52 protein-coding genes and 1 riboswitch (1 of these 53 running past the window's edge) are annotated in these 54,829 nt (G+C 61.2%); of the genes, 15 read left to right on the plus strand and 37 right to left on the minus strand.

Annotated elements, in window-relative coordinates:
- Positions 1-67, minus strand: partial view of a flagellin N-terminal helical domain-containing protein gene (locus JN12_RS11645; protein WP_145022890.1) — the start only. The gene continues 755 nt to the left of window position 1, outside the view; 67 of the gene's 822 nt are visible here — the first part of the coding sequence; the start codon lies at positions 65-67; the stop codon falls past the left edge of the window.
- A gap of 146 nt (positions 68-213) precedes the next feature.
- On the opposite strand from JN12_RS11645, the gene JN12_RS11650 reads away from it, so the two are divergent.
- Both JN12_RS11650 and JN12_RS11655 read left to right on the plus strand, forming a co-directional pair.
- Positions 214-2,013 (plus strand): O-linked N-acetylglucosamine transferase, SPINDLY family protein, encoded by a 1,800-nt coding sequence (locus JN12_RS11650; protein WP_170241908.1) that lies wholly within the window; start codon positions 214-216, stop codon positions 2,011-2,013.
- Positions 2,010-3,653: an O-linked N-acetylglucosamine transferase, SPINDLY family protein gene (locus JN12_RS11655; RefSeq protein ID WP_145022894.1), complete on the plus strand. Its 1,644-nt coding sequence runs from the start codon at positions 2,010-2,012 to the stop codon at positions 3,651-3,653. Before JN12_RS11650 ends, JN12_RS11655 begins: the two co-directional genes overlap by 4 nt.
- Here JN12_RS11655 and JN12_RS11660 read toward each other — a convergent pair.
- The 4 genes from JN12_RS11660 to JN12_RS11675 all read right to left on the minus strand — a co-directional run bounded on the left by JN12_RS11660 (position 3,628) and on the right by JN12_RS11675 (position 11,569).
- A complete protein-coding gene (locus JN12_RS11660; protein ID WP_246125854.1) occupies positions 3,628-4,656 on the minus strand; it encodes a glycosyltransferase family 4 protein in 1,029 nt (342 codons plus the stop codon). The genes JN12_RS11655 and JN12_RS11660 overlap by 26 nt on opposite strands.
- 93 nt (positions 4,657-4,749) lie before the next feature.
- Positions 4,750-6,777 carry a glycosyltransferase family protein gene (locus JN12_RS11665; RefSeq protein ID WP_145022897.1) on the minus strand — a complete coding sequence of 676 codons (2,028 nt, stop codon included), beginning with the start codon at positions 6,775-6,777 and terminating at the stop codon, positions 4,750-4,752.
- 129 nt (positions 6,778-6,906) lie between these two features.
- Positions 6,907-7,536: a class I SAM-dependent methyltransferase gene (locus JN12_RS11670; protein ID WP_145022899.1), complete on the minus strand. Its 630-nt coding sequence runs from the start codon at positions 7,534-7,536 to the stop codon at positions 6,907-6,909.
- Between the two features lie 16 nt (positions 7,537-7,552).
- Positions 7,553-11,569 carry a tetratricopeptide repeat protein gene (locus JN12_RS11675; RefSeq protein WP_145022901.1) on the minus strand — a complete coding sequence of 1,339 codons (4,017 nt, stop codon included), beginning with the start codon at positions 11,567-11,569 and terminating at the stop codon, positions 7,553-7,555.
- Between the two features lie 109 nt (positions 11,570-11,678).
- On the opposite strand from JN12_RS11675, the gene JN12_RS11680 reads away from it, so the two are divergent.
- The gene (locus tag JN12_RS11680; protein WP_170241909.1) at positions 11,679-12,854 is read left to right on the plus strand and encodes a tetratricopeptide repeat protein; all 1,176 of its coding nucleotides are present in this window, start codon (positions 11,679-11,681) and stop codon (positions 12,852-12,854) included.
- A gap of 88 nt (positions 12,855-12,942) precedes the next feature.
- Positions 12,943-13,326 carry a flagellar biosynthesis regulator FlaF gene (flaF, locus tag JN12_RS11685; RefSeq protein WP_145022904.1) on the plus strand — a complete coding sequence of 128 codons (384 nt, stop codon included), beginning with the start codon at positions 12,943-12,945 and terminating at the stop codon, positions 13,324-13,326.
- A gap of 78 nt (positions 13,327-13,404) precedes the next feature.
- Here flaF and JN12_RS11690 read toward each other — a convergent pair whose 3' ends face one another.
- The 4 genes from JN12_RS11690 to nuoL form a co-directional block, all read right to left on the minus strand.
- Positions 13,405-14,790, minus strand: coding sequence for a tetratricopeptide repeat protein (locus tag JN12_RS11690; protein WP_145022906.1), 1,386 nt, complete (start codon positions 14,788-14,790; stop codon positions 13,405-13,407).
- 69 nt (positions 14,791-14,859) lie between these two features.
- A complete protein-coding gene (locus JN12_RS11695; RefSeq protein ID WP_145022907.1) occupies positions 14,860-16,260 on the minus strand; it encodes an NADH-quinone oxidoreductase subunit N in 1,401 nt (466 codons plus the stop codon).
- Positions 16,257-17,759 (minus strand): complex I subunit 4 family protein, encoded by a 1,503-nt coding sequence (locus JN12_RS11700; RefSeq protein ID WP_145022909.1) that lies wholly within the window; start codon positions 17,757-17,759, stop codon positions 16,257-16,259. The genes JN12_RS11695 and JN12_RS11700 overlap by 4 nt, the downstream gene beginning before the upstream one ends.
- Entirely contained in the window at positions 17,756-19,717 is a 1,962-nt protein-coding gene (gene nuoL / locus JN12_RS11705) for an NADH-quinone oxidoreductase subunit L (protein WP_145022911.1), read from the minus strand. The genes JN12_RS11700 and nuoL overlap by 4 nt, the downstream gene beginning before the upstream one ends.
- Positions 19,718-19,977: 260 nt before the next feature.
- On the opposite strand from nuoL, the gene JN12_RS11715 reads away from it, so the two are divergent.
- Both JN12_RS11715 and JN12_RS21030 read left to right on the plus strand, forming a co-directional pair.
- On the plus strand, positions 19,978-20,235 hold the full coding sequence (locus tag JN12_RS11715) for a type II toxin-antitoxin system prevent-host-death family antitoxin (protein WP_211360536.1): 258 nt from the start codon (positions 19,978-19,980) through the stop codon (positions 20,233-20,235).
- Positions 20,222-20,350 (plus strand): type II toxin-antitoxin system RelE family toxin, encoded by a 129-nt coding sequence (locus JN12_RS21030; RefSeq protein WP_281287731.1) that lies wholly within the window; start codon positions 20,222-20,224, stop codon positions 20,348-20,350. Before JN12_RS11715 ends, JN12_RS21030 begins: the two co-directional genes overlap by 14 nt.
- A 73-nt stretch (positions 20,351-20,423) precedes the next feature.
- On the opposite strand, the gene JN12_RS11725 is transcribed toward JN12_RS21030, so the two are convergent.
- The 24 genes from JN12_RS11725 to JN12_RS11840 all read right to left on the minus strand — a co-directional run bounded on the left by JN12_RS11725 (position 20,424) and on the right by JN12_RS11840 (position 42,607).
- Entirely contained in the window at positions 20,424-21,350 is a 927-nt protein-coding gene (locus tag JN12_RS11725; protein WP_145022916.1) for a hypothetical protein, read from the minus strand.
- 71 nt (positions 21,351-21,421) lie between these two features.
- The gene (locus JN12_RS11730) at positions 21,422-21,703 is read right to left on the minus strand and encodes a hypothetical protein (RefSeq protein WP_145022918.1); all 282 of its coding nucleotides are present in this window, start codon (positions 21,701-21,703) and stop codon (positions 21,422-21,424) included.
- A gap of 104 nt (positions 21,704-21,807) precedes the next feature.
- Positions 21,808-22,113 carry an NADH-quinone oxidoreductase subunit NuoK gene (nuoK, locus tag JN12_RS11735; protein WP_145022920.1) on the minus strand — a complete coding sequence of 102 codons (306 nt, stop codon included), beginning with the start codon at positions 22,111-22,113 and terminating at the stop codon, positions 21,808-21,810.
- On the minus strand, positions 22,110-22,679 hold the full coding sequence (locus JN12_RS11740) for an NADH-quinone oxidoreductase subunit J family protein (protein WP_145022922.1): 570 nt from the start codon (positions 22,677-22,679) through the stop codon (positions 22,110-22,112). The genes nuoK and JN12_RS11740 overlap by 4 nt, the downstream gene beginning before the upstream one ends.
- A gap of 72 nt (positions 22,680-22,751) precedes the next feature.
- The gene (gene nuoI / locus JN12_RS11745; protein WP_145022924.1) at positions 22,752-23,282 is read right to left on the minus strand and encodes an NADH-quinone oxidoreductase subunit NuoI; all 531 of its coding nucleotides are present in this window, start codon (positions 23,280-23,282) and stop codon (positions 22,752-22,754) included.
- Between the two features lie 104 nt (positions 23,283-23,386).
- On the minus strand, positions 23,387-23,860 hold the full coding sequence (locus tag JN12_RS11750) for an ankyrin repeat domain-containing protein (RefSeq protein WP_246125855.1): 474 nt from the start codon (positions 23,858-23,860) through the stop codon (positions 23,387-23,389).
- Between the two features lie 83 nt (positions 23,861-23,943).
- Positions 23,944-24,933: an NADH-quinone oxidoreductase subunit NuoH gene (gene nuoH, locus JN12_RS11755; RefSeq protein WP_145022926.1), complete on the minus strand. Its 990-nt coding sequence runs from the start codon at positions 24,931-24,933 to the stop codon at positions 23,944-23,946.
- A 2-nt stretch (positions 24,934-24,935) separates the two neighbouring features.
- Entirely contained in the window at positions 24,936-25,196 is a 261-nt protein-coding gene (locus JN12_RS11760) for an Ada metal-binding domain-containing protein (protein WP_145022928.1), read from the minus strand.
- 226 nt (positions 25,197-25,422) lie between these two features.
- Positions 25,423-27,366 carry a molybdopterin-dependent oxidoreductase gene (locus tag JN12_RS11765; protein WP_145022930.1) on the minus strand — a complete coding sequence of 648 codons (1,944 nt, stop codon included), beginning with the start codon at positions 27,364-27,366 and terminating at the stop codon, positions 25,423-25,425.
- 3 nt (positions 27,367-27,369) lie between these two features.
- Entirely contained in the window at positions 27,370-28,257 is an 888-nt protein-coding gene (locus JN12_RS11770; protein ID WP_246125856.1) for a GGDEF domain-containing protein, read from the minus strand.
- The gene (locus JN12_RS11775; RefSeq protein WP_145022934.1) at positions 28,257-28,793 is read right to left on the minus strand and encodes a V4R domain-containing protein; all 537 of its coding nucleotides are present in this window, start codon (positions 28,791-28,793) and stop codon (positions 28,257-28,259) included. Before JN12_RS11775 ends, JN12_RS11770 begins: the two co-directional genes overlap by 1 nt.
- Positions 28,783-30,081, minus strand: a complete 1,299-nt coding sequence (nuoF, locus tag JN12_RS11780) for an NADH-quinone oxidoreductase subunit NuoF (RefSeq protein ID WP_145022936.1) — start codon at positions 30,079-30,081, stop codon at positions 28,783-28,785. Before nuoF ends, JN12_RS11775 begins: the two co-directional genes overlap by 11 nt.
- Positions 30,082-30,432 carry a DUF488 domain-containing protein gene (locus tag JN12_RS11785; protein WP_145022938.1) on the minus strand — a complete coding sequence of 117 codons (351 nt, stop codon included), beginning with the start codon at positions 30,430-30,432 and terminating at the stop codon, positions 30,082-30,084.
- Positions 30,433-30,480: 48 nt separating this feature from the next.
- Positions 30,481-30,780, minus strand: coding sequence for a c-type cytochrome (locus tag JN12_RS11790; RefSeq protein WP_145022940.1), 300 nt, complete (start codon positions 30,778-30,780; stop codon positions 30,481-30,483).
- A gap of 52 nt (positions 30,781-30,832) precedes the next feature.
- On the minus strand, positions 30,833-31,156 hold the full coding sequence (locus JN12_RS11795) for a c-type cytochrome (RefSeq protein WP_145022942.1): 324 nt from the start codon (positions 31,154-31,156) through the stop codon (positions 30,833-30,835).
- Entirely contained in the window at positions 31,153-31,647 is a 495-nt protein-coding gene (nuoE, locus tag JN12_RS11800) for an NADH-quinone oxidoreductase subunit NuoE (RefSeq protein WP_145022944.1), read from the minus strand. The genes JN12_RS11795 and nuoE overlap by 4 nt, the downstream gene beginning before the upstream one ends.
- 110 nt (positions 31,648-31,757) lie before the next feature.
- Entirely contained in the window at positions 31,758-34,133 is a 2,376-nt protein-coding gene (locus JN12_RS11805) for an NADH-quinone oxidoreductase subunit B/C/D (RefSeq protein ID WP_145022946.1), read from the minus strand.
- Entirely contained in the window at positions 34,130-34,573 is a 444-nt protein-coding gene (locus tag JN12_RS11810) for an NADH-quinone oxidoreductase subunit A (protein ID WP_145022948.1), read from the minus strand. Before JN12_RS11810 ends, JN12_RS11805 begins: the two co-directional genes overlap by 4 nt.
- 68 nt (positions 34,574-34,641) lie before the next feature.
- Positions 34,642-35,874: an acetate/propionate family kinase gene (locus JN12_RS11815; protein ID WP_145022950.1), complete on the minus strand. Its 1,233-nt coding sequence runs from the start codon at positions 35,872-35,874 to the stop codon at positions 34,642-34,644.
- A 72-nt stretch (positions 35,875-35,946) separates the two neighbouring features.
- Positions 35,947-36,414 (minus strand): peroxiredoxin, encoded by a 468-nt coding sequence (locus JN12_RS11820; protein WP_145022952.1) that lies wholly within the window; start codon positions 36,412-36,414, stop codon positions 35,947-35,949.
- A 61-nt stretch (positions 36,415-36,475) separates the two neighbouring features.
- On the minus strand, positions 36,476-38,728 hold the full coding sequence (gene priA / locus JN12_RS11825) for a replication restart helicase PriA (protein ID WP_145022954.1): 2,253 nt from the start codon (positions 38,726-38,728) through the stop codon (positions 36,476-36,478).
- Positions 38,729-38,789: 61 nt separating this feature from the next.
- Positions 38,790-39,230, minus strand: a complete 441-nt coding sequence (gene mscL, locus JN12_RS11830) for a large conductance mechanosensitive channel protein MscL (protein WP_145022956.1) — start codon at positions 39,228-39,230, stop codon at positions 38,790-38,792.
- Positions 39,224-40,117: an Hsp33 family molecular chaperone HslO gene (gene hslO / locus JN12_RS11835; protein WP_145022996.1), complete on the minus strand. Its 894-nt coding sequence runs from the start codon at positions 40,115-40,117 to the stop codon at positions 39,224-39,226. Before hslO ends, mscL begins: the two co-directional genes overlap by 7 nt.
- A gap of 129 nt (positions 40,118-40,246) precedes the next feature.
- Positions 40,247-42,607: a U32 family peptidase gene (locus JN12_RS11840; protein ID WP_145022958.1), complete on the minus strand. Its 2,361-nt coding sequence runs from the start codon at positions 42,605-42,607 to the stop codon at positions 40,247-40,249.
- A 118-nt stretch (positions 42,608-42,725) separates the two neighbouring features.
- Between JN12_RS11840 and JN12_RS11845 the strand changes: the two genes are divergently transcribed.
- On the plus strand, positions 42,726-44,177 hold the full coding sequence (locus tag JN12_RS11845) for a hybrid sensor histidine kinase/response regulator (RefSeq protein ID WP_145022960.1): 1,452 nt from the start codon (positions 42,726-42,728) through the stop codon (positions 44,175-44,177).
- Between the two features lie 211 nt (positions 44,178-44,388).
- Here the strand turns inward: JN12_RS11845 and JN12_RS11850 are convergent, their stop codons facing one another.
- The 3 genes from JN12_RS11850 to JN12_RS11860 all read right to left on the minus strand — a co-directional run bounded on the left by JN12_RS11850 (position 44,389) and on the right by JN12_RS11860 (position 47,109).
- On the minus strand, positions 44,389-44,874 hold the full coding sequence (locus JN12_RS11850) for a nuclear transport factor 2 family protein (RefSeq protein WP_145022962.1): 486 nt from the start codon (positions 44,872-44,874) through the stop codon (positions 44,389-44,391).
- Positions 44,875-44,942: 68 nt separating this feature from the next.
- Complete coding sequence (gene aroF, locus JN12_RS11855) at positions 44,943-45,962, minus strand: 3-deoxy-7-phosphoheptulonate synthase (RefSeq protein ID WP_145022964.1); 1,020 nt, start codon at positions 45,960-45,962, stop codon at positions 44,943-44,945.
- Positions 45,963-46,251: 289 nt separating this feature from the next.
- Positions 46,252-47,109 (minus strand): HDOD domain-containing protein, encoded by an 858-nt coding sequence (locus JN12_RS11860; protein ID WP_145022966.1) that lies wholly within the window; start codon positions 47,107-47,109, stop codon positions 46,252-46,254.
- Between the two features lie 143 nt (positions 47,110-47,252).
- Between JN12_RS11860 and yihA the strand changes: the two genes are divergently transcribed.
- From yihA to brnA, 8 genes are all read left to right on the plus strand, one after another.
- Complete coding sequence (yihA, locus tag JN12_RS11865) at positions 47,253-47,891, plus strand: ribosome biogenesis GTP-binding protein YihA/YsxC (protein WP_145022968.1); 639 nt, start codon at positions 47,253-47,255, stop codon at positions 47,889-47,891.
- A 15-nt stretch (positions 47,892-47,906) separates the two neighbouring features.
- Positions 47,907-48,092, plus strand: a riboswitch (cobalamin riboswitch).
- 100 nt (positions 48,093-48,192) lie between these two features.
- Positions 48,193-48,714, plus strand: a complete 522-nt coding sequence (cobU, locus tag JN12_RS11870; RefSeq protein ID WP_145022970.1) for a bifunctional adenosylcobinamide kinase/adenosylcobinamide-phosphate guanylyltransferase — start codon at positions 48,193-48,195, stop codon at positions 48,712-48,714.
- Positions 48,715-48,772: 58 nt separating this feature from the next.
- Positions 48,773-49,831: a nicotinate-nucleotide--dimethylbenzimidazole phosphoribosyltransferase gene (gene cobT / locus JN12_RS11875; protein ID WP_145022972.1), complete on the plus strand. Its 1,059-nt coding sequence runs from the start codon at positions 48,773-48,775 to the stop codon at positions 49,829-49,831.
- A gap of 56 nt (positions 49,832-49,887) precedes the next feature.
- Positions 49,888-50,631 (plus strand): adenosylcobinamide-GDP ribazoletransferase, encoded by a 744-nt coding sequence (gene cobS / locus JN12_RS11880; protein ID WP_145022974.1) that lies wholly within the window; start codon positions 49,888-49,890, stop codon positions 50,629-50,631.
- Between the two features lie 66 nt (positions 50,632-50,697).
- Positions 50,698-51,300 (plus strand): histidine phosphatase family protein, encoded by a 603-nt coding sequence (locus tag JN12_RS11885; RefSeq protein WP_145022976.1) that lies wholly within the window; start codon positions 50,698-50,700, stop codon positions 51,298-51,300.
- A gap of 10 nt (positions 51,301-51,310) precedes the next feature.
- A complete protein-coding gene (locus JN12_RS11890) occupies positions 51,311-52,747 on the plus strand; it encodes a cobyrinate a,c-diamide synthase (RefSeq protein WP_145022978.1) in 1,437 nt (478 codons plus the stop codon).
- Between the two features lie 54 nt (positions 52,748-52,801).
- On the plus strand, positions 52,802-54,109 hold the full coding sequence (thiC, locus tag JN12_RS11895; protein ID WP_145022980.1) for a phosphomethylpyrimidine synthase ThiC: 1,308 nt from the start codon (positions 52,802-52,804) through the stop codon (positions 54,107-54,109).
- Positions 54,110-54,188: 79 nt separating this feature from the next.
- Positions 54,189-54,413 carry a type II toxin-antitoxin system BrnA family antitoxin gene (brnA, locus tag JN12_RS11900; RefSeq protein ID WP_145022982.1) on the plus strand — a complete coding sequence of 75 codons (225 nt, stop codon included), beginning with the start codon at positions 54,189-54,191 and terminating at the stop codon, positions 54,411-54,413.
- 121 nt (positions 54,414-54,534) lie between these two features.
- On the opposite strand, the gene JN12_RS11905 is transcribed toward brnA, so the two are convergent.
- Positions 54,535-54,829, minus strand: a 295-nt coding sequence (locus JN12_RS11905) for a transposase (protein WP_211360537.1), incomplete at its 5' end; no start/stop codon positions are given.

A 54,829-nucleotide genomic window follows, 5' to 3' on the forward strand; every position in this document is an offset into this window, starting at 1 on the left:
TGGTGTTCTGCAGGGAGAGCAGGTTGTTCCGCATGCCGGATGTGAGAGAGATGTCGCCGATTGCCATGATTTGTTACTCCTTTCTAGGGGTGTTTTTCCCGGTCTTCTACCGGGATTTGGAAATTTTTGCATTTTGAAACTAGTTCTTGAGTTTCTTTTTCGGCCAGCTTGATGCAAACTTTAGCAGAAAATTTTTTTGAGGCGAAATTATTTATGCATCCAGGGAATGGCACTGCAACGTCGGAGCAGATCGAACATCTACTGGCAACAGGTAATCTGTCGGCGGCGGAATCGTTAAGCAGATCCTTGCTGGAAAGAAGGCCCGATGACCTTGAGGCGCTCTTTCTGCTGGGGGTCTGCCTAGCTCGGCGTCTGGAGTGGGAAGGAGCAGCGGACTGTTTTTCACGCGCCTGCCGCTCTGCACCTGCAATCCCGGTGTTATGGAAGAACCTGGGCATTGTCCGTCAGGAGTTGGGTGACACCCGAGGGGCCAGGGACTGTTTCCAGCAGGCCTTGGCAATAGATAGTCGTGACGCCGAATTATGGGTGTCGCTGGCTTCGGTGCACGTTGTCGGTTACGCCTATGATCGAGCGGCGGAGTGCTATCGCCACGCCCTCAAGCTGGGACCCTCCGACCCTGCTGAGATACTGAACTGCTTGGCAACGTTACAGGTCTATCTGGGGGACACAGGGAGAGCGCTGAATACCTTCGAACAGGCGATCAGTCTGGCGCCGACCCATGTGCAACGGTTGCTCTACAGCCAGAATCGTCTCTTAACCTTGCATTATCCGGCTCATGTTGAGCCTGAGACGATCGCACAAGCCCACCGCGTATGGGGTGAGACATTTTTCCAGGGGCCCGCTGCGTGCGGATTTTCTAACGAGCCCCGCCCTGACCGGCGGTTGCGGATTGGCTATGTTTCTCCCGATTTCCGAATGAATGCCGTAAGTTTCTTCATCCAGCCGGTGCTGGCGAACCACGATCCTGCCCGTGTTGAACTGTTCTGCTACGCCAACGTCAAGCAGCCGGACGAGGTGACTCGCCGTCTGCGCGAGGATCTCCGGTTGACCTGGCGTGACATAACCAGCCTGGATGATGTCCAGGCCTGTGCTCTGATACGACAGGATCGTATCGATATCCTGGTGGACCTGACCGGCCATGGCGCCGACAACCGCCTGCCATTGTGTGCGTTACGCCCCGCACCGGTGCAGGTGACCTGGATCGGATATCCGGATACGACCGGCCTTGCGACCATCGACTACCGGATCACCGACGCAATCGCCGATCCTCCCGGCATGACGGAACACCTTCACACCGAGCAACTGCTCAGGCTCCCCGGCTGTTTCCTCTGCTACAATCCCGGGGCCGAGTTTCCCGCTGTAGCACCTCCCTCCTGCGAGGCCAACGATGTTATCACCTTTGGCAGCATGAGTAATTTCAGTAAGATTACCCCTCAGCTTCTCGACATCTGGGCCGATCTCCTGTTGCGTGTTCACGGGTCCCGGCTGGTCCTCCGTTACCGGGGGCAGGAGCGCGAGCGCATTGCACGTGATATGGGGGGGCACTTGGAAAGGAAGGGGGTTGCCGCCGACCGCCTTGAACTGTTGGGGCATGCCAGTTCAGTCGTAGAGCAGCTTGGCGGGTACCAACGGATGGACATTGCATTGGACACATTTCCTTACAACGGCACCACCACTACCTGTGAGGCTCTATGGATGGGGGTGCCCGTGGTGACACTCGCGGGCCGGACTCATGTGTCACGCGTGGGGGCCAGCCTGCTGACAACGGTTGGCCTGCCGCAATTTATCGCGGAGACCCCAGAAGAGTATATCGAAAAATCCGTTGCCCTGGCCATGAACCGTCCACTACAGGCGGCACTGCGCAACCGCTTGCGGGGAATGGTGAGCGCCTCTCCCCTCTGCGATCACAGACGTTTTGCCCGACAGGTGGAGGATGCCTACCGTACGGTCTGGGCCCGCTGGTGTGCAGGGCAGGAAAGGGGCCGCACATGATGCCGGCGACGCATTTCCTGCTGGCCGAGGCGGCGGAATGCCTGGCCGCTGGGCGCCATAACCATGCGCTGATACTGCTGGGCAAGGGGTTCATGATTGACCCGGGAGGGGAGTTTTTTAACCCACTCGCCGATCTTTGCCGTCTGATGGAGCGCTGGGATGACCTGGAGAGGTTCTGCCGGGAGCGGGTGGTTCACTGCCCCGGTGATCCTTGGCCCTGGTATCACCTGGCCGGAGTATCCCTGCAACGGCAACGCTTCCTGAACGCAGTCGGGGAGTTGCGGGAGGCTCTGCGAAGGGGGCCGGCCCATAAGGGGGCCTGGATCGAGCTGGGAAATACCTGGAAGCGACTTGGGGAGATCGGACGGGCCATCGTCTGCTATCGACGGGCAAACGAGTTGGAACCGGCAGATGAAAGGGCTGCGGATAACCGGCTTTTTGCGCTTCTCTTCAGCGATCGCCACTCTGCCGACCTTACGGCCCTGGCCCATAGGGAATGGGGACGCCGCTTCGGTACGGTTCCACCGGTGTCTTTTGTTCCTCCGGCTGACGACGGCAGGATCAGGATCGGATACCTGTCGCCGGACCTGCGGGAACATTCCGTAACCTGTTTTCTGGAGGCACTCCTTCGCCGGCATGACCGGCAACGGTTCGAGGTGACCTGTTACCAGTGTAGCGGGGAGGAGGATCCGGTGACCCGCCGGCTTCAGGGGTATGTCGACCGCTGGCGGAAGATTGACGGCATGGATGATGAAGAGGCTGCCGATCTGATACGGAAGGACGGCATTCAGATTCTGGTGGAGCTGGCGGGGCATACCGCCGGGAACCGGCTGCCGCTCATGGCCCTGCGGCCTGCGCCGGTACAGGCGACCTGGCTGGGGTACCCCCATTCAACCGGTTTGGAAGCCATCGGGTTCCGGATCAGCGACGCGGTGGCAGATCCGCCGGGAGCGGCCGACCAATGGCATACCGAGCGGCTGATACGGCTTCCTGCTCCCTTTTTGTGCTACACCCCTCCCCCTGATGCACCGGCTGCGGCCTTACCGTTGCCGTGCTCAAGGTCCGGAGGGATTACCTTTGCCAGCTTCAACCGGATTGACAAGGCCAGCCCTACGGTGCTGGCTCTTTGGCGGACCGTCCTGGACCTGCTTCCCAACTCCCGGCTGTTGCTGAAGTCGGAAATTTTTGCCGACCCCGAGGCCACGGACAGGTTCGTCAAACGCTCGTCTCTTCCGAAGGAACGGCTCATTATGCTCGGACGGACCCCTGACCGGCACTCTCATCTGACCCTGTACGGTCAGGTCGATATCGCTTTGGATACCTTTCCCTACAACGGCACGACCACTACCTGCGAGGCCCTCTGGATGGGGGTGCCTGTGATTTCTCTTTCCGGAAGGTGCCATGCCTCCCGCGTGGGAAGGACGCTGCTTGAGAGCGTTGGATTGGGCGCCCTGGTCGCTGAAACCGGGGAGAGCTACGTGGAGCTTGCCTGCTCACTGGCCGGAGACCTTCCCCGGCTCTCCATGATGCGTCAGACCCTCCGTTCCACCATGGCGGGTTCTCCGTTGTGCGCCGGGGAACGGTTCGCCGGAAACATGGAAGAGGCATACCGTGCTATGCTGAAGGACCTTTCCGCCTGATCAGGGAGTGGCCTATGGCATGGAAACGCCGGGCCGCCTCAGTCCAGGAGAGGCGGGCCATGTCCGCGACCCCCCGGAGCCCCTTGATCCTCCCCTCACGACGATGCTGATAGGCGTATTCCAATAGTTCCAGCAGTTCGTCAGGATCGGGCTCATACCAGAACCCCTCAGCCGCGTGGCGATAATGACGCGGGGTATAGCGGGTAAGTGCAAATGCGTTGTGCGGGGTTATCACGTCGTTGTGGCCGGTCATATCCGAGGCAATTACCGACCGTCCGCAGGCCATATATTCACACATGACCATATTGTTGCCCCCTTCGCAGCGGTTCGGAAACAGGCCGATATCCGAGGCAAGGTAGATCTCGCGCATCAGGCTGTTATCCCGGGGGGGGTGCATAAGGACCCTGTCCAGCGGGATGCCGTTGGCGGCCAGTGTTTCGGCCAGGATTTCGCTGCACTCCGCTTCGCGATACCGGAAGTTGATGTGGGGTGACAACTCCATGGTGGCCAGAGAAAACGGCCATTGGTTATGCCAGGCGCAGGAAAGCAGCACATCGTCGTGGCGTGCCATGAAGTGCCGCATCGCCGCGATGACAACATCCTGCCCCTTGCGGATCTCGAACTTGCCGCCGGAAAAAACGACAAAGCGATTTTCGTAGCCGCGCTTCGGTCCGGGATAGAATCCGTCACTGTCCACCCCTTGCAGGATGGTGGCGCAATTTCGTACCCCGGCGCCGCGCAGCAAGTACTCGCACCAGCGGGAGCCGGTCACGATCATGTCCCAGCGTTGGCCGGCCGCACGGGCATGCGTCAGTACCGACAGGGCATCCTCGAAAAAGCAGTAGCCGATATTTACCTGGTCCCAGGCATCGGGATCCAACGGCTGGAGATCGTGTCCCTTCATGCAGTGGAGGGTGACCCCTTCCAGGTGGGGAAGCCCGGAAATCTCCCGCGTCAGATATTCTCCCGCGATGCCCCAGCCGTGGGCACGCCCTCTGGGCATGGAAACCTTCATCATGTTCCTTTCGGCAGAACCTTCTGGCTCCGCTCCAGGTTGATCATACTGACTGTGTCGTCCTGGCCATATCGCATGGGGTCAGCGGAGATTCAGCAACTCGATCGAAAGTCCGGACAGATAGCCATCGCTCTGAAAGCCGGCAGGTCCCGACCCTTGCTGCAGGTAGTGGCGGGCGGCTTCCTGTTTGCCGAGGCGGGTCAGCACGAACGCCGCCAGAAGCTGGAGATCCACCCGCTCCGGCGCCAGGGCGACCAGTTGGTGCGCTGCCGTTTCGGTCAACGGATTGTCGGCCTTGAGCATCGAGAGCAGATAATGCCGGGCATAGCCTTCGATGCAGCTGGCAAGGATCGACTCGTTCCGTTCGTTCCGGGTCAGGTCGCGCCACTTGGAAAGGAACAGCAGCCGGTTTCTCTTCAGGATCGCCTGGGGCGATTCGCTGAGTCCCAGGCAGTCGATCTCCCGCCGGGCCGCAATGGAGCCACTCCAGTGGTGAGTATAGGCGGTAGTGGGAACGATCCAGCTCTTCAGCCCCAGCCGTTTGATCTGCAGCCCCAGGTCCCATTCCTCGAAATAGCAGGGGGTGTAGGCCTCTTCGAACTTGAGGCCGCCGGGGCCGAACTGGTCGCGTCGGACGGCAAACAGGAACCCGGAGACGGCATCCACCTGAATGGGGGCGTTGAAGCTCCCTTTGTCGAAATAGAGGTAGTCGCGGGTCAGCCCGAAGTTGAGGAACGAGCCCTGGGGGCCGGTGCAGGCCGCCCGGTCGAGGGTGGCTAGACCATGCTCCAGGGCGTCGGCAGCCCCTGCATCGAGGTGCAGGTCGGCATTCAGGATCATGACGGTCGGGGTTGCTGCCATGCTGATCCCCACGTTCCATGCCCTCGCAACGCCGATATTTTCCGACATGACGGCGTGGCGGGTGATCCGCGGATGCCCCTTCAGGTCATCAGCAACGCCCTGGTTGTTGAAAACAACCAGCACATCGCCCGGCATCCTCTCCAGATCCTGGAGGAGGGTCATGATGTTGAACTCGCTGGCCGGCGAATAATCCAGCACCGGGATGACAAAACTGCGGCTCTGGCTGCTGATGTGGATCCGCGGGGAGAGATTCGGGCCTGACAACGGTCCCACGCCGGCCAGTGAACGCTCCCGCAGTTCCCCCGCAGACAGGGTGTCGTCCCTGGTGCCGCTGACGACCGACAGGAGATCCTCCATCCGGTGCAGATAGGTGTGGGCGTTCTGGACCAGCCTGCAGCCACGTTCGGCGATCAGTTCACTCAGTTCGTCGTTCTCGAGGTAAAAACGGACGGTTTCGATAAGGGTTGCATCATGGTAGCAGGCGTACTCCTCACCGTCCCGGAACAATTCGTCCTGACCGCTGCCGGTTGCCATGTCGGAAAGGAGCATCGACCCTGAGCAGAGCGCCTCGAAGAAGCGCATGTTCAAGTCGTTTCTAACAGAGGTATTGAAGACGATCTTCGAGGCGGCGAACACTTCCGCCATTTCGTGCCAGAAACAGCGTGTCCGGTGGAGGTTGACGCCGGCCTCCAGTTTGTCCAGCAACTGCTGACGCCTGGGATTTAAGACCAGCGAACCGACGAACCCGACGTCGTACCGCTTCTCGCGGGGTTTCCCACCATGTATCTCCGGGTCGCAGGCCAGGGGAAGCCAGAACGAGCGCGGGTTGACCTGGCGGAATAGTGGGATGTATTCCCTTTGGGCCGTGAAGACGTAATCGAACCGTTTCGCCCACTCCAGATGGTGTTCAAGGTTCAGGTGACTGTCGATCAGGTAGCAGGCCTTGGGGCAGCGAAGCGCCGTCAGGTTTTGCGGTTCGTGTCCTCCCACCGACTCGACCCAGATATACAGGTCAGGGTGTTCCGACGGGGCAATATCGGCCAGAACCTTATCCATATCCGGGGTAAACCCGGTCGGCATCATCTGGTCGTACAGCGGAAGCTTCATGTTTTCAAGCTTCCAGGTGGTTAACAGTTCCTCCGGGAACCGGGGCCCGATGGTGGTAACCTGCCCCAGCCGCGCCAGAGCTCTCTCCAGGTAGACCGCAGTGGTTACGGGATAGGCGACGTATGAAAGCCAGATTTTCATAATGACGGACTCTCTGATGGTCTATGTTTTTCCGTAGACCGGGATTGGGTGGGAATTTGGATACAGTCGTTCATTGGCATCCCCTAAATCTACATTGAGTGATTCCCGGTCGAAGTTGAGGATGCACCATTACCTGCACGGCGTGGCAGTGGCATAAAAACCCCAGAATTCGTCTGCTCGGTCGTCGACGGTTTTCATAAAGTAGTCGATGGTGGCAGCAGTCTCAAGCCTGCTTCGTTTCAGCAGGGCTGTCCACATCGTTTTGCCCAACACGCTGTAGTGATTCTGGTTTGATTCGTGTGCGAGGGTATCCGGCGCTGGAACTTCCATGTACAGAATACCTCCGGGGCGCAAGACCCGCCGGAATTCGGTCAGGGTATACAGCGGCATGAAACTGTGCTCGACCACGTGTCTGGCCCATACGAGATCGAACGTGGCATCGTCGAAGTCGAGGAACGACTGATCCATGACCCGGACATCAAAGCCGAGTTGTTGGCAAATATTTGCATCGGTTACGTTTAGTGTGACCCCAATCGGCTTGTAGCCTCGCTCCTGAAATGGTTTCAGTGCAACTCCCTGACCGCAGCCGACATCGAGGATATGGGCCGCGGGCGGCAGCACGAAGTTGTCAAAGAGGACATTCATGGCCCGTGCGATGACGGCGTCATGACCTGGAGAAGGCTGTTCCGGATAGGTTTCGGTAGCGACCTTTTCCAGGAAGGTGAGAAAGCGGGCAATTGAGTGGGGCGAAACATGCATGTGATGACTCCGCTTCTTATATGTTACGTGTCAAGCCGGTCAACGCATCTGCAACCTGTGTTATCAGGTCCTGCCAATCACCGGGAGAGCGCTGACGAAAAAGGCGCATGCCGGGGTACCAGGGGGTATCGTTCCGGTGGAGCCCCCAGCGCCAGTCCGGGGCGAACGGCAGCAGGAGCCGGGTCGCGATCCCCAGTGCCCCTGCCAGGTGTGCTACGGAAGTATCAACGCTGATGACCAGGTCGAGGTTGGATATCAGGGCGGCGGTGTCGCCGAAATCCGCAATTCGGGCGGTAAGGTCGACCAGGCGAAGCGGCGGCAACGGTCCCTGCCGGCTGTCCACCTGCAGCGAATACCAGTCTATGCCCGTCAGGTGCCCCAAGGGGCCCAGCTCTTCCGGTGGACAGGAACGGAACCGGTCGTTGACATGCTCGCTGCGTCCCTTCCAGGCAATTCCCACCCTGATATTTTCCCCCGGAACCATCCGGTTCCGCCAGAGTTCAACCTGCCCCGGGGCGGCCCGCAGGTAGGGAATGGCGGCCGGCACCGTCTCGGGTCTGGTCCGAAAAATCCTCGGAAGGCTCATGAGCGGTACCTGCAGATCCGCGGGCGGGACCGCATCCCCTCTCGCAATCAGTGTGCAGTGGCACGCAAGCGTTCGCATCAGGGGAAGCAGACATTGGTCCTGTACCTCGAAGATGACCGATGCTCCCGCCGCTGTCAAGAACGGAAGATAGCGGCAGAACTGGATGGTGTCGCCATACCCCTGTTCGGCATGGACAATGATCCGTTTCCCGTTGAGGGGCGTTCCGTCCCAGAGGGGGAGCCCGGCGTGCCGCAGGGGAATCGGGGGGATCTTGTCGAAGCGGGACTCATAGTTGCGAAAACCCTCATCGTAATCTTCAAGCAGGAGCTGCAGCAGGGAAAGATTCCAGCGGGCCGTCGGATAACCGTTCCGCAGACGCAGGGCCTGCTGGAAGCAGATGAAGGCGTCGCTTATCTCACCCATCTCCTGGTTCAAGAGCCCCAGGTTCTGCCAGGCCTCGGGATAGGAGGGGGCGAGCTGAACCGCACGCCTGAGGGCCTCCTGTCCTTCCGATGTGGCCCCAGTGCGATGCAGGGCGTTTCCCAGGTTGAGCCAGGATGCGGCGGTGGCATCCCGGTGCCCGGTTGCCGTGCGGAAGCACTCCAGGGCGTCCGTTTCCAATCCTTTTGCCATCAGGTCGTGCCCCTGCCTGGTCAGCAGCTCTTCCCGCAGCGATGCAACGAGGCGTGCTACCAATCCGCTCCAGTCGCCGGGCGTCTCCTGCCGGTAGATGCGCATGGTCGGGTACCAGGGGGAATCCTCCCGCCCGGTCATCCAGCGCCAGTCGCCGGTGGGGGGGAGCATGAGCCAGACCGGCTTCCCCAGTCCCCCTGCCAGATGGGCCACGGCGGTGTCGATGGTGATCACCAGGTCAAGGCAGCTGATTAGTGCGGCGGTGTCGGCAAAGTCATGGATCAGTCCGGTATGGTCCACCAAAGGGAACGGTGGAGCGGGTGCATCGTCGCCAACCTGGAGACGGTACAGCGTTACACCCGGCACACCGGCCAGGGGGGCCAGTAACTCCGGCGGACAGCTGCGCCGGCGATTCCGCCGGGTCTGGCGTCCCCACCAGCAGAGGCCGATACTCAGGCCGGCGTCGGCTGCCACCAGCGGGCGCCAGCGGTCGAACCGCTTCTGGTCCGGCTGAAGGTAAGGAACCGTTGCTGCAACCTTTTCCGCGGATATCCCCAGCATATGGGGGAGTGACATGAGCGGCAGTCGACAATCCACCGGCGGCAAAGGCTCTCCCCGGCAGATGACGGCGGAAATGCCGCTGACATGCACCAAGAGCTGGACCAGGGGCGCGGCCTGGCACTCCAGGACGACCCGCGCCCCACGGGCTGCAAGCATGGGGGCGAAACGGACAAACTGGATCGTGTCGCCGAAGGCCTGCTCGCCGGTCAGCAGGATCGTTCTTCCCTCCGGAGCGTCGCCGGTCCAACGGGGAATTTCGTGATGCGGCTCCTCCACCGGCGAGTGCTTCCGGAAGCGGGATTCGAACTCCTGCCACCCCCGTTGCCATTCCCCTGCCGCCAGGAGCGAGCAGGCCAGGTTCCAATGCCCGTCTTCGTAGCCCGGGGCCAGTTCAAGGAGAGCCACCAGTTCCCGTACAGATTCTTGGGGACGTCCCAGGGTCAACAGTACCGCCCCCAGGTTGTTGCGGGCATGAAGATGCCCCGGATCGAACTCCAGCGCGCGACGGTAGCACTTTTCGGCGGATCGGTCCTCTTCGAGGGATTGATAGACTACTCCCAAAGAGTTCCAGGTGCGGGCCGATTCGGGCCGCAGTTCCAGCGCGTTCCGGAACGAGTCGATGGCATCGCCGAAGCGCTCTTCCGCCTGGAGCAGTTCGCCCAAGGTGTGGTGCAGATCGGCATCCTCCGGTCGGAGCTGCAGGGCTTGCCGAACAAGCTCGTGCGCACCGGCGAGGTCGCCGTGATCCCGGAGGCTGACAGCCAGGTTGTGCCGTGCTTCCACAAGGCCGGGGTCCAGCGTCAGGGAACGGTTCCAGGCCTCACGGGCCTCATCGACGTATCCGAGAGCCGCCAGGCTGTTACCCCTGTTGTAATGGGTCACGGCGATAGCGGGGGCAAACCCGAGGGCTTCGCGGTAGATCTCCAGGGCCTCTTCATGGCGCCCAGCCATCCCCAGGATTGCGCCCCGGTTTGTGAGGGCCTCCCCCGGACATGGGCTGCGCCTGGCAAGCTCCAGTTGAATCAGGTCGATCACCGGTTCCCACGCTCCCGGCCCCGGCTGGCGGAAGAGGCGCATGGAGGGGTACCAGGGGGAATCGTCGCGTTCCAGCAGCCAGCGCCAGTCGGGAACGAACGGAAGCAGCAGCCAGGTCGGCTTGCCCAGACTGCCGGCCAGATGGGCAACCGCCGTATCGATGGTGATCACCATGTCGAGAGATGCCATCAGGGCGGCCGTGTCGTGAAAGTTGCCCAACTGGCCGGTCGGGTCGGTCAGGCGGGGATCGGTCAGCTGGTACGCCGGGGGAGCGTTTGTCTGGAGAGTGACAAAGCTGTGGTCCGGGATATCCAGCAGACGTCGGATCAGTTCGGGTGGACAACTCCGCTTACGATTTATGGAGATGTCCTGGCGGCCGCACCAGCACAGGCCGATCCTGAGGCCGGTGGCTGGCGGCAGAAGCTCCGCCGTCTGCCGGATCAGGGTCTCCTCCGGGGGGGGGATTGACGGAGCCGGGATTGTCGCCAGGGTGGTGCCGAAGAGACGGGGAAGTGACATCATGGGTACTTGGGCGTCCACGCGGGGGATTACCTCCCCACGTGCCAGGCAGGCTGTCAAGCCCGGGATGCGGGAGAGAACGGGCACCAGGCAGGCATCGGTCTCCAGGATGACATGGATGTCGGCTGCTATCAGAAGCGGGAGGTAGCGGCTCATCTGGATAGCATCGCCGAATCCCTGTTCGGTGTGCACCAGAAGTCGCACTCCTCGGGCCAGCGTGCCGTCCCAGGAAGGGATTTCGGGGTGGCGCCGGGGTACCGGATTGACCAGGCAGTCGAAGCGGGCCTCGTAACCTTCCCATCCTTCATGAAGGCGGCCGGACAGCAGTTGCAGGCAGGCCAGGCTGAAGCGGGGGTCGGGCAGACCCGGCCAACGGTCCAGGATGTTCCGATAGAGGTCAATGGCCTCGCCGATCCTCCCCTGCTCCTGGATGACGAGTGCCAGATTCTGGGCCGCCTCGAAAAGTTCGGGCTCGGCGCTGACTGCCTGGCGGTAGAGGAGTTCAGCCTGGTCGTACTCACCTGATTCTTTGAGAATGTTGCCAAGGTTGTAGGCAACACGGGAGAGAAAAGGATACTCGTTCAGTATCGCGCGATATAGTGACGCAGCCTGCGCAACGTCTCCCCCGGCATGGGCATGCATTGCTTTACGCAGCGGTTCTTCCCAAGGTGGAGGGTCGTGGGTGATAAAATGGCTCAACTTTATCCCGTGGTATCCGAAAATTACGTTATGCAACTATACATTCAGCCTGGTAATGTGGCAATATATAGATTGTGTTAATCAAAACCAGGGAAGGAGTGGAAGAGTCATGGAACTTGATTCGACAAACAAGATCTTCGCAGCGCTTTCACTGCAATCCGATCTTCGCGAGAACAGTGCCAATACCGCACTGAATAGCGGCATCACCCTGATGAAGAAGAAGAAATACGATCAGGCCGTCAAGGCGTTCAAGCAGGCGTCGATATACAAGCCGGATATGGTGGAGGCCTATACCTATTTAGGAAAGGCCTATAGCGCCCTTGGAAAGAAAAAGGAAGCAATCGACGCCTATAAGCTTTCCCTGAAGGTCGATAAGACTCAGGACAAGCTTTACACGGACATTGCCAATCTCTACATCGATCAGGGCAAGACTGCCGATGCCATGAAGATACTTACGGATGGGATCAAGCAGAACAAGCTGAATACCCTGGCCTATTATACCCTCGGCCAACTCCAGGCCAAGGCCGGCGACTACAAGTCTGCCGAGATGAACTTCCGGCAGGTCACCAAGCTGGAACCGAAGGACGGTAACGGCTACTACGCCCTGGGAATGGCCTTGAACGGAGAGCAGCGTTACGACGAGGCAATCACCCAGCTGACAAAGGCAATAAGCCTGAAAAAGGACTTTTCCGCTGCTATCTATGAGTTGGGGCGCGCCTACAACGGAGTTGGGAACCAAGACAAACTTCAGGAGCAGATCGACCGCCTGCGCAATATCGGAACCCCAACAGCATTGGGGTTTTCCTCGTCATTGAAGGCCGAGACAGCGAAGCCCAAAATTTACTTCTACAACTCCGTCGACAGTACGCTGCAGCTTTCCCTGGGGCCGATGCAACTCCTGGCTCTCGATCCGGGTTTCATCACTCCGGGAAGCAGGAAGGAGTTTACGGTTGCGTTTAATTTTGACACCGACATGGACCCGTCATCGGTCATGCAGGTTACCAACTGGCAGATCTCCAAGGCACGGGGAGGGACTGCCGGGCTCTATGACAACGGACTCTACAGCCCGAAGGAGGTGGCGGTTCCCGTAGTTCCGAACAGGGTTACCTATGATGCGACCACGCGGGAAGCCAAGGTGACTTTTTCCTTGCAGCAGAACAGTTCGATCGACGGTATCATCGACCCGAAGCACATCGTCTTCAAATTCCTCGGCAAGGATCTGAAGGGGAGGTCCATGGATGAGAGCGGGAACGAGTATAATGGATTCAGCGGGTATCCGTTTTGAAAATATGAGTCTTGATTTTCCTGGTGGAGCGGTTACTATATAAAACCGTCGCGTCAAGAGCCCTTACCAACAAAAGGAGTAGTCAGCAATGCAACAATCCGCGATAAATGCCTATACCACCGTTCAAACGGAAAACCTCTCCGGGAGGGAGCTTGAAGCGCATGTGCTTACCAAGGCCGGTATGAGGCTGAAGCAGGTGGTAGACAACTGGAATGCGCCCGAGCGCGAGGAAAAGCTGACAGAAGCGATTCGCTACAACCAGAAGGTCTGGAGTTTTTTCCAGGCTGAGCTTTCCGATCCGGAAAATCCCCTTCCCAGGAATCTGAAGGAAGATATCCTCAATCTGAGTCTCTTCATCGACAAGCGCCTTTTCGAGGTGCTTGCCTACCCCAGCCCGGAGAAGCTTCAGATTGTCATCGACATCAATTTTAACCTCGCGGCCGGTTTGCGTACCAAACCCGAGGTGAGCTAACCCTGATTCACGCTTCGATGCATTTGAGGACACCCCCTGCCGCAAGAACAGGGGGTGTTTTTTCGCCATATTCCCTCGTCAGCTCTCAAGCGTTTCAACCCCGTCGATTTTTCCCTTCGCCGGAACATTTTTCAACTCTTCCATCACGCGTCCGATCACTCCCTGCCAATCACCTGGTTCCGTTTGCCTGAACAGCCTGACGGTCGGATACCAGGGTGAGTCGTTTCTCCCCAGCATCCAGCGCCAGTCCGGTGCGAAGGGGAGTAAAATAAATGTCCGTTTGCCCATAGCTGCTGCCAGGTGGGCAACTGCGGTGTCGATGCTGATCACGAGATCCAGTTGGGCGATGAGTGCCGCGGTGTCGGCAAAGTCTGAAATGTTGCCGGTGAGATCGATCAGATCCATGCCGGCAGGCGGGTTGGCTGCCTGATCCGCTCCTTCGCCAACCTGCAGGGAATAGATCGAGGCGTTTGCACTGTTCGCAAGGGGGACGAGGTCCGACAGCCGACAGCTGCGGTGCGGGTCGGGACTTTTCCGTCCCGCCCAGACGAACCCGATCCTTGGCCGCTGGTCCGATCCGATCCGGGCCTGCCAGCGGTGCAGTCGTTCCTGTGGAGGGAACAGATAGGGTGTTTGATCAGGGATGGTCTCCGGGGTCGTAGCGAAGAGCTGCGGAAGGCTCATCAGGGGGAGGTGGAAGTCGGCATGCGGCAGCGGCGTTCCAGCCGTAACGACCTGAGTGACCCCTTGGATGGTTTCCAACAGGGGTGCCAGCGGTTGCGGACACTCAACAATCACCGTCCCTCCCCGTAGGGCGACCAGGGGGAGGTAGCGGGCGAACTGGATCGTGTCCCCAAAGGCCTGCTCGGCATGGATCAGGATGGTGCGTCCGTGTAACGGTCTCCCGTCCCACATCTGCGCCGGGAATTCACGCCAACGGGTGGGATACCCTTTCTTCTGCCATCTCCAGCCGAACTCCTCCCATCCCCGCAGATACTCCCCTCGCCTCAGTAGAGCCAGTGCCAGATTCCAATGGGCCTCGGCGCAGGCCGGTACTCGCTTCAGGGCCTCTTCGTAGCATTTCATGGCAGCGTCATACCGTCCCAACTGCTCGAAGGCGGTCCCCATGGTGACGAGTGCCTCCGCGTCTTCCGGCATGAGTGCCAGTGCCCTGGCGTAACTGTCGATTGCCTCCTCGAAGCGGTCCAGGGCAAGGAGCGTGTTGCCGCGATTGTGGTATAGCGCTGCCGATGCGGGTAGAAGATCCATAATCCGCTGGTACACGGCCAGGGCTTCGTCGTAGCGATCCAGGTCATGGAGAACGGCCCCAATGGGGAGTAGAATCTCCGGGTTGTCAGGAGAGCAGTTCAAGGCTCTGGAATAGCATGCCAGTGCCTCGGGCAGATTACCTTCCAGGTGCAACCGGATTCCCTCTGACAGTTCCTGTTTTGCTGGATTGATCATGGTTTTTCCCGATGGCAGAAAAACCAGCAGGATGCAGGTGTATTTTTCAGCACATGATTCATTGTTTCCCTATCGTAGGATTTTCGCAGCCAGCTCGAGCATTCCTCCAGGCAGTACCCCCAGCAGAACAATCAGAGAAGAAACCAGTGCCAGGACAGTCGATTCCGTTGCCGTCGCGGCCGGCACCGTGAATGAATCATTCCGCGGTTGCAGATACAGACTGACCACCACCCGCAGGTAGAAATAGACCGACACGGCAGCAGTCAGCATGCCGGCAACGGCGAGGCCAAATTCGCCGGCCCGCAGGACAGCGGCGAAGATCAGGAACTTGCCGGTGAAGCCGGCGGTTGGTGGGATGCCTGCCAGGCTGAACAGGGCCAGTGCCAGCACTCCGGCCGCGAATGGGCTTTTGTAGCCCATTCCTCGAAGGTCGTCAACCCGTTCCACGGAACCACCTTCATCCAGGACGGTCAACGCCCCAAAGGCCGTGATGGTCATGGCGCCGTAGGCTACCGCATAAAAAGCTGATGCCTCGTACCCGCCGCTCTTCCCCGCCAGCAGCGCCAGGGCTACGTATCCCATCTGGCCAATCGAGGAGTAGGCCAGTAGCCGCTTCACATTTTCCTGCCGCAGTGCCGCTAGATTTCCGACCACCATGGAGAGGAGCGCGAGGCCACCCAGGGGGATTCGTAGGAAGTCGGCCGTGTCCAGCCTGGTGAGGAGCAGGAGGAGTGCCACGACCGCTGCCCCCTTGGATGCGGCTGCCAGGAAGGCGGTGACCGGCGTGGGGGCGCCCTGGTACACATCAGGGGTCCAGAGATGGGCCGGGACCAGTGATGCCTTGAAGGCCAGACCGATCAGCATGATTCCCCAGCCGGACCGAACCAGGAGATTGTCCCCGGCAGCGGCCCGCATGGCGGTGTCGATGGCGAGCGAGCCGCTGCCGGTATAGATCAGGGCAATGCCGAAGGCGATGAAGGCGGCCGCCACTGCCCCAAGCAGGAGGTACTTGAGGCCTGCCTCGGCGGAGGCTGGCCGGTTCAGGTCGATGGCCACCAGGATGTAGAAGGCAAACGTCAACGCCTCCAGGCCGAGAAAAAATGTCAAAAAATTGACCGATGCGCTCAGGGTGACCATGCCGAAGGCGGCAAAGAGCATTGTGGCCGGGAATTCCTCCCCTGCAATGCCATGGCGGGAGTTGTAGCGGTCGGCGAGCACCAGGACCGTTGCGGTGGTCAGGGAGAAGAAGATGGTGAAGAAGCGGGCGAACGGGGTGGCGGCCAGCCCAAGATTGGGGGCAAGAAGGGCGGGGGGGGACTGAACTGCCCAGAGTGCCGCGCCCAGTGTCACTGCCACGCCGACAGTTGTGGTGTAACGGCCGGGAACGATGGCGCCGAGCAGCAGGATCAGCAGGCTTCCTCCGGCCAGGAGCAGCAGCGGCATCAGTATCCAGAGGTCGGCGATGGTCACGGTGTCCCCCCGGTGAGGCCGGTCAGCAGGGCAACCGGGACCTTCAGCAGATCGAGCACCGGCTTCGGGTGCAGCCCCAGATACAGGTCAATGAGCGCCATGACGGTCAAAATAGTCCCCTCCCTGAACGTCAGGTCCGGGAGAGAGAGCGGGCGCCGCTCATCCAGGAACAGGACCTCCTGCACCAGCTTGACCGTGTAGGCCAGCGGCAGGACGATCCCCAGGAAGGCCAGCACCGCGGCCAGCGGCTGGACCCGGAAGGTGCCGGTCAGGATCAGGAACTCGCCCACAAAATTGTTGAGACCGGGCAGCCCGGCCGAGGCCATGGCAAAGAGCAGGAACAGGCCGGAAAGGAGCGGCACCTTTCCCCACAGACCGCCGTAGGCTGCGACCTCCCGGGTACCGGTCCGCTCGTCAAGCATCCCTACCAGGGCAAAGAGGGCAGCAGTCGTTACCCCGTGGTTGACCATCTGCAGGACAGCCCCGGAGAGGGCCATTGGTGTCCAGGCAGCGATGCCCAACGCCACAAACCCCATGTGGCCGACGCTGGAGTAGGCCACCAGCCGTTTCATGTCGGTCTGGGCGAAGGCAACCCACGAGGCATAGAGAATGCCGATTACGGCGACGATGATGAGGAGCGGCGTCAATGTTTTGGCAGCTGCCGGGAAGAGTGGGTAGCCGAAGCGGATCAGCCCATAGGCACCGGTCTTGAGCAGCAGGCCGGCCAGGATGACGCTGCCGGCAGTGGGGGCGTCGGTGTGGGCGTCGGGGAGCCAGGTATGGAGGGGGAACAGCGGAAACTTGATGGCAAAGGCCAGGAGGAAGGCGGCAAAGAGCCAGACCCCGGCCTGGGCTGGGATGATCGTGCCGGTCAAGGACATGAGGCCAAAGGTGTACTGCCCGGTCTGACTGCCGTGCAAAAGGTAGATGCCGATGATTGCCAGGAGCATCAGGAGCGAGCCGGCCAGGGTGTAGAGGAAGAACTTTATTGCCGAGTAGATCCGCCGGCCGTGTCCCCAGATGCCGATCAGAAAAAACATCGGGACCAGCATCACCTCCCAGAAGAGGTAGAAGAGGAACAGGTCCAGGGCCAGGAAGACCCCCATGATGCCGCTCTCCATCACCAGCAGCAGGGAGTAGTGCAGGCTGGACCGTTCCCTGATAGCGTTCCAGGAAACCACCATCCCCACCACGGTGACAAAGGCGGTCAGGAGCACCAGCAGCAGGCTGATCCCGTCCATCCCGAGCGTGTAGCGGGCACCGAGCCGGCCGATCCATGGCAGGTCCTCCAGCAGGAAGAAGCCGGGGAGTCTGGTGCCGGGCAGTAGCCGTGCCGCTGCCACCTCCAGGGTCAACCAGCCGGACAGGGCCAGTTCGGCCAGCCCGAACCCAAGGGCAATCTTTTGTGCCCGCTCCCGGCACTGCCAGACCGGCAGCAGGCAGAGCACGCCTAAAAGCGGCAGAAAGACGAGGCAGCTGAGGAGTGGATAGCCGGTCATCGAAACAGCACCCACACTAGATACCCCATCACCAGCGCCGCGCCGGCGGCAAGACTCAGCAGGTAGACCGAAACCCGGCCACTGGTCCAGCGGCCGAGCCACTGGCCGGTCCGGCCGAGGAGGTCGGCGAACCGGTCAAGGGAGTCGTCGATGATCCCTTCATCCACCGTCTGCCAGAGGATGCCGGCCAGCCGCTCGTAGGGGCGGATGATGAGGGTGCGGTAGAGCCGGTCCACATACCAGCCATACAGCAGGAAGGCGGTGAGGCCGGTCGGCTCCTGTTCAGCTTCGGAGATCCTGGTCTGCCGAGCAGCACCGGCATAGCGGGTTCTGGCCACCAGGAACCCGGCCAGACAGGCGATTGTCGCCGCTCCCTGGAGTAACAGTTCGGTCCCGGCTTTGGCATGGTGGGGAGGACCGGTGACCGGTGCCAGGAGGTCTGTCAAGACGCTGTGGCCGAGAAACTCCGGGAGGTTTAGCAGTCCACCGCCAAGTCCGAGGAGGGCGAGCGGGAGCAGGGTGAGCTCCATGAGGCGAGGGAGCTGAAATAGTGCTTCCCCCTTTGGGAAAGGGGGATCGAGGGGGATTTGCTTATGGGCAGCGTCGGAAATCCCCCCTGGCCCCCCTTTCTCAAAGGGGGGAGTATGAGGCTCACCGGCGAAGACCAGGTAGAGCAGGCGGAAGCTGTAGAGTGCGGTGATGTAGGCTGTGGCGAGGCCGAGCAGGTAGAGCCCGCCGTAGAGCGCGCCGCCTCTTTCCCAGACCGCTGCCAGGATCGAGTCCTTGCTGAAGAAGCCGCCGGTGAGTGGCACTCCGGCCAGACAGAACGTTCCGGCCAGAAACGGCCAGAAGGTGCCGGGCATGGATCTTCGCACCCCACCCATCCGGAAGATGTCCTGTTCGTGGTGCAGGGCGGTGATGATGCAGCCGGCACCCAGGAAGAGAAGTGCCTTGAAGAAGGCGTGGATCAGCAGGTGGAAGGTGGCGGCGGTCACGGCCCCGGCACCGACGCCGAGGATCATGTAGCCGATCTGGCTGATGGTGGAGTAGGCCAGTACCCGCTTCAGGTCACGCTGGGCCAGGGCGCAGGAGGCGCCGAAGAAGGCGGTCACCCCGCCGGTTATGGCTATGGCCGCCAGGGCGGTCGCTGAGCCGCCGATGAACGGCAGCATCCGGGCCAGCAGGTAGACTCCGGCTGTCACCATGGTGGCGGCGTGGATCAAAGCCGAGACCGGAGTCGGACCGGCCATGGCATCCGGCAGCCAGACCATCAGCGGCACCTGGGCCGACTTCCCCATGGCGCCGATCAGGAACAGGATACCGAGTGTGGTCACGACACCGGCAGGGATCAGGAACCCCATGGTGTTCAGTTCGGTGATCGATACCGTGCCAAAGAGCTGAAAGAGCCAGATGATGGCGATCCCGAGGGCCGTGTCGCCGATCCGGGTGGTGATGAACGCCTTGCGGCCGGCATCGGCGTTCTTCGTGTCCTTGTACCAGAAGCCGATCAGGGCGTAGGAACAGAAGCCGACCCCCTCCCAACCGAGGTAGAGGAGCGGCAGGTTCTCGGCCAGGACCAGCACCAGCATGGCGCAGACGAACAGGTTCAGGAGGGCGAAGAAGCGGACATACCCCGGATCGTCGGCCATGTAGGCCACCGAGTAGAGGTGGATCAAGCCGCAGACAAAAGTGATCATCACGGTCAGGGAGAGGGAGAGCGGGTCCAGGTACAGGGTGAGCGGAGCCTTGAAGTCGAAGACGGACAGCCAGGAAGCGAGCTCCACCGTCACCGGCGTGCGGTAGAGGGCGAAGGCACCGGCCGCCGCAGCGAAGCTTCCCCAGACCGTCCCGCAGGCAATGGTCTCCACGACCCGGCGCGGCAATAGGCGGCCGACCAGGGAATTGATCGTGGCTCCCAGCAGGGGGAGGAGGAGTATGAGGGTGAGGTAGGGTTTCATGTCATTATCATCAAAGTTGAAAAAGTTGGTCGTGATATCTCCATTACTGTTTTGTCGGTCTTCCCTCCAGGTACAGAGTATCTGCGCTCAAATCTGCCTCGTTGTCCCACTCCACGAAGTAGCCACCGTTGCGTATTCGCTTAAACATGCCAATGTTGCGCAGGGCTGCAACCTTCCTAAACCTGGAGTGTAGCAACAATGCAAGACTTGAAAAACTCCGAAAATAGCTCTATATTCAGAGCTTATCATAGGAGGTAGTTATGCACATCGATACCATTTACGCTGATCTTTCAGTTAGCATGTCGGAATTCAAGAAAAATCCGGCGCAGGTACTCCGTACCGCTGGAGAAAAACCGGTTGCGATTCTTAATCACAACCGTCCAGCATTTTACATGGTAACACCAAAAATTTTTGAGGCTCTTGTCGAAGCCCTTGCCGACCGTGAATTAACGGAACTTGTCCGCCACCGGCTTGCGCAAAAAGATCAGGCTGTCGAGGTCGACATTGACACCATCTGAAGCCGACAAGGGGAAAACCGCATATACCCTCAAGTTTGTCCCCGATGCTCTCAAGGAATGGCAGGCTCTTGACGGCAGCATCAAGGAACCTCTGCGCAAGGCGCTGGGGGAGTGAAGAGTGTCAGGTCTACACATGTGACATTGTCAAGAGTGTAGGTCTGACACCAACGCCCTTCAGTTGAACTTTTTCACTGCACAGATTGATTCTTGTGTAATGCTTCAATTGGCTTGGTTATAAAGGTATTTCTCGTGTAATCATTTTCCTTAAGGTCTACTGATTCTTTCCGATATATCTTGCCCGTCTTTTCATTGACAATCCAAATTTCTACGGGATTGATAACTACATAGTTGTACCTATTTATAATTTCCTTTGTTTTATCAATGGTTGGCTTGGAATGTGATTTGTAATTGTCTATGTAAGGGGCATATAAAGTTCCAATGATAACGATACCACCGTTATTGCTCAATTCCTTAGCTTCAGCAGGGGCCATTGGAATCTCGAAATCAATAAACCGTCGCTGTCTATAAAACTCGTCATAATACAAAGCGTATTTCAGCTTCACGATACCGTCACTAGCTACTTTAGGAGCATCGCGTCTCATTGAGATGGCAAACGACATATACTCATCTGCGGTTACATTTGCCTTTACACCGAATGCGTTGGTTCCGACATATTGTTTCCTTCCTACTTTTATGCTTGAAATATCAATTGACTCCCCGGCAAGAGGCAGAGTGACTGTCATTGCTTTCTTGTCAGCATCATAGTTATATCGGATATCCATATTCGAGTAGAAGCCGACCGTGTCGCAGAACTTCAAATTGCCAACAAGTGTCTTCTCACATAATTTTTGGCGTCTTGCTTCGTATTCCTCGGTGCTTTCATATTCATTCTTGTCGAGTTCACTTTTCTTTGAGAGCAGAGCGCGATATATGCTGATTGCATCATTTGTGGACTGTCGACTGAAGACATTCGCAGTAACATCGAAAGGTTTTTCTGGTTTGCTTTGCGACCCCTTCGTTTTCGCACTCTTTTTTGGTGCAGCATGAACAGAATCGGTTAGGAAAAAGCCCCATGATGTCAGTACGCAAATAATTAGGATTGTCTTGATCCGCATATATCCTCCAGTTTCGCATCCAGCCTCTGTTTTTCCTTTATCTCTTTTTAGGTTGGTTTCATGTTCGATGCCTAGCCCCAAAAAGTCCGGCAGTATGCCTTGCCGTCAATTTTCTTGTATTCAATGAGGTTTTGATCTTCCAGTAGCCTTGCAATAATGGCGAAAAGCCATCCCTTCTCGCCGTATTGCTTGTTGTTCTTTGGCACAGCAACAAAATTTAGTTCGAGCTTGCTCCTTACCTGTGCCGCTGGAACCCATCGATCTTTTGCTGATGCCTCTTGGCTGCGAATGTAGTTTAGGACTTCCATCGACATTTCCTTCAGAAGCCCATGAATCCGTTCTTTCGCGTCCATTGTTGCCTCCTCATATTTCAGTCGTTCAACTCATTGAGCAGTTCACGCGCGCGCGTGAACTGGTGATCATCCCAAATGGGACATTTAGTCAGTGATCATTAAAACTAACCCTGCATCTCACTGAACGCATCGGCATTCACGGTCTTCTTCCGCCGCTGCAGATAGACTACCAGCGCCAGGGCCAGGGAGACCTCGGCCGAGGTCATGGCCATGATCATCAGGGCGAAGATCTGGCCGTCCACGTTCCAACGGGCCGCGCCCCCCACGAACACCAGCATGGCGGCGTTCAGCATCACCTCGATGCCGATCAGCATCATGATGATGTTGCTCCGCCAGGCGAGCACCCCCACCAGCCCCAGGACGAAGAGGATGGCAGCGAGAATCAGGACGTGCTCCAGAGGGACGATCATATACCCCCCCTCGATCCCCCCTTGTCAGGGGGGAGGAATGGCTTGTCTCCTCCCCTGACAAGGGGAGGTTGGGAGGGGTTGGCTTTGCGTCTTTTCCCTAAGTAGAGCGTCCCGACCACGGCAAACAAGAGTTGCATGGAGATCACCTCCACGGCAACCCCATATTTCTGAAACAGAACGCGGCTGAACTCCCGGACGCTCACCGGCGGAGCAGCCCCAGAGCTTGTCCGGGCACCAGCGGCCAGGGTCACGATGGCGCCGAGGATAATTCCCCCCAGCAGCAGGGCCGGCCACCACTCCCGCAGGTGGGGACGCCAGGCCTTTTCCGGGTGGCCGAGATCCAGCATCATGATGACGAAGAGAAACAGCACCATGATGGCGCCGGCGTAGATGATCACCTCGAACACCGCCACCACCGGCGCGGCCAGCAGGTAGAAGATCACCGCCAGGGCGAAGAAGGAGGTGACCAGGTAGACGATGGCGTGCACCGGGTGCTTTTCGGTGATGGCGAGGATGGTGCCGACGACGGTGACGACTGCGAGGATGTAAAAAAGGATTTGTTCCATGTATTTCCATGTAGGGGCGATCCTTGTGATCGCCCGGATCAGGGCGAATACAAGATTCGCCCCTACGTTGATTTACGGCATCAACCCCCGTACGTCAACCGGCGGCTGTTCCTTTTCCCCTTCACCCCGCGGTTGGGCCACGCCGATGCCGGCCTGGCGGTAGAAGTTGTACTCGCTGTCCTTGCCGCCATGGTCGACCAGCAGATATTCCTTTTCATAGACCAGGTCCATGATGTCCCGTTTGCAGATTTCGTAATCCGGGGTCATCTGGATCGCCAGGGTGGGGCAGGCCTCGGCGCAGAGGCCACAGAAGATACAGCGGGAGAAGTTGATCCGGAACCACGCGGCGTAGCGCCGGCCGTCTGCCGTCTCTGCCGCCTGCATGGAGATGCAGTCCACCGGGCAGGCGGCAGAGCAGAGGTAGCAGGCAACGCACCGCTCCCCGCCGTCCGGGTCGCGGGTCAGGACGATTCGTGCCCGGTAGCGGGCGGGCGGCTGGCGCTTTTCTTCCGGATACTGGATGGTGACCGGTCGGCGGAAGATATGCTTCCAGGTGGTCCAGAACCCGGTGTAGATGGCTTTTATGTCGTCGAAAACAGGCATGGCGGAAAACGCTCGCCCTTTCCTTGGTCGCTGGAAATGGTTTCGCGTTCAAGTCTAACAGAAAAGGGGCAGGTTTCATCCTGCCCCTTTTGTAAATTGTGTCGTCAGGCGGTGGCTTGTTTTGCCCGCTCCGCTTTCTGCAGCAGGGCAAAGGCCAAAGGATGGTCGTTGTTCTTGGCGTAGATCATGGCCGTGTTGCCGGCCAGGGTCTTGGCGTGGACGTCAGCCCCGTTGAGTATCAGGGTCTGGACGGTGTGATTGCAGCCATAGATGGCCGCGAGCATGAGGGGGGTGTGCCAGTCCTTGTCGCGGGCGTTGACGTCCGCTCCGCTGGCGATGAGGAGGTTCACTACTTCTAACTGGCCGTTGGCAGCGGCATAGTGGAGGGCCGTTTTCCCTTTTGCGCTTTTGGCCTCCAGCTCCGCGCCACGGCGGAGCAGGTCTTTGACCCCCTCCGCATCACCCTCCTTGGCTGCCTCCATGAGTGGGGTGTGTCCTTGCTTGTTAACCGCGTTAACGTTATGCATACCCATCTCCCCCTTTCTGTTGATGCTGCCTGTCGCCACCGCTGTGTTCATACCATTACCTCCTCGTTTGGAATGCTCGGCACGATACGGGTGAACGAGGCCGCCATGATGCAGCCGCCTCGTGTGGAAACGAATCAACGGAGTGTGAGCCACCAGCCGGTGACAAGTATATTGATCAATGCTAACGGTGTCAAAGCTTTCCAGCCGAGCTGCATCAATTGGTCGTAGCGAAGCCTCGGCAGGGTGCCCCGCATCCAGATGAAGAAGAAGGCAAAGGCTAGGACCTTCAGGGAGAACCAGACTACGGGCGGGAGCAGCGGTCCGTGCCACCCCCCGAGAAAGAAGGTGGCGGCCAATCCACCCAGCACCAGGATGTTGATGTATTCGCCGACAAAAAAGAGCCCGAACCGCATCCCCGAGTACTCGGTGTGGAAGCCGGCCACCAGCTCCCCTTCTGCCTCGGGAAGGTCGAACGGTATCCGCTTGCATTCGGCGGCAATGCTGATCAGGAAGACGACAAAGGCAACCGGCTGGTAGCAGATGAACCATATGCCGGACTGGGCGTTGACGATGTCAGAGAGGCGGAAGGAGCGGGCCAGCATCACGGTCGGCACCAGGGAGAGCCCCATGGAGAGCTCGTAGGAGATGAGCTGGGCCAGGCCGCGGATGCTCCCCAGGAGGGCGTACTTGGAGTTGGAGGCCCATCCCCCCAGGGCAACGCCGTAGACGGCAATGGCGGAGAGGGCCAGGAAGAAGAGGAGCCCCACGTGCGGGTCCGCCACCTGGAGTGGTATCTCCCGGCCGAAAAGGGTCAGGGGGGCGCCGAAGGGGATGACCGAGAAGATGAGGATGGCCGGGATGGCGGCCATGGCCGGCGCCAGGTAGAAGAGCCATTTGTCGGCCGCTGGCGGCCGGAAGTCCTCCTTGGTCAGCATCTTGATCAGGTCGGCCAGTGGCTGGAGGAGCCCCAGCGGCCCGGCCCGGTTCGGCCCCTTGCGGTCCTGGATCCAGGCCAGCACCTTGCGCTCGGCAAAGACCAGGTACGCTGCGGCGGTCAGGATCACGAAGAAGACGATGGCGATCTTGGCCAGGAGCAGCAGCATGTCGAGCAGGGGGGTGGTCATGGCTACCTCGACGGACCCTGCTGCTGTCCGGGGGCGCGCCTCTCGGTCAGCGGCGGCCGGCACTTTTCACAGGGGAGATACCCGGCCTTGACCGCCTGGTCGGCGGTGTCGAACCGGACCAGATACTCCTTCCGGATCTTCTGGGTCCACTGGCAGCGTTTGAAGTGGTAGCGGTTCGAGGAGGACGAGCCCCAGAATTCGGCCAGGGCAGTGTCGGCGAGCAGGGTGGTGAGGAGAGTGGCTGCCAGTAGCAATTTCATCATGATAGATTCTCCTATTACATCCCCAATACGTCAAATATGATTCTAGTCTGTCGCATTGGGGTTCGTCCCATCGGGACAGAATGCTTGTAGCCGGGGGATTCATCCCCCGGTAACGGAATTGTGCAATCCTTCAGTCACGTACGTGACGAAAATAAATTGCCATTCCATGCATCCCGGCGATGAATCGCCGGGCTACCGGCATTCTGTCCTTTAGGCCCTTTGGGTCCTACGGGACGTTACCTGTATTTTGGCGGCTCTGCGTTCCAATAGCATTATTCAGGATGATCATCCCCGGACCTTCAGGATCGAGCATCCGCAGCGGTTCCCACTCCCCGCGCAGCGGTTCTGACGCCGGTTCGTCGCCCAGCCGCTCCAGAAGCGCAGCGATCACCTGCCAGGCGGGCCGGATGCCGCTGCCCGGCGGCAGGGTCCGGTGGGCACGGGGCGGGTGGAGGGCGGGATCGAGCCCCCTGATCGGGACCCCGGGTTGCATGACCCGCCTGAACCGCTGCCCACGACCCTCAGCATTGACAAAGGTGCCGTCCATTTCCACCCAGGAGGTTGTAGGCAGGATGATGTCCGCCTTTTCCGTGGAACTGTTCGGGAGCCAGTCCATGGCGGCAACGAACGGTACCCCTTCCAGCAGCTCGGCAGGGATGTCCGCCTCGATGCCAAGGACACCCTTCACCTGGCCGGAGGCTATCGCCTCGGCCAGGGGGACCGCTTCGTATTGACTCGCCAGGAGCGCTGCCCCGCAGGCGTTGGGGCCGGAGAGGAGGCAGATCGGCGGTGTCCCGCTCTTCATGATCCTGGCGATGGTGGCTGGCGTGCTGTGCCTGGTGCCGCAGATGATGACCGGCCTGTCGTAGATGCCGAACGGTACCTCTTCGGGAATGTCGAGCTGTACCGCCTCGACGCCGATCGCCTTTGCCTGGGCCAGCGGTGCATGCTTTCCCACCAGAAAGAGCGGTGCTCCCTGGAGCCAGGCCTGACGCACGGCCAGGGCCAGCAGCGGCCCTTCCTCCATGAGGTCGCAATCGACAATGGCGATGCAGTCAGCCTTCCGCACGTCGGACGGGGAGGCGACCCTGACCTCGTTCAGCAGTGAGACCGCCGTGGTGTGTCGCGCGCTCTCCTCTGTGGTGACGAAGTAGCTGAGGAACCTGGCGCCGAGCAGTTCTGCCAGTCGCGGCAGGAGAACGGCAGCTTCCAGGGGGAGGCGCGGTGAACCGACCACTGCCAGGCAGCCGGCACCGTGCAGGTCATACAGTTCGCCGACCCGGAGCAACAGCCGGTCCAGGGCGTCGTCCCACGAGGCTTCCTTCCCGCCGACGCGGGGGGCGCGTGGTCTGGCCGGATCGTTGACCGCGCCGTTGCCGAAGCGGCCTTGGTCGCAGATGAACCAGCCGTTAACGGCGTCGTTTCTCCTCGCCATTACCTTCAGCAGCTCCCGGTAGCGGGCCGCCGGCACGGTGTTGCATCCCAGGGAGCAGTGGGGGCAGACCGACGGTGCCATTTCATAGTCCCAGTAACGGGCCCGGAAACGGGCAGTTTTGTCGGTAAATACCCCGGTGGGGCAGATGTCCACCAGGTTGCCGCTGAAAGGGGACTCAAGCTCCCCATCCCGGAAACGGCCGAAATAGACCCGGCTGGCGCTTCCCATGACCCCGAAATCACTGCCGCCGGCAACCTCCTGGTAAAAGCGGGCGCAGCGGTAGCACTGGATGCAGCGGTTCATTTCGTGTTCGATGTGGGGGCCGAGGAACTGGTTTGAGTGGGTCCGCTTCGTGCCCTGATAGCGCCGGATGCCGTGGCCGCCGGCCACCGTGAAATCCTGCAGGAGGCATTCTCCTCCCTCGTCGCAGACCGGGCAGTCATGGGGGTGGTTGAGCATCAGCCATTCGATGACATGGCGGCGCATGGCCTGTGCCTCCTCGTCAACGGTGGAGACCACCATGCCGTCCCGGGCAGGGAGCATGCATGACATCTGAATCCCCTTCACCGGTCCCTCCAGGAGCTTGACGGCGCAGACCCGGCAGGCGCCGACACTGCCGAGCGCCGGGTGGTAGCAGAAGTGGGGGATGACGATCCCCACCTTTCGGGCCGCCTCCAGGACCGTGGTGCCGGCCGGCACCTCGACCGGTATGGTGTCTATGGTCAGTCTGGGCATGGATTACATCCTGATTCCAGTCGTCTTCACCTTTCGGGCCGCCTTGTCCTCGTACATCAGCCGGTCGGCCTGTTTGTGGGTCAGGTCCAGGTCGCCGCGTGACGAAGCGGTCGCCAACCCCAGTGACATGCCGAGAAAAAACTCCGTCTGCTCGCAGTTGTAGGCAGCCTCTTCGTCCCTGATCCGTTCGAGCACCCTGGCGGCTGCCTCCAGGTCGGCACCGGGCAGGATGATAGCGAACTCGTCGCCGCCGATGCGCGCTACCACGTCTTCGCCCCGGACCGCTGAGGTCAACACCCGTGCCGCCTGCTGGATGAGGCGGTCGCCGGCAGCGTGGCCGCGGGTATCGTTGATCTCCTTGAGCCCGTCCAGATCGACCACGATGATGCTGACCGGGAAGTGGCGGCCCCGGTCCAGTCGTGCCAGCTCCTCGCTGAAAAAGGAGCGGTTATAGACGTCGGTCATGGTGTCATGGCTGCTCACGTAGCGCAACTGCTCCTCGGTCCGCTGTTTGTCGCGCAGGTTGGTGATCAGCTGGTTGAAGGCCACCGAGAATTCGCCGAGAAAATCGACCTGCTGGGTCAGGTCGCCGGCAGCGATCTGCTGGGTCTGCCAGGTCAGGTGGCGCAGGCTTGAGTGGAGATGTTTGAAGGGAGCGATGAGCTGGTTGCGGGCCGGCGGTTCCTGACACAGGTCTCCCGCTGCCAGTGCCAGGAGGAACGGCCTGGCCTCGGCAAACGCATGTATGAGACGGTTCACCGCTTCGGCCAATGCCCTGATCTCGACCGGATCTCCATCGGTGGCCTCAACCGCTTGGGCCGTCTCTCCGCGGAGCAGCGCCGACAGCTGCTCGGTCATGGACCAGAGCATCTCCTTTTCCTTTTCCATCATCACGTTTCCTCTCCTGCCGGTTTCGTCACGAACCGGCAGGTCCGCTCGCCGGTGGCCCAGCAGTCCACTTCCCGGGCCGTGAACGGCTGGCCGGTATAGACATTGAATATACCGGCAAAGAACCCCTCGTCGTACTCGCAGACCGTTTCACCGCTAACCGGCAGACCGGAGCATTCCAGGTCTTCGGAGACCGTCAGGACGAACTCCATGGCCACGGAATCGGCCTTCTCGATCCGCAGGATACCTATGCCGAGGCTCTTCAACCTTTCCTGAAGAAGGGCGACGAAGGGGTTGAAGGCGAGCCCGGTATCCAGCATGTTGCGGCAGAACTCCTCGCCTGCCAGTTGTCCCGCCTCCCGTATGATCTCGCCGGCTGCATCGGCGCCGTACCGTTCGGCGAGGACGTCTCTCAGGGCATACTGCATTAGCCGGTAGACGAGGATGTTCGTGGCTATCCCCAGGTTGGGCCGTGCCGCGGTCACGTCGCCCAGGTCTTTCCATTGGAACCGGCTCCGGCCGGGCAGTTCATTTCCCATCGGTCCCTCCCGTGAGTAGCGGTGCCCCTGCGAATGGGCACCCCTTGTGAAGGATGTGCTCCCTGATCTCATCCTCGAAGAGCCGGAGCAGCCCCTCCACCGACCCCATGGCGCCGGGAGCCAGGGCGCAGAAGGCGTAGTTCAGGAGTCGGACATGTTCGCGGAGCAGTTCGATATCGTCAGCGGTGCCATTGCCCTGCTCGATTCTGGTCAGGATCTCGACGACAAACGGAAGCCCTTCCCGACAGGGCGTGCACCAGCCGCACGACTCGCGGGCGTAGAACCTGACGAGATTCAGGGTGACTGCGACCATGCAGACCGATTCGTCAAAGACCACGATCCCACCGGTACCGAGGCGGGAGCCGGCCTTGGCCACGCTGTCAAAGTCCATCGGGACGTTGAAATGGTCGGCAGTGAAGTAGGGGGTCGAGGCCCCGCCGGGGATGCAGGCCTTGAAACGGCTTCCCGGCCGCATCCCGCCGCAGTGGTTGTCGATGATCTCGCCGAGGGTGATCCCCATCGGCAGTTCGAAGCAGGCACTGTTCCGGACATGGCCGCTGACGCAAAACAGTTTGGTGCCGGCCGCCTCGGGGATGGCTGCCAGTCCCTTGAACCAGGCCGGTCCGTTCAGCACGATGGCCGGCACATTGGCCAGGGTCTCCACGTTGTTCACCACCGTCGGGCCGCCCCACAGCCCCTTTATGGCCGGGAAGGGGGGTTTGCTCCGCGGGTTGGCCCGCCTCCCCTCCAGGGCATTCATCAGGGCCGTCTCTTCGCCGCAGATGTAACGACCGGCCGAGACGTGCAGGTCGATGTGGCAGCTGAAGCCGTTTCCCAGGATGTTGTCCCCGAGCAGGCCCGCCTGACGCGCCTCGTCTATGGCGCGCCGTAGGTTGGTCGCTGCCGTCTCGTAGCCGCGGCGGATGAAGACGAAGGCGCGCCGCACCTCCAGGGCGTAGGCGGCCAGGATCATCCCCTCCACCAGGGCGTAAGGATTCGCCTCCAGGAGCACCCGGTCCTTGTAGGTCCCGGGCTCCATCTCGTCGCAGTTGCAGATGAGCCAGCAAGGACCCGGCAGGTCACGCGGGACGAACGACCACTTCTTGCCGGTGGGGAAACCGGCACCGCCGCGACCCCGCAGCCCCGAGTCGATCACCAGCTGCTGCACCTGGTCGGGCGAGCATTCGGTCAGCCCTTTCCGAAGCGCGGCGAATCCCCCCTCGGCTCGATATTCGTCGAAGGTCACGCAGCGGCCGGGCTTGTTATGCCTGAACAGGAGCTGTTCCATCTATTCCGTCGGTTCCTCCAGGATCTGCTTCAATACTACGGCGTTGTTGTATTCCTCATCTCTGGCGGCAAAGAGGAGGGTTACGGTCCCTGTTGCTGCCTGCTCCCGCAGGGTTTCCAGGAGTTCTGTTCTGCCGCGGAGTTCTTCGGCATAGCGGCTCCGGAATTCGTCCCACTTTGCCGGGTCGTGGCAGAACGAACGGCGTAGCGAGTCGCTCGGAGCCAACTCCCTTAGCCAATCGTCGATCCGGGCGTTCTCCTTGCTCATTCCCCTCGGCCAGAGCCGGTCGACCAGCACCCGTCGGCCGTCGGCCAGGGATGGCTGTTCATAAATCCGTTTGCACTTGATCATAACCGTTCCGGCAGCGACGGAAGTTCCCGCCGCCACCGGCTCCTTTGGTCACTTCTTGAAGGTCTTGACGATGTAGTCGGCAACGGCCTTGGCGTCGGCATCGGAAATGGCCTTCTGGTCGAAAGCGGTCATGCCGCCGCCTCCGTTACGGATCTTTTGGACGATATTCTTGGTATCCTTGAGTCCTTTGAGACTCGCTTTCGGTTTCATGATATTGCCGCCACCCGGATGGCAGGCGGCGCATTTCTCTTTAAAGAGTGCCTCGGCTTTTTTCCCCTCGGCCAGGGCAGTTCCGGCAAACGAGGCCAGGGTCAGGGCAGCAGCGGACAGCAGGGCTATTTTTTTCATGCAGTTTCCTCCTACTTAGGTTGGTCCGGAACCGGTCCGGCATGACGGGACGTTACTTGAACGTCTTCAGAATATACTCGGCAATGGCCCGGGCCTCCTTGTCGGAGACATCCTTTTTCTCGAACTTGGTCATGCCGGGGCCGGGGTTACGCATCTTCTTGACGATGTCCTGCCAACTCTTGACGCCGTTGGCCTGTAGATTCAGCTTCTTCAGGGTCTTGGCCGGGTTGACGATGTTGCCGCCATCGGCATGGCAGGAGACGCAGTGTTCCTCGAACTCCTTTTTGCCGTTGATCTTCCCCTTGCCGTCAGCCAGGGCCGTGGTGGCAAAGGCTGAGATGGTCAGCAGGGCAGCAATGCACAGCATCTTCTTCATGGTCGTTCCTCCTTGGGTAGTATGGTCGTTCGTTCCTTCTGCAGGATCTCCAGGGCCGTTTCCGGCGTCAGGTTGCCGTAGAGGGTATCACCGATCATCATGGTCGGCGCTTCGCCGCAGTTCCCCAGGCAGCAGCAGGGGAGCAGGGTGAAGAGCCCGTCCGCACTGGTCTCTCCCGGCTGGATAGCAAGGCCCTTTGCCAGGTGGGCCATGAGCGTCTCCCCACCCATGGCCCAGCAGGAGATGGAGTCGCAGACGTGGACCACCCGCTTGCCCACCGGCCGCCGGTACAGCATCTCGTAGAAGGTGGCCAGTTCGTCCAGTTGGAGCGGCGAGAGACCGAGCAGGGCTGCCGCCTCTTCGACGGCTTCGTCGCTCAGCCAGCCGTAGTGGGCCTGGAGGCATTTGAGCACATCCACCGCCGCCTCGCGGGGGGTGATAGCCGCGGCGATGCGGGACTGGAGTTCGGTTTTCAGGGATTCTGGAATCATCTGTCTCTCATCAGTTTGCTACTGTTTAACCCCTCCTTAGGCTAAGGGGAGGAGAAAAACCGTCCCTACTCCCCCTCTTAAGCTAAGAGGGGGCCGGGGGGGAGTTACTTTTACCTGTCCAGGTCCGCCAGAACGAAATCCACCGACCCCAATATCGCCAGGAAATCGGCCACCAGCCAGCCGCGGCTCATGACCGGCAGCGCCTGCATGTGCGGGAAGCTGGGGGTCTTGATCCGCACCCGGTACGGGATGTTGAGACCGTCAGAGACGACGAAGTAGCCGTTCTCTCCCTTGGGGGCCTCTATGGCGCTGTAGTTCTCACCACGGGGAGGGGCCATCCCCCTGGTGGCGTTGATGAAGTGGTGGATCAGCGATTCGATGTCATGCAGGGTGTCCCGCTTCTGCGGCAGGACGAAGCGGTAGTCATCGGTGATCCACCGGCCCGCCGGCATATCATGCCAGCACTGGCGGACGATGTGCAGCGACTGGCGGATCTCCTCCAGCCGGACGAGATACCTGGCCCAGCAGTCGCCACCTTCGGCGGTTGCCACCTCGAAGTGGAACCGGTCATAGCCGGCATAGGGGAGCTTCTTACGCAGATCCCATGCCAAGCCGCAGGCCCGCAGGTTGGGGCCGGAAAGCCCCCACTCGATCGCCTCGTCCTGCGTGATCGCCCCTATCCCCTTGAGCCGGGCCAGGAAGATCGGGTTACCGTTCAGGAGCGCCTCGTATTCTCTCAGCCTCGCCGGCATCCAGTCGAGGAACTCCCTGACCAGGCCGGCCCATCCTTCGGGGAGGTCCTCGGCCACGCCGCCGATCCGGAACCAGGCCGGGTGCATCCGGCCGCCGGTGATTGTTTCGATGATGTCGAAGATCTTCTCCCGGTCGGTGAAGGTATAGAACACCGGGGTCATGGCCCCCACGTCGGCGGCAAAGGTGCCGAGCCAGACCAGATGGCTGGCGATCCGGAACAGCTCGGCCAGCATGACCCGGATCACCACGGCCCGGTCCGGGACGGTGATGCCGCAGAGCCGCTCCACGGAGTTCACGTAGGCCAGGTTGTTCTGCACCCCGGCCAGGTAGTCGATCCGGTCGGTGTAAGGGATGAACTGGTTCCAGTGCTGGCGCTCGCCGATCTTCTCCGCCCCCCGGTGGTGGTAGCCGATGTCCAGGTCCAGGTCGACGATCTCTTCGCCGTCCAGCTTCAGGATGCAGCGGATGATGCCGTGGGTGCCGGGGTGCTGGGGTCCCAGGTTGAGGATCAGGGTGTCGTCATCGACCCGGTCGAAAAAGTCGCTGGCCGGCAGGGGCTGATGGCGCCGCGCGTCGTCGGTGGTGTAGGGGGGCATCTCGGTGGCACGGAACGGATGTTCTTTGCGCAGCGGATGTCCCTCCCAGTCGTGGGGCATCAGGATGCGGCGCAAGGCCGGATGGCCGCTGAAACGGATGCCGTACATGTCAAAGACTTCCCGCTCGTACCAGTTGGCGGCCGGAAACACGGCGGTCGCGCTCGGCAGTTCCGGAAAGGCTCCTTCCGCCTCCACCTTGAGCCGGAGATGGCCGGGGACGTCGAAGTTGAGCAGGTGGTAGTTGACGGTGAAATCCTTGAACCCCTTTCGCTCCCGGCGGCAGGAGTCGTCCACTGCGGCGATATCCTCCAACCGCCGGAACGGGGCTGCCGGCCGGGCTTTCAGGTGCCTGAGGACATCGGGCACCAGTTCGGCCGGCAGCCGGTAGGTGAGCATGTCGGTGGCGCGGTCGTCCCTTACCACCCGGTGCTGGAAGGCCAGCTCCAATTCACCGGTCAGGCCGAAGTCGGGGTAGGCATGTTTCGGCGCCGGCGGCCGCCACATCTCGTCGGAGCGGGGCATCCAGAACCGTGGGTGCTGCACCGAGCTGCCGCGGATGGTGGTACCTTCCATACCCGGACCGCGGGGGTCCCGGGATTTGCTGGCCCCGTCCACCAGCACCGGCGCGGTCGTCCCTTGGGTGCCGCCTGAAAGGTGGAGCACCGGGCGGGCCGGCCGCTCCTCCGAACGGATCTTCTCCTGGAGGAGCATCAGCCCCTGGAGAAACGCCTCGGGCCGTGGCGGGCAACCCGGTACGTAGACGTCCACCGGGATGATCTGGTTCACCCCCTGCACCACGCTGTAGACGTCGTACATCCCGCCGGAGTTGGCGCAACTCCCCATGGAGATTACCCATTTGGGCTCGGCCATCTGCTCGTAGAGGCGGAGGATCGATGGTGCCATCTTCTTGAAGACCGTGCCGGCAATGACCATCAGGTCTGCTTCCCGGGGGGTGCCACGCAGTACCTCGGCGCCGAAACGGGAGATGTCGTGGCGGGAGGTGAAGGAGGTCATCATCTCGACGAAACAGCAGGAGAGCCCGAAGAACATCGGCCAGAGCGAATTGGCGCGGCCCCAGTTGATCAGGTCGTCCAGGCGGGTCAGGAGGATGTTGTCGGGGATGTTGGCTTCCGTCATCCCAATCCTCGTTCCCCGGCCCGCGAGTCTCGGGCCTGTCTTGACGGTCCCCAGTCAAGCCCTCCCTTGATCCAGAGCCAGACCAGCCCCAGGAGAAGGACGACGATGAAGAAGGTGATATGGAGCAGACCGGGAAGCCCCAACAGGTCCCAGGCCACGGCCCAGGTGAAGACAAAGGCGGCTTCCACGTCGAAAACGATGAAGAAGATGGCGATCAGGTAGAACGGGACCGGGTAGGCCAAGCGGGCATCGCCGGTGGGGATGACCCCGGACTCGTAGGGAAGTTCCTTGTTACGGTTCGTGCTTCGTGCCCCGAGCCACCGGGCCGCGGCCATGAGCAGGCCGATGAGCGCTACGGCGATGGTCGCGTAGAGGACCATCGGCAGGAGTTCGGGGTAGAGCCCTGGCAGGGCTTGTATGGGTGCTTTGGTGACCGGCATCAAGGCTCCGGGGGAGTGTGTAGTTTCCCCCTAATGGTACCCGGAACCTGTCCACTGTCAATGACGGATCAGGACTGTGCGCAGAGGTCGCTGGTGTACCAGGCAGGGGAGAGAAGGGCCGCAGCCTCGGTGGCCAGGATATGTTCTTCATTGGTGGGGAGCACCAGGATGCCCACCCGGGAATCATCGGCGCAGATATCCACCGGCTCGGCAACAACCCGGCGGTTCCGTTCCCGGTCGAGTTTGATCCCGAAACCTTCCATGCCGGTCAGGGCCAGCTCCCGGATCTGCCAGTCGCTGCCGCCGGTTGCGGAGACGATGACGACCGCGTCCAGCGGGCCGGCAACGGCCACGTAGGCGCCGATGTATTTCTTCAGGCGGTAGGCGCAGATCTGCAGGGCGAGCCGGCAGCGCTGGTCGCCGTCGGCTGCCCCCTCCAGCATGGCCCGGCGGGTTGCGCAGTTGCCGGTGATGCCGAGGATGCCGCTTTTCTGGTTGAGCAGCCGGTCCATCTCCCGGGCGGAAAGGTTCTCTTCCTGCATCATGAAGGTGGTGATCCCCGGATCGATGTCGCCGGACCGGGTCTCCATGGTTGCCCCTTCCAGGGGGGTGAGCCCCATGCTGGTGTCGATCGACTGCCCCTTTCGTATTGCACAGAGGGAGATGCCATACCCGACATGGATCGTGACCAGGTTGCACTCTTCCGGTTCCTTGCCGAGCAGTTCGGCCGCCTGCAGAAGGGCGTAGCGGTGGGAGGCGCCATGGAAGCCGTAGCGCCGGATGCCGTGCTGTTCGTACCACTCGTAGGGAAGCGGGTAGATATAGGCCTGTTCGGGCATGGTCTGATGGAACGCGGTGTCGAAGATCGCCACGTGGGGGATTGCGGGGAAAATCGCCCGGGCCGCCTCGATGCCGGCCAGATTGGGGAGGTTGTGGAGCGGCGCCAGGACACTCGCCTCGCGGATGCCGTCGAGGACGGCCGGCGTGATGATGGTTGTGCCGCTGAATCGCTCGCCGCCGTGGGCAACCCGGTGGGCCACGGCCACGATGTCGCCGTGGCCGGCAATGACCCGGTGGACCCCGTTGCCGAGGAACTGGAGAAGCATGTCAAGGGCGCTGCGCATGTCCGGACAATCGGCCTCCATCACGGTGGCTTTGCGGACCGGCAGCTCCAGGGTGATGAACGAATCGCCCAGTTCGATCCGCTCGATGCTCCCCCGGGCGGCGACGGTGCGGGTCGTCGGATTGTAGAGGTGATAGCGGATGGCGTAGGCACGGCAGTTGAGGGTCAGGATGAACACGGAAAAACTCCTTTCGGTCCAGACCTTTTGTTTCTCTCAACTGGCCTGCAATTGCAAGGATTTTCCAGGAGACTACGTTCTGTTTTGCAGCCAGGCCAGCACCTCGGCGGGGTGGGTTTCCGCCTTGGCCACCTTGGACCACTGTTTGACAATCGTTCCGTCCGGACCGATGACGACCGTGGAGCGTATGGTGCCGGTGGTCTTCTTGCCGTACATGACCTTTTCGCCAAAGGCGCCATAGGTGGTCATCATGATGGCTTCCGGGTCGGAGAGGAGGGTGAAGGGGAGCTTGAAGTCGGCAATGAACTTGTCATGGGACTTGAGGCTGTCCTTGCTGACCCCGAGCAGCACGACGCCGGAGCTGTCCAGGTGCGGTTTCAGGTCCCTGAAGCCGCACGCCTCCTTGGTGCAGCCCGGCGTGTTGTCCCTGGGGTAGAAATAGATGACTACCGTTTTACCGGCGTACTCCTGCAATGAATGCTGTTTGCCGTCGCTCCCGGCCAGGGTGAACGCCGGGGCCTTCTTGCCCGTCAATGACATGGCTGCCTCCTCATGTGTCGGTTGCAGGACATTCTACCAGGGAATAGACGGACTGCCAGGGTCACAGCATATCCACCGGGTCGATGTCGACGGCCACCCGTACGTTCGCCGGCGGACTGTAGCCGGTCCTGAACCGCTGCGCCAGGCGGTGCAGCTCCTGCCGGTTCGTACCCTTCAGGAGTATCTGCCAGCGATAGCGGCCTCGCACCTTGCCGAGCGGCGGAGCGGCCGGGCCCAGTATCTCTGTCCGGAAGCCCAGAGCCTGCCGGATCTCCCGCAATTGCCCGGCCGCAGCGGCAGCAGCCTGTTCGGCCGCCTGGAATGCGGGGCTGGAGAGGTGGATGGCGGCCAGGTAACTGAAGGGGGGATAGCCGGTTTCGCGCCGTGAGGCGAGCTCCTCTTCGTAAAAACCGTCGTAGTCGTGTCGGGCGGCCCGCTGCAGGGCGTAGTGGTCCGGCACCATGCTCTGGACCAGGACCGTGCCCGGCAGAGCCCCACGGCCGGCCCGGCCGGCCACCTGGCTCACCAGTTGGAACGCCCGTTCGCTGCTCCGGAAGTCCGGGAGATTCAGGACGGCGTCCACATCCACCACCCCCACCAGGGTCACACCGGGGAAGTCGTGCCCCTTGGCGATCATCTGGGTTCCCACCAGAATATCCACTGCGCCGCTGGCCAGCCGGTCGAGGATGCGGGCATGCCCCCCCTTGCCGGCCGTGGTGTCCCGGTCCATGCGGGCGACGCAGGCCGTGGGGAGGAGCGCCTGGATCTCTTCTTCCAGCCGTTCTGTGCCCCGCCCCAGGAAGGTCAACTCGCCGCTTTCGCACTTGGGACAGAGGGACGGTGCCGGGATGTTGTAGTCGCAGTAGTGGCAGAGATGGCGGCGCTTTTGCTGGTGGTAGGTGAGGGTGACGCTGCAGTTGGGGCAGTGCAGCACTTCGCCGCAGGCGCTGCAGACCAGCCAGGTGGCGAAGCCGCGGCGGTTCAGGAGCAGCATGGCCTGGCCGCCCGCTGTCAGGTTGCCGGCCAGTGCCGTGGCCAGCGCCGGATGCAGGGGGCTTTTGCGGTGTCCGCGGATGTCCAGCAGGGTGGTGGTCGGTAGCGGCAGGCCGTTCACCCGCCGGCTGAGGGAGAGATAGCCGAGTTTATTGCCGGCAGCGGCATGACGGCTGGTCACCAGCGGGGTGGCCGAGCCGAGGATGACCGTGGCGAGGTGCCGCGTGCCGAGCACCAGGGCCAGGTCGCGGGCGTTGTAGCGCACCCCTTCCGACTGTTTGTAGGAGCCTTCGTGTTCCTCGTCCACCACGATGACGCCGATCTCCGCCAGCGGGGCGAAGATCGCCGAGCGGGCGCCGATCACGATCCTGACCTCGCCGCGCCTGATCCGGCGCCACTGGTCATACCGCTCGCCGTCGGAAAGACCGCTGTGGAGCACGGCAATGCCGGTGTCGAAGCGGCGCCGGAACCTGCCCACCAACTGGGGGGTGAGGGCGATCTCGGGCACCAGGACCAGGGCGGTTTTGTGCCGCTCCAGGGCATGGGCGATGGCTCGCAGATAGACTTCGGTCTTGCCGCTGCCGGTGACGCCATGGAGAAGGAACGGGGCAAAGGTGCGGGCATCGATGGCTGCGGTGAGCGGGACCAGGGCTGCTGCCTGCTCATCAGTGAGCGGCGGCGGACTATCGGGAGTAACCGCGTCCTGGAACGGGTCGCGATAGACTTCCCGTTCACGGCTGGCGATGAGACCGGCTGCCAGGAGTTTTTTGAGTTGCGGCCCGCAGGGAGCGAACCGGCCGCCGAGTTCCCGGCCGGAGGCCTCGCCGTTGGCCAGGAGAAACTGCAGGATGTCCAGGGCCTTGCCCCGGAGCTTTTCCGGCATGGGTTGGCCGCTGGCCCGGTAGCAGGGCTCCGTCTTCAGGCGCTGCCCCTTGGAAAGGACCTCGCCCGTGACCGTGGTGCCATCGCTGGCGGCGGTGGTTTTCAACCGCCCCGTGACCGTCAGCCCAGCCGGCAGTGCCGCCCGGATCACCTCTCCCAGTGGCTGGAGGTAGTAGGCGGCTATCCAGCGGTAGAACCCCAGGTCGTCTTCAGCGAAGAGCGGTTCCCGGTCCAGGACCTCCCTTATCTCCTTGCAGGCATCGGCAGTCTCTCCGGCATGACCGAGGACGTAGCCGGTCACGGTGCGCCGACCGAACGGGACCAGTACCCGGCAGCCGATGACTGCCGCTGGCACTAGTTCCGGCGGAACGCTATAGGTGAAGGTCTGGTCGACCGGCAGGGCAACGGCAACGTCGATGAGATGGGGGGTGTCGGTCATGATGGGATGTTGTGGCAGCCGTTGCCAATGATCTCTGGCAACGGCTGCGCAATGAGCGTTATCAAGCCCCCGCCAGCTCGGAGGTGCACTGGGGGCACCGGGATGCGGGAAGCGGGATCTTGGAGCAGCAGAACGGGCAATCCTTGGTGTTTGGCGGTGGCGGTTCGGGTGCCTTCCTGAGGCGGTTGATCTGCTTTACCAGCATGAACACGGCAAAGGCGACGATCAGAAAGTCGATGCAGGTGTTGATGAACAGGCCGTAGTTGAGCGTTGCAGCCCCGGCGTCCTTGGCCTGCTTGACGGTTTCGAACGATTTCCCTGGGGTGAGGGTTACGAAGAGGTTGGAGAAGTCCATTTTGCCGAGCAATAGACCGATGGGGGGCATGATGATGTCACTGGTCAGCGAGGTGACGATCTTGCCGAACGCCCCGCCGATGATGACACCGACTGCCAGGTCCAGCATGTTTCCTTTGACGGCGAATTCCCTGAACTCTTTCAGCATGGGGTTACCTCCTGGTCTAGAGTGGCCAGGAGCTCTCGTACCTCCTGACGTTCAAAGGTATACCGCTGTCGGCAGAATTCGCAAGTGACCTCGGTCGCTTCCTGTTCTGCAGCCAGTTTGCCCAGCTCTTCCTTGCCGAACGAGATGAGGACCCGCTCGATCTTTTCCCGGGAACAGGAACAGCTGAAGGCGAGCTCTCGCTTTTCCAGGAGCGTATAGGGAATATCCTGAAACAGCCTTTCCAGGAGGGTTTCGGGTGTGGTGCCGGCCAGGAAGAGCTCCGACAGTGGGGGGAGCTCAGCAATGCGGGCCATGAGGGTGTCGACCAGTGCCGGGTCGCCCGGCGGCATGGCCTGGATGAGAAAGCCGCCGGCCGCGGTAACTGCACCGTCACCGTCCACGAAAACGCTCAGCCCAACGGCGGAAGGGGTCTGCTCCGAGTCGGTCAGGTAAAACGCCAGGTCCTCGGCAATCTCGCTGGAATAGAGCTGGACGATCCCCTTGTACGGCTCTTTGAGCCCCAGGTCCTTGGTGACCGTGAGAAATCCAGCCCGCCCGATCCCCGTAGCCACGTCAAGCTTGCCGTCCCGCAGGGGGAGGTCGACATCGGGAACGGCCACGAACCCCCGTACGACCCCGGTGCTCTCCGCCTCAACGATCACCTTCCGGAGCGGACCGTTCCCCTCGAACTTGAGGGCCACCCGCTGGCCACTCTTGAGGAGCGCCCCCATGAGTGCCCCGCCGGTAAGCGCCCTGCCGAGTGCGGCGCTGGCCACCGGCCCGGCGTGGTGCCGCTCCGCTCCCTCAGCCACCAGGTTGGTGGTGGTGCAGGCCAGGGCGCGGATGGTACCGGCGGCGGTGATGATCCGTACCAGGTGATCGTTCAGAGGCACTGGACGCTCCTTTCCACCCGCTGGTCCTTCATGAGCCCGGCCAAGGCCGGGCTCTTCAGTTTGTCGAATATGTTTAGCATTGTTCTTCAATTTTATGAGACTTTTCCGAGCCCCGAGCGCGTTTTATACCAGCCCCATGGCGAAATTGAACGGCGAACTGCCTGGAAGCTCGATACCTCGGGTAAAGGCGTCCAGGATGCGGGGCCACTGCTCGGCCGGGGTCTGCCCCAGATCGATGACGAAGGAGTTGCATCCCATCCCCTGAAGTTGCTCCCGAAAGCCGGTAAGGGCAAAGGGGGTGGTTGCGGTCACGACGGTCAGGCCGTCCCGGACCGTGACCCGGTAGCCGTCGCCACGGTCGGACAGGATCGGTGCATCGGCCTTTACCCCTTTGATGGCGATCTTGGAGGTGATGACCGGCACGCTGCCGTAGACCAGGACCCGGCGGACAATCGGAAGGTCGGCGGCCAGAAGCGTTGCCAGGTTTTCCGCATCGTCTTCGATGTACAGGGTGACGGCAGAGGCGCCCAGTTCCTGCCAGGTCCGGATCGCCTGGCTGTTGACCGAGAAGAGCCGGTAGTCGGTGGACAGTTCACCCTCGATCCCTTTCAGGAGCGGGAAATGGCAGAGGTTGGCCGCCTCGAAACGGGAGAAGCCGCAGCTTGCCAGGTGGGCGATTGCCCCCTGGTACCAGGGAATGTCCTGCTCGAAGATGATGAACGGGAGGCGCCAGATGACCTTCCCTTCCCGGCCCTTTAGTCTGCGGAGTGCCTGGGGAAGTTGGTGCAGGTTGGCCCGGGAGACCGGCAGGCTCACGGTATCCACCCCCGGCTGATGGAGCAGGTTCAGGTCCTTTAAATGGTCGATCCTGATGGTCAGCTCCGGTCTGGCGCTGGTGCCGGCCATCCGGCCGGGGGCCAGTGCGTCGCGTGCCTGGCGGACCCGTTCCTGCCGTTCCTTGGTTATGGCAGGCAGGATCTCATCGGCCAACCGCTGATAGAGCTCCCGCCGGATCTCCTTGAGTCGGGTCGCTGGGATCAGGAGCGGCGGGAACTCCGGCGCAGCGAGGGAACGGAGGGTGAAGCGGGTGTCGCCGGTCCGCCCTAACTGGGCCGCTAGCACGGCGGTCATGTCGCTGGTACGGGCCGTCTCCAGGGGGCCGATGTCGAACTGCTGTTGGCTGGTGATGCCGCAGACCCGGGCATCGACAACCAGGGTCCCGTCCTGCCAGGCAACGGAGAGGTCGCAGGGGAGCTTGCCGGCCCGGATTCCTTCCAGCCGTCGCTGGCAGGCATTTTCGCTCATGGTGAAGGCGGTCTCGGAGGAGACCTTGAAGACCGCGTCTCCCACGCTACAGGGGAACGGTGCCGGAATCTCCACCCGCGTCTTTTCGGCCGTTGCCTTGACCGACCGGCTTCCCTGAAAGAGCTCTTTGACGGTGAAGGCCTTGCCGGCCAGGTCGCTCTTCGGCTGTACCCGGATGCGATCCCCCAGATGGAGCCGGTCCCGGCTCTCGAAGAGGATGCGTCCTCCCTTGATCCCCTTTATTTCACCCAGGAACCGGCCGGTGGCTCCACGGAGGCTCGGGGTGGCGATGTCGGTCGGCTGGTGGGAGGCGAGGAACCCTTTGGTCGGTACCCGGCCGAAGGAGAGCTTGAGCAGTTCCTTGGCCTCGGCCAGGGCCGTTGGCCACTCCTTTGGTGTGGCATCCAGCACCTTGCGGTAGGCGCCGATCACGCTGGCCACGTACTCGGCCGATTTCATCCGCCCCTCGATCTTCAGGGAGCCGACTCCTGCCGCAACCAGCTGGGGAATCATGTCGATGCTGGAAAAATCGTTGGTGGAGAAGTAGTACCCTTCTTTCCCCCGATAGCGGTACTGGCGGCGGCAGGGCTGGGCGCAGCGACCCCGGTTGCCGCTGTGGCCGCCCAGGAAGGAGGAAAAATAGCACTGGCCGGAGAAAGAAAAGCAGAGGGCGCCGTGGATGAAACATTCGATGCCGATCGGGCTGTCCCTGACGATCTCCCGGATCTCGTCCAGGTGCAGTTCGCGGGCGAGCACCACCCGCTCGAAGCCGAGTTCCGCCAGTTGCCGAACCCCCGGGGAGTTGTGGATGGTCATCTGGGTGGAGGCATGGAGGGGAATGGCGGGGAAAAACTGCCTGGCGATCCGGGCCACGGCCAGATCCTGAATGATGACCCCGTCGACTCCCATTCCTTCCAGGGCTGCCAGGGTGTCGACCAGGAGCGGCAGCTCTTGCTCCTTGACGAGGGTGTTGATCGTGACGTAAATTTTACGTCCCTCGCCATGGGCGTAGGCGAGCATCCGCTCCATCTGGGCAAGGGAGAAGTTCTTGGCCTTGGCCCGGGCGGAAAATTCCTTCAATCCGGCGTAGACAGCGTCAGCCCCCTTTTCCATGGCAGCGAAAAAGGCTTCCAGGGAGCCGGCCGGGGCGAGCAATTCTGGCTTTTTCGTTTCAATCATTGCGCTACACTAGCCGAAGGTTTGGCACAGCGTCAATGTTTTCTGCGCTAACGCCTTGTCAGGAGTTGAGCAACTGTTAATATTTTGAAATCGTCTATTTTCTTGGTTGGGAGCACACATGGGCCAGCGGTTGCGGTTGCTGATCATCGAGGATTCCGAGGAAGATGCCCTCCTGCTCGCCCGCGAACTGAAGCGGGGAGGGTATGACATCACGTGGGAGCGGGAGGACACCCCCGAGGGGGTGCGCCATGCCCTGGCATCGAGCGAGTGGGATGCGGTCACGTCCGACTACAACATGCCCCGGTTCAACGCCCTGATCGCCCTGAGCATCCTCAAGGAGAGCGGCATCGATCTGCCGTTCATCGTCGTTTCCGGCAAGATCGGCGAAGAAACCGCTGTCGAGGCCATGAAGGCCGGTGCCCACGACTATGTGATGAAGAACAATCTGCCGCGTTTGGTTCCGGCCATCGAGCGGGAGATCCGGGAGGCCGAGGAGCGGCGGAAGCGGCGGGAGGCCGAGGTTGCCCTCCAGACCCAGTTCAACCAGTTCAGCACCATCTTTGATTCCATGAACGCCGTGATTTACGTTGCCGACTTGGAGAGCTACGAACTCCTCTATATGAATAAGTTCGGTGAGAGCCTCTTTGGAAACTGGCTCGGCAAGCCATGCTATATGGTCATGCAGGCGGGGGTGACCGGACCGTGCGCCGTCTGTTCCAACGAGCGCCTGGTAAAGGATGGGGTACCGCAGCCGCCGGTGATCAACGAATTCCGGAACACGGCCACCGGTGCCTGGTACCAGGGGATCGACCGGGCGATCCGCTGGACCGACGGCCGGCTGGTCAGGATGCAGATCGCGGTCGACATCACCGAGAGGAAAGAGGGCGAACGGCTGAAGGACGAGATGATCTCCGCCGTCAGCCACGAGATGCGCACCCCCTTGACCGCCATGCTCGGCTTTCTGGAATACCTGATGGATAACCCGGTGGAGCATGATCAGCTCATCAGCTCCCTGGAGACTATCCATAAGGAAACCGTCCGGCTCGGTGTGCTGATCGACAACTTCCTCGACCTGCAGACCATGAAGGAGCGGGTGAGTCTCCGGGAAGTGGGGCCGGTGTCGATTCACCCCCTGCTCACCGAAGTGGCCAAGCTCTTTGCCGGGGATCAGCGGCGCCACCGGATCACGCTTACCTGCCCGACTGATCTGCCGACGGTGAGAGGTGACGAGAACCGCATCCACCAAGTGCTGACCAACCTCCTCTCCAATGCCTGCAAGTATTCTCCGCACGGGTCACGGATCGAGGTCGGGGCCAGGGCCTCGGCTGATGAACTGCTCATCTGGGTAAGGGACGAGGGGATGGGGGTGCCCGAGGAGGCGAGGGATAAGGTTTTCGACAAGTTCTACCGGGTGGACAATTCGGACAGCCGAAGAATAGGGGGGACCGGCCTTGGCCTGGCCCTGGTCAAGGAGATCGTCGAGGCCCACGGCGGAAGGGTCTGGGTGGACAGCTCTCCCGGCGGCGGCAGTATCTTCTGGGTTTCCCTGCCGCTGGCAGCGACGGGTTAAGGGTCTGCCGGCGCCGGGTCGAGAATCAGGTAGTCGGTTTCGTTACCGGTCACCGTTTCCCTGGTGAGGTCGTTCAGTTCGGGGAGGACTACCCTGCTCGTATAGCGGCTTTCTCGGGCGATCTGTTCCGGTATCCCCTGCCGCAGCGTGGCTGCATGCGACGATGAGCAGGCAGATAACGCGGCATATCGCCCGCTGTCAGTTCCCCATGCTAGTGATGATGGGTACTCTTTCTGGTGCCGGATGAACGTTTTTTCTTGGTGGCTCCGGACAGGGAGAGGATGTCACTCCGGGAGATCTGCCACGTGTCTCCTTTCCGAATCAGTGTGAAGCTTCGGGTCTGGTGGGTGGTGTTGCCGGTCCCCTCCAGTCCTACCTTGCCGTAGATAGTGGCCATAGTGTCGCTCACGATGGATATCTCGGCGTCCTGCAGCTTCTCCCAGCAGCAGGCCGGCTTCCTGGGGGCCTCGGCGAGACGCTTCGTGAACGCCTCCTTGCTTTCCCGGCCGCCGGTGGTCCTGCGGTAGAGGGCAGTGTAGTTCCCTTCCCGCCAGAGATCGAGGATCTCTTCGAACTGACGCCGGACTTCGGCCTTCAGCTCTTCTTCGCTCTGGTACAGGGTTTTGGCCGGTGCCGAAGCCGGAATGCCGGTAACGATCAGGAACAGGGCCGTCAGAAGCAGGAGTAGTCGGCGCATCAATGCCTCCTTGATGTGAGATGTTCTTAATCGTAACGGACAGAAGCCGACTCGGCAACCGGCTTTTTTTAAACGGTCCGGTCGACCGCCGCTGCCACCTGCCTGATCCTGGTCATGAGGGCGGTGAACTTGGTCGGCTTGAGGGACTGAGGGCCGTCGGAGGAGGCGTGCTCCGGGTCGGGGTGGACCTCGATTATCAGGCCATCAGCGCCGGCTGCCACGGCTGCCAGGGCCATGGGGGCCACGTAGTGGTAGTTGCCGGTACCGTGGGACGGGTCGGCAATGACCGGCAGGTGGGTTTTCCCCTTGAGGACCGGGATGGCCGACAGGTCCAGGGTGTTGCGGGTGGCGGTTTCGAAGGTTCTGATCCCCCGCTCGCAGAGGATGACCGACTGGTTTCCCTCGGCCAGGATGTACTCGGCACTCATCAGGAACTCCTGGATGGTCATGGACATCCCCCGCTTGAGCAGGACCGGTTTTCGTATCTGGCCGACCTTTTTCAGCAGGGCGAAGTTCTGGGCGTTGCGGGCGCCGATCTGCAGGATATCGCTGTACTCTGCCACCAGCTCGACGGTTTCGGGGTTGATGACCTCGGTTACCACCGGGAGGCCGGTTTCCCCGCGGGCCTTGGCCAGCAGCTTCAGCCCTTCCTCCTCCATCCCCTGGAACGAGTAGGGAGAGGTGCGGGGCTTGAAGGCGCCCCCCCGCAGGACCTGGGCACCTGCCGCCTTCACGTCGTGGGCCGTGGCGATGATCTGCTCCTCGCTCTCCACGGAGCAGGGGCCGGCCATGACGATGATCTCGGGGCCGCCGATGCTGACCGTGTCGCTGATCCTGATCACGCTTGCTTCTCTTTTGACCTCTTTGGAGGCGAGTTTGTACGGCTGGAGTATAGGCACCACGCTTTCCACGCCATGCATCGATTCGATGGTCTGGAGAATCAGCTTGCCGCGCTCGTCGCCTACAGCGCCGATGACGTCCCTGGTGGTCCCGTGGATGACATGGGGCTTGTATCCCAGCTCTTTAATCCGCTTGAGCACCTCTTCTTTGTCCCGTTTGGCGGCTCCTGCTTTCATGACGATGATCATTCCTCTCTCCCTTTCCTGAAAATACGAAGGCCGGTGGACTGTGAGGGTCCCCGGCCTTTATTTTTCGATCATGCAAAGAAAAACGCCGAGGACTGTGTCGTCTACCCTCGGCGTTCGGTGTGTGGTTGTCAGCTCTCGCTCAGACCAAACTTAACCCCGGGGAGACGGCCCAAAATAAAAGCCGTACCAAAAGGAAAAGCCGGTAAAAGTAAAGAAGCCTTTAAGATTCATGGTTGCCATTGATGCATGATTAGATGAGGTCTGTCAAGAAAAAGTTGGTGGACAAGTGTCAATTGTCAGCCGTGAGAGCTGCCTTGCCCTTCTCGTAGGTATCCCGGTACTCGGCATAGTTCTCTTCGACCTGCTCGGGACTCAGGCCGAGGAGCCGGGCCGGTTTGCTGCCGGCCAGATCCAGATGTTCCAGCGGTTCGCGGTCGCCGATGCCGAGGCGGTGGCAGAAGAGATCGGCAAGCGACACGACGGAACTGAGCTGGATCAGGTAGTGGTCGGTCTCCGGTGGAAAGTCGAGCCGGTGATGGTAGAGGATGGCGGTGACAAGGCTCTCCGGGAAGTTCCATTTTTTTACCACCATGGCTCCCACGTCGTCATGCCGGAAGGTGAAGGCGCTTTCTTCAGCTTCCTCGAAGAAAATACCCTCATTGTAGCAGCGCTGCATGACGATCTGGAACTTGTTCGGATCCAGGCTGTTCATGATGGTTTTGCCGATGTCATGGAGGAGGCCGGCCAGGAATGCCTCTTCCGGATTTGCCTTGCGGGTGGCGGTGGCAATGATCCGGCTGGCCAGTGCGGCGCCGAGGGAATGGTCCCAGAGCATCTTTTCGGTCAGGCCGAACGGTTTGTAAACCTCCTTGACCGAGGCCGCGACCACCAGGCTCCTGAGGGTGTTGAACCCGAGGACCACGATCGCCCCGGAGATGGTCTGGATCTGCCGTTGACAGCCGTAAAAGGCCGAGTTGGCAATTTTCAGGACCCGTGCTGCCACGGCCGGATCGGTGGTGACCACCTTGGCGATATCGTCAACGGTGATGCTGTCCATCTCGATCATCTGCATCACCTTGGTGGCAACGATCGGGATGGTTGGCAGATCGCCGGCGGCCATAATGGCCATTTCAAGTTCCTTGTTCATGGGTGCTTCAAGCCCCTCCGCTCCCTGTCCGAACTCTGTTTCGACTAAACTATAGCAGACGAAAAGATGGCTGCAAAAATTTTTTTCATTTTCAGCCGGATAGTCGCTATACTGCATGCCCATTACAGGAGGAGTAACCGAACATGCTGGTCAAGAACGTCGAGTTCGTGAAGAGCGCCACCAAACCGAAGGAGTATCCGGTTACGGACCAGCCGGAGATCGCCTTTGCCGGCCGTTCCAATGTGGGGAAGTCGTCCCTGATCAATGTCCTGGTGAACCGCAAGAGCCTGGTCCGCACCAGCAATACCCCTGGACGGACCCAGTTGATCAACTTTTTCGAGGTCAACGCTACCTTCAGTCTGGTGGACCTCCCCGGTTACGGTTTTGCCAAGGTTCCGCTGGCGGTCAAGCGTCAGTGGGGGCCTATGATGGAAACCTATCTTGCCAGCCGGACCAACCTCCGTGGGGTGGTGCTGATCCTGGATATCCGCCGGATACCGACGGACGAGGATCGGCAGATGCTGGCCTGGTTGGGACGGTACGGCATTCCGGCAGTCCTGGTGGTAACCAAGTGCGATAAGGTTTCCAAGAACGAGAAGGCCAAGCAGGCCGACATAATCGCCCGGACCCTTGGGGTCGCCAAGGAATCGCTCGCGTTCTTTTCCGCCCTGTCGAAGGATGGTCGTGATGCTGTCTGGGAGAGGATTGAGGCGCTTCTGGGCGGGATAGCGGCGCTTGGAGCCGGCGACAATCTGTTTGACAATAGCGGGGGGGTCTGTTAAAAACATCCCTACAATCGAATAGATATTTGTCCAGGTGCTTCCGCTACGCGGAGGCTAATAGGGAAGGGGGCGCGATTCCCCCACTGTCCCGCAACTGTGAACGGTGATGAACGCCGCACGATGCCACTGAGTTTTTTCGGGAAGGCGCGGCTAGTAAAGTGACCCGTAAGTCAGGAGACCTGCCTGTACAAAGAGAAATGTTAGGACCTCCGCGGAAGAGGGGCCGGCAGGTAGTGTTCACGTTCTTACCCCCGTTTCTTTCCTGAGAGGCGGGGGTTTCGTTTTTCAGGGGAGTTCTGTTATGGCGAAGGTCCTTTTCATCACCGGCGGTGCCCGGAGCGGCAAGAGCCGGCTGGCCGAGGCCAAAGCCGGGGAGTTCGGCACTCCCCTCTGCTATCTCGCTACCGGCCGGGCCGGGGACGGGGAGATGGCGGACCGGATCGCCAGGCACCAGGCCAGGCGCGGCCCCGAGTGGCAGACCCTGGAGGAGCCGCTCCAACTCCTGGAGGCGATCCGCGGCCACGACGGCTATTTTGCAGCCATGCTCCTGGATTGCGTCACCCTCTGGCTCAGCAACCTGCTCTTCCATTACGACAATCCCGACCGGGTGCTGGACGAGGTGAGGGCCCTTTCCGGTGCGTTCAAAGAGGTGCAGACCCCCCTGGTCATCGTCAGCAACGAAGTGGGGATGGGGATCGTGCCGGAAAACCAGTTGGCCAGAGCCTTCCGGGACTTGGCGGGCGAGGCCAACGAACTGATCGCGGCTGCGGCGGACGAGGTGTACGTGACCTTTTCCGGCCTGCCGCTGAAGCTGAAGGGGTAACGTGTGAGGAGTAAGGGGTGAAGAGCGAACAATTGGACGTCATGGAGGGGTACCGACAATGAAACTGCTCACTGAAACGATACACAGGGTTCAACCCGTCGACCGGGCATTGCTGGCAGAGGCCCAGAAGCTCCTGGACAACAAGACCAAGCCGCTCGGCGCCCTTGGCCGGCTGGAGGAGTTTGCCCGGCGGTTTGCCGCCATCACCGGGAACATGGCCCCGGATACGGCGCACAAGGTGATCTATACCTTTGCCGGCGACCATGGTGTCGTAGAAGAGGGGGTGTCGGCCTTTCCCAAGGAGGTGACCCCCCAGATGGTGCTCAATATCCTCCGGGGCGGGGCCGGGGTGAATGTCCTGGCCAGGCACAGTGGAGTAGTGGTCAGGGTGGTGGATATCGGCGTTGATCACGACTTTGGCCTGGTTCCGGAACTTGTCGTCCGCAAGGTGGCCCGGGGTACCCGGAATTTTGCCAAGGGACCGGCCATGACTCGGGAAGAGGCGGTGGCGTCCCTGGAGGTGGGGATCAGTCTGGCGTTTGAGGCCAAGGAGAGGGGGGTGGCCATGCTCGGCACCGGCGAGATGGGGATCGGCAATACCACGCCGTCGTCGGCCATCCTGGCCGTCTTGTCCGGCAAGTCGGCCAGGGAGGTAACCCATCGCGGAACCGGCATCAATGACGCCGCCCTGGAGAACAAGATCCGGGTGATCGAGCAGGGGCTGGCCATAAACCGGCCGGACCCGCGGGACCCGCTGGACGTGCTCGCCAAGGTGGGGGGGCTTGAGATCGCCGGGATTGCCGGTCTGGTGCTCGGCGCGGCTGCCTGCCGGATACCGGTGGTGGTGGACGGGTTCATCTCCACGGCCGGGGCACTGATTGCCTGCGAGCTGCAACCGCTGGCCAGGGAGTACCTGTTTGCGGCCCACGAGTCGGTGGAGATAGGCCATCGCTTCATGCTGGAGCGGCTGGGTGCCGAGCCGATTCTCGACCTGCAGTTCCGGCTGGGTGAGGGGACCGGAGCGGCGTTGGCCATGGGGCTCATCGAGGCCGGGGTCAAGGTCCTGAAAGAGATGGCGAGCTTCGCCGAGGCCGGGGTCACTGAGGGGGAATACTGATGTAGGGGCGCGGTTGCCGCGCCCAGGGCGGGGAGACCCCGCCCCTACGGAGAACCATGCGTCTTTATTTCACCGCACTCCAGTTCCTGACCATCATCCCACTCCCCTTCACCGTCCGCTGGCGAGAAGGGGACCTGGGGCGTTCCATGGCCTTTTTCCCCCTGGTCGGATTGACCATCGGGGCACTCCTGGCCGGGCTCGATTTCTGTCTCGCGCCAATCCTGCCGCGGCCGGTAGCGGATCTCATCCTGGTGACGGCGCTCGCTCTGGTCACCGGTGTGCTCCATCTCGACGGCCTGGCCGATGTCTGCGACGGGCTGGCGGCCCGCGGCGGTCGCGAGCGGTTCCTGGCGGTCATGAAGGATTCCCGCATCGGGGCTGCCGGTGCTGCGGGGCTGTTCCTGGGGCTGTTCCTGAAGTATCAGGCGCTGCTGCAGTTGCCGCTGGCCGGCAAACGGGAGATGCTCATGCTGTTCCCGCTGCTGGCCCGCACGGCCCAGGTGCAACTGGCGGTCGGGGCGCGCCAGGCACGGCCGGATGGCCTGGGGGCCGCATGTAGTGCCGATGCCGGCGTGACCCATCTGGTGACGGCCGAGCTCACGGCCCTGGTGGCAAGCTGGCTCCTGCTCGGCGTGCCGGGCGCCGTCTGCTGGTCTGCTGCCGTCGTATTCACCGGCCTCTGCCGCTGGTGGTTCCATCGTCGCCTGGGCGGGATTACCGGCGACGTCATCGGCTGCGTCAGCGAACTGAACGAGATTCTCTGCCTGCTCTTGCTCTTGGGGATGAATTTCAATACGTAGGGGCAAACCTTGTGTTTGCCCAATTTTCGGGCGATCACGAGGATCGCCCCTACAGGATGGATTCGAATGACCCGTAAAACGCGTCTCTATCTCATCCGCCACGGCGAGGTGGTGGGGGCCGGCACCCCCCGCTACAATGGTCATGCCGACGTGGGGCTGACCGATCGTGGTCTGGACCAGTACCACCAGTTGAAGGGGCGGTTCGCAGGAATCAGGCTTGCGGCCTGCTACTCCAGCGACCTGACCCGCTGTGCCACCGGTGCCCGCATCCTGGGTGGCCACTTCGGCCTGGAACCGTTACTGGACTCAAGTCTCCGGGAGCTGAACATCGGCATCTGGGAGGGAATGACCTGGGCGGAGATCATTGCCCGCTATCCGGCCGAATGGGAGGCCCGGCTGGCCGACATCGTCAACTATCGGGTGCCGGAGGGGGAAAACCTGCTCGACCTGCAGGCCAGGGCAATGCCGGCCATCCGGCGGATTGTGGATCGGCACCGGGGTGAAGAGGTACTAGTGGTGGCGCATGGCGGCATCAATCGGCTCATCCTTCTGGACGCCATCGGCGCGCCACTCGGCGCGTTGTTCAACATCGAGCAGACCTACGCCTGCCTCAACATCATCGATTACTACGAGGATGGCAAGGCAGTCGTCATGCTGCTGAACGGGTAAGGAGAAAGAGATGAAATCGGTCATCATCGCAGCGCCCATGAGCGGCTCGGGCAAGACCACCATCACCCTCGGCCTGATGGAGTGCCTGAAACGACGAGGGGTGAAGGTTGCCCCCTTCAAGGTTGGCCCGGACTTCATCGATCCCGGCTACCACAAGTTGGTGACGGGGCGGCCGTCAATCAATCTGGACGGCTGGATGTGCGGCCCGCAGACCGTTCGGGAGACCTTTGCCCGGCACACGAAAAACATGGATTTTGCGGTCATCGAAGGGGTCATGGGGCTGTTCGACGGGATCAGCGGCCGTTCCGACGAAGGGAGCACGGCCCAGATCGCCCGTCTGACCGGTGCACCGGTGGTTCTGGTCCTGGATGCCAGGGGACTTGCCCGGAGCGCCGCGGCCATCGTCAAGGGGTTTGCCGAATTCGACCCGGACGTGCGGGTCAGCGGGGTGATCTTCAACAATGTGGCCAGCGATAACCATGCCCGTCTCCTGCGCGATGCGGTGGAAACGGTTCTGCCGGCGGTCCGGGTCCTCGGCTGTATCCCCCGCACCGACCAGTTGGCGATCCCTTCCCGTCACCTGGGGCTGATGACCGTCGAGGAAAATCCGCTGGAGCAGGAATTTCTGGATCACCTGGTGGAGGTGACGCGCACCTATGTCGACCTGGGGATGTTCTGGAGCGTGGCGACGCCGACCGACCTGGCGGTGTCCCAAGCATTGTCGGTACCTGAACGAAAAACGGCCGGCGAGCCGGTCCGGATCGGGGTGGCGAGCGACAGGGCCTTCTGTTTCACCTATGAGACCAACCTGCAGCTGCTTGAGGAAGCCGGGGCCGAACTCTGCTTCTTTTCGCCCCTCACTGACAACGATCTGCCTGAGGGGGTTAACGGGCTCTATCTGCCCGGCGGTTACCCGGAACTCTTTGCCGACACGCTGGCCGCCAACCATCGCCTGAAACGGGCGATTCGGGATGTTATCGAAGCAGAGATGCCGGTCTATGCCGAATGTGGCGGTTTCATCTACCTGACCCGTGGGGTGGAAGAGGCGAGCGCTGAAGGGGGCCCTTATCTCCGGCCCCTCTCTCCGGGGGATGGAGGAGCCGAAGGAGGGGTGAGGGCACATGCGTTTGTCGGGATATTCCCGGCCACCACCCGCATGCTGCCGCGCCGCAAGGCGTTGGGGTACCGGGAAGTGAAACTGCGCGCCGACACAATCATCGGCCGCAAGGGGACCGTGGCCCGGGGGCACGAGTTCCACTACTCCGAGATGGGAGCGATGCCGGCAGAGGTGGAGCGGCTTTACCGGGTCCGCAGGGGGCAGAACGATCTGGGGGTGGAGGGGTACCGCTACAAAAACTGTCTTGCCTCGTACATCCATCTCCACTTCGGCAGTAACCCGGCAATAGCCGAGTCGTTCGTGGAGAGTTGCCGGAAATTCAAAAGGTAGGGGCAATTCATCGAATTGCTCCCACACAAGATATCAATACAACGAGGAGATAGGATGAAAACCCAGATCGAACTGGCCCGCGAAGGGGTCATCACCGCCCAGATGCAAACCGTTGCCTTTGACGAAGAGGTTGCCCCGGAGTATGTCCGGCAGATGGTGGCCGAGGGAAAGACCGTCATTCCCTGGAACCATGTCCGGAAACCGAAGGCGGTGGGGATCGGCAAGGGGCTCCGGACCAAGGTGAACGCCTCCATCGGCACCTCCTCGGATATCGTCGACTACGCGGCCGAGGTGCGCAAGGCGCGGGCCGCCCGGGAGTCCGGGGCCGACACACTGATGGAACTCTCGGTCGGCGGAGACCTGGACCGGGTGCGGCGGGAGGTGATCGCCAGCGTTGACCTGCCCGTCGGAAACGTCCCGCTGTACCAGGCGTTCTGCGAGGCGGCCCGCAAGTACGGTGATCCGAACAAACTGGACGAGGAGATGCTCTTCGATCTGATCGAGCGGCAGTGCGCCGACGGCATGGCGTTCATGGCGGTTCATTGCGGCATCAACCTCTATACCATCGAGCGGCTGCGCAAGCAGGGATACCGCTACGGCGGCCTGGTCTCCAAGGGCGGGGTGAGCATGGTTGCCTGGATGCTGGCCAATGGCCGGGAAAACCCGCTTTACGAGAAGTTCGACCGGGTGGTGGGCATCCTGAAAAAGTACGACACGGTGCTGTCGCTGGGGAACGGTCTCCGGGCCGGCGCCATCCACGACAGTTCGGACCGGGCCCAGATCCAGGAACTGCTCATCAACTGCGAGCTGGCCGAGATTGGCCGGGAGATGGGGTGCCAGATGCTGGTGGAAGGCCCCGGCCATGTGCCGCTGGACGAGGTGGAGGGGAACATCCAGTTGCAGAAGCGGATGAGCGGCGGCGCACCGTACTACATGCTCGGCCCCATTTCAACAGACGTTGCCCCCGGCTTCGACCACATCACCGCCGCCATCGGCGCGGCCCAGTCGAGCCGCTTCGGCGCGGACCTGATCTGCTACATCACCCCGGCCGAGCATTTGGCCCTGCCCAACGAGGAGGATGTCCGCCAGGGGGTGAAGGCGGCCAGGATCGCCGCCTATATCGGCGACATGAACAAGTACCCGGAGAAGGGGCGCCAGCGGGATATGGAGATGTCCAAGGCCCGTCGCGACCTGAACTGGGAGAAGCAGTTCCAGCTCGCCCTCTACCCGGAGGACGCCCGCGCCATCCGCGCCAGCCGCACCCCGGAGGACGAGGCCACCTGCACCATGTGCGGGGATTTCTGCGCCTCCCGCGGGGCCGGGAAGCTGTTTGCGGCGGATTTGAACGACGCAAAGCGGTAGGGCTGAAACTTGAATGGCACCCGGATTTAAAGGCAAAATCTTTGATGGGACACGGTAAAGGCGGAACAATCAGATAAAGATGAAAGCTAAGGATTTCGATCGAAAATTTGATGATGGCGAGGATGTCACGGCATACCTGGATATCTCCCGTGAACGCCGGCCAGAGCAGGAGCAGAAGCGTGTCAACGTCGATTTCCCGCTCTGGATGATCCAGCAACTGGACAAGGAGGCAAAACGCCTCGGTGTCCCCAGGCAGTCCATCATCAAGGTCTGGGTGGCAGAACGGCTCCAGAAGGCTTTGTGACGAAAAGTATGTAGAAAAGTATGTAGGTTGGGTAAAGCGAAGCGTACCCAACGGTTATTGCTGAGTTAGTCGACTTATCCCCAAAACCCGCGACATGAACGAGGCTAGTACCTATTAACATTTAAAAGTTCGGATAAAGCCTCTTCAGCTTGATCCGGGCATCAGTTGTTGTAAATTGCCAGTCAATCTTATTGGTACAGTTATTTCGGTCTTTTTCCCATGCAGTCACTTCGGCCTGCATTGTTGCCATATCAGGGATCCGGCGATCAAGGCACTGCCCCTTAAGCACGCTGAGTTCAATCTCGGCCATATTCAGCCAACTGCCGTGCTTGGGCGTGTAATGTATATCAAGTCGTTCAGCCAGTCTTCTGGCTTCTTGAGGTTCAAACGTTTCGTAGAGAGAGGCAATGCTGTGG

It is taken from the genome of Geobacter argillaceus (assembly GCF_007830735.1).
Taxonomy (GTDB): Bacteria; Desulfobacterota; Desulfuromonadia; order Geobacterales; family DSM-12255; genus Geomobilibacter; species Geomobilibacter argillaceus.

Bases quoted from the DNA above. Each gene is read 5' to 3' on its own strand.
- JN12_RS11650 (WP_170241908.1), top strand. From the start codon at position 214: ATGCATCCAGGGAATGGCACTGCAACGTCGGAGCAGATCGAACATCTA.
- JN12_RS11655 (WP_145022894.1), top strand. From the start codon at position 2,010: ATGATGCCGGCGACGCATTTCCTGCTGGCCGAGGCGGCGGAATGCCTG.
- JN12_RS11660 (WP_246125854.1), bottom strand. From the start codon at position 4,656: ATGCCCAGAGGGCGTGCCCACGGCTGGGGCATCGCGGGAGAATATCTG.
- JN12_RS11665 (WP_145022897.1), bottom strand. From the start codon at position 6,777: ATGAAAATCTGGCTTTCATACGTCGCCTATCCCGTAACCACTGCGGTC.
- JN12_RS11670 (WP_145022899.1), bottom strand. From the start codon at position 7,536: ATGCATGTTTCGCCCCACTCAATTGCCCGCTTTCTCACCTTCCTGGAA.
- JN12_RS11680 (WP_170241909.1), top strand. From the start codon at position 11,679: ATGGAACTTGATTCGACAAACAAGATCTTCGCAGCGCTTTCACTGCAA.
- flaF (WP_145022904.1), top strand. From the start codon at position 12,943: ATGCAACAATCCGCGATAAATGCCTATACCACCGTTCAAACGGAAAAC.
- JN12_RS11690 (WP_145022906.1), bottom strand. From the start codon at position 14,790: ATGATCAATCCAGCAAAACAGGAACTGTCAGAGGGAATCCGGTTGCAC.
- JN12_RS11700 (WP_145022909.1), bottom strand. From the start codon at position 17,759: ATGACCGGCTATCCACTCCTCAGCTGCCTCGTCTTTCTGCCGCTTTTA.
- nuoL (WP_145022911.1), bottom strand. From the start codon at position 19,717: ATGAAACCCTACCTCACCCTCATACTCCTCCTCCCCCTGCTGGGAGCC.
- JN12_RS11715 (WP_211360536.1), top strand. From the start codon at position 19,978: ATGCACATCGATACCATTTACGCTGATCTTTCAGTTAGCATGTCGGAA.
- JN12_RS11725 (WP_145022916.1), bottom strand. From the start codon at position 21,350: ATGCGGATCAAGACAATCCTAATTATTTGCGTACTGACATCATGGGGC.
- JN12_RS11730 (WP_145022918.1), bottom strand. From the start codon at position 21,703: ATGGACGCGAAAGAACGGATTCATGGGCTTCTGAAGGAAATGTCGATG.
- nuoK (WP_145022920.1), bottom strand. From the start codon at position 22,113: ATGATCGTCCCTCTGGAGCACGTCCTGATTCTCGCTGCCATCCTCTTC.
- JN12_RS11740 (WP_145022922.1), bottom strand. From the start codon at position 22,679: ATGGAACAAATCCTTTTTTACATCCTCGCAGTCGTCACCGTCGTCGGC.
- nuoI (WP_145022924.1), bottom strand. From the start codon at position 23,282: ATGCCTGTTTTCGACGACATAAAAGCCATCTACACCGGGTTCTGGACC.
- JN12_RS11750 (WP_246125855.1), bottom strand. From the start codon at position 23,860: ATGAACACAGCGGTGGCGACAGGCAGCATCAACAGAAAGGGGGAGATG.
- nuoH (WP_145022926.1), bottom strand. From the start codon at position 24,933: ATGACCACCCCCCTGCTCGACATGCTGCTGCTCCTGGCCAAGATCGCC.
- JN12_RS11760 (WP_145022928.1), bottom strand. From the start codon at position 25,196: ATGATGAAATTGCTACTGGCAGCCACTCTCCTCACCACCCTGCTCGCC.
- JN12_RS11765 (WP_145022930.1), bottom strand. From the start codon at position 27,366: ATGCCCAGACTGACCATAGACACCATACCGGTCGAGGTGCCGGCCGGC.
- JN12_RS11770 (WP_246125856.1), bottom strand. From the start codon at position 28,257: ATGATGGAAAAGGAAAAGGAGATGCTCTGGTCCATGACCGAGCAGCTG.
- JN12_RS11775 (WP_145022934.1), bottom strand. From the start codon at position 28,793: ATGGGAAATGAACTGCCCGGCCGGAGCCGGTTCCAATGGAAAGACCTG.
- nuoF (WP_145022936.1), bottom strand. From the start codon at position 30,081: ATGGAACAGCTCCTGTTCAGGCATAACAAGCCCGGCCGCTGCGTGACC.
- JN12_RS11785 (WP_145022938.1), bottom strand. From the start codon at position 30,432: ATGATCAAGTGCAAACGGATTTATGAACAGCCATCCCTGGCCGACGGC.
- JN12_RS11790 (WP_145022940.1), bottom strand. From the start codon at position 30,780: ATGAAAAAAATAGCCCTGCTGTCCGCTGCTGCCCTGACCCTGGCCTCG.
- JN12_RS11795 (WP_145022942.1), bottom strand. From the start codon at position 31,156: ATGAAGAAGATGCTGTGCATTGCTGCCCTGCTGACCATCTCAGCCTTT.
- nuoE (WP_145022944.1), bottom strand. From the start codon at position 31,647: ATGATTCCAGAATCCCTGAAAACCGAACTCCAGTCCCGCATCGCCGCG.
- JN12_RS11805 (WP_145022946.1), bottom strand. From the start codon at position 34,133: ATGACGGAAGCCAACATCCCCGACAACATCCTCCTGACCCGCCTGGAC.
- JN12_RS11810 (WP_145022948.1), bottom strand. From the start codon at position 34,573: ATGCCGGTCACCAAAGCACCCATACAAGCCCTGCCAGGGCTCTACCCC.
- JN12_RS11820 (WP_145022952.1), bottom strand. From the start codon at position 36,414: ATGTCATTGACGGGCAAGAAGGCCCCGGCGTTCACCCTGGCCGGGAGC.
- priA (WP_145022954.1), bottom strand. From the start codon at position 38,728: ATGACCGACACCCCCCATCTCATCGACGTTGCCGTTGCCCTGCCGGTC.
- mscL (WP_145022956.1), bottom strand. From the start codon at position 39,230: ATGCTGAAAGAGTTCAGGGAATTCGCCGTCAAAGGAAACATGCTGGAC.
- JN12_RS11840 (WP_145022958.1), bottom strand. From the start codon at position 42,607: ATGATTGAAACGAAAAAGCCAGAATTGCTCGCCCCGGCCGGCTCCCTG.
- JN12_RS11845 (WP_145022960.1), top strand. From the start codon at position 42,726: ATGGGCCAGCGGTTGCGGTTGCTGATCATCGAGGATTCCGAGGAAGAT.
- JN12_RS11850 (WP_145022962.1), bottom strand. From the start codon at position 44,874: ATGCGCCGACTACTCCTGCTTCTGACGGCCCTGTTCCTGATCGTTACC.
- aroF (WP_145022964.1), bottom strand. From the start codon at position 45,962: ATGATCATCGTCATGAAAGCAGGAGCCGCCAAACGGGACAAAGAAGAG.
- JN12_RS11860 (WP_145022966.1), bottom strand. From the start codon at position 47,109: ATGAACAAGGAACTTGAAATGGCCATTATGGCCGCCGGCGATCTGCCA.
- yihA (WP_145022968.1), top strand. From the start codon at position 47,253: ATGCTGGTCAAGAACGTCGAGTTCGTGAAGAGCGCCACCAAACCGAAG.
- cobU (WP_145022970.1), top strand. From the start codon at position 48,193: ATGGCGAAGGTCCTTTTCATCACCGGCGGTGCCCGGAGCGGCAAGAGC.
- cobT (WP_145022972.1), top strand. From the start codon at position 48,773: ATGAAACTGCTCACTGAAACGATACACAGGGTTCAACCCGTCGACCGG.
- cobS (WP_145022974.1), top strand. From the start codon at position 49,888: ATGCGTCTTTATTTCACCGCACTCCAGTTCCTGACCATCATCCCACTC.
- JN12_RS11885 (WP_145022976.1), top strand. From the start codon at position 50,698: ATGACCCGTAAAACGCGTCTCTATCTCATCCGCCACGGCGAGGTGGTG.
- JN12_RS11890 (WP_145022978.1), top strand. From the start codon at position 51,311: ATGAAATCGGTCATCATCGCAGCGCCCATGAGCGGCTCGGGCAAGACC.
- thiC (WP_145022980.1), top strand. From the start codon at position 52,802: ATGAAAACCCAGATCGAACTGGCCCGCGAAGGGGTCATCACCGCCCAG.
- brnA (WP_145022982.1), top strand. From the start codon at position 54,189: ATGAAAGCTAAGGATTTCGATCGAAAATTTGATGATGGCGAGGATGTC.